46 protein-coding genes and 3 pseudogenes (1 of these 49 only partly in view) are annotated in these 57492 nt (G+C 64.0%); 25 read left to right on the forward strand and 24 right to left on the reverse strand.

Going from position 1 to position 57492, the window contains the following annotated elements:
• Window positions 1–160: 160 nt before the first annotated feature.
• The 4 genes from M1B35_RS13595 to M1B35_RS13610 form a co-directional block, all read right to left on the reverse strand.
• Complete coding sequence (locus M1B35_RS13595; RefSeq protein WP_268262190.1) at window positions 161–1051, reverse strand: transporter; 891 nt, start codon at window positions 1049–1051, stop codon at window positions 161–163.
• Window positions 1052–1151: 100 nt separating this feature from the next.
• Entirely contained in the window at window positions 1152–2276 is a 1125-nt protein-coding gene (locus M1B35_RS13600) for an NAD(P)-dependent alcohol dehydrogenase (protein ID WP_123333062.1), read from the reverse strand.
• Window positions 2277–2295: 19 nt separating this feature from the next.
• Window positions 2296–3774 (reverse strand): benzaldehyde dehydrogenase, encoded by a 1479-nt coding sequence (locus M1B35_RS13605; RefSeq protein ID WP_268262191.1) that lies wholly within the window; start codon window positions 3772–3774, stop codon window positions 2296–2298.
• A gap of 225 nt (window positions 3775–3999) precedes the next feature.
• On the reverse strand, window positions 4000–5028 hold the full coding sequence (locus tag M1B35_RS13610; protein ID WP_268262192.1) for an AraC family transcriptional regulator: 1029 nt from the start codon (window positions 5026–5028) through the stop codon (window positions 4000–4002).
• Between the two features lie 334 nt (window positions 5029–5362).
• Between M1B35_RS13610 and M1B35_RS13615 the strand changes: the two genes are divergently transcribed.
• From M1B35_RS13615 to M1B35_RS13640, 6 genes and pseudogenes are all read left to right on the forward strand, one after another.
• On the forward strand, window positions 5363–6607 hold the full coding sequence (locus M1B35_RS13615) for a dienelactone hydrolase family protein (protein ID WP_268262193.1): 1245 nt from the start codon (window positions 5363–5365) through the stop codon (window positions 6605–6607).
• A gap of 10 nt (window positions 6608–6617) precedes the next feature.
• Window positions 6618–7417 (forward strand): annotated as a pseudogene (locus M1B35_RS13620) (SDR family oxidoreductase).
• Between the two features lie 78 nt (window positions 7418–7495).
• Complete coding sequence (locus M1B35_RS13625; RefSeq protein ID WP_268262194.1) at window positions 7496–8734, forward strand: styrene monooxygenase/indole monooxygenase family protein; 1239 nt, start codon at window positions 7496–7498, stop codon at window positions 8732–8734.
• 25 nt (window positions 8735–8759) lie between these two features.
• Complete coding sequence (locus tag M1B35_RS13630) at window positions 8760–9302, forward strand: flavin reductase family protein (protein WP_123333074.1); 543 nt, start codon at window positions 8760–8762, stop codon at window positions 9300–9302.
• Window positions 9303–9649: 347 nt separating this feature from the next.
• Window positions 9650–10597: a SphA family protein gene (locus M1B35_RS13635; RefSeq protein WP_268262195.1), complete on the forward strand. Its 948-nt coding sequence runs from the start codon at window positions 9650–9652 to the stop codon at window positions 10595–10597.
• Window positions 10598–10689: 92 nt separating this feature from the next.
• On the forward strand, window positions 10690–12237 hold the full coding sequence (locus M1B35_RS13640) for a methyl-accepting chemotaxis protein (protein WP_268262196.1): 1548 nt from the start codon (window positions 10690–10692) through the stop codon (window positions 12235–12237).
• Between the two features lie 34 nt (window positions 12238–12271).
• On the opposite strand, the gene antC is transcribed toward M1B35_RS13640, so the two are convergent.
• From antC to antA, 3 genes are read right to left on the reverse strand one after another with little or no spacing between them, the layout of a single operon-like run.
• Window positions 12272–13297: an anthranilate 1,2-dioxygenase electron transfer component AntC gene (gene antC, locus M1B35_RS13645; RefSeq protein ID WP_268262197.1), complete on the reverse strand. Its 1026-nt coding sequence runs from the start codon at window positions 13295–13297 to the stop codon at window positions 12272–12274.
• A gap of 16 nt (window positions 13298–13313) precedes the next feature.
• Window positions 13314–13802 carry an anthranilate 1,2-dioxygenase small subunit gene (antB, locus tag M1B35_RS13650; protein ID WP_123333082.1) on the reverse strand — a complete coding sequence of 163 codons (489 nt, stop codon included), beginning with the start codon at window positions 13800–13802 and terminating at the stop codon, window positions 13314–13316.
• A gap of 18 nt (window positions 13803–13820) precedes the next feature.
• On the reverse strand, window positions 13821–15233 hold the full coding sequence (gene antA / locus M1B35_RS13655) for an anthranilate 1,2-dioxygenase large subunit (RefSeq protein ID WP_268262198.1): 1413 nt from the start codon (window positions 15231–15233) through the stop codon (window positions 13821–13823).
• 230 nt (window positions 15234–15463) lie between these two features.
• On the opposite strand from antA, the gene M1B35_RS13660 reads away from it, so the two are divergent.
• The gene (locus tag M1B35_RS13660) at window positions 15464–16474 is read left to right on the forward strand and encodes an AraC family transcriptional regulator (RefSeq protein WP_268262199.1); all 1011 of its coding nucleotides are present in this window, start codon (window positions 15464–15466) and stop codon (window positions 16472–16474) included.
• A gap of 118 nt (window positions 16475–16592) precedes the next feature.
• Here the strand turns inward: M1B35_RS13660 and M1B35_RS13665 are convergent.
• A pseudogene (locus M1B35_RS13665) lies at window positions 16593–17224 on the reverse strand (SH3-like domain-containing protein).
• A 63-nt stretch (window positions 17225–17287) separates the two neighbouring features.
• Window positions 17288–17875 (reverse strand): nitrile hydratase subunit alpha, encoded by a 588-nt coding sequence (nthA, locus tag M1B35_RS13670; protein ID WP_268262200.1) that lies wholly within the window; start codon window positions 17873–17875, stop codon window positions 17288–17290.
• A 364-nt stretch (window positions 17876–18239) separates the two neighbouring features.
• On the opposite strand from nthA, the gene M1B35_RS13675 reads away from it, so the two are divergent.
• Window positions 18240–19289 carry an AraC-like ligand-binding domain-containing protein gene (locus tag M1B35_RS13675; RefSeq protein ID WP_268262201.1) on the forward strand — a complete coding sequence of 350 codons (1050 nt, stop codon included), beginning with the start codon at window positions 18240–18242 and terminating at the stop codon, window positions 19287–19289.
• Between the two features lie 42 nt (window positions 19290–19331).
• On the opposite strand, the gene M1B35_RS13680 is transcribed toward M1B35_RS13675, so the two are convergent.
• The 3 genes from M1B35_RS13680 to M1B35_RS13690 form a co-directional block, all read right to left on the reverse strand.
• Window positions 19332–21731 carry a TonB-dependent siderophore receptor gene (locus tag M1B35_RS13680; protein ID WP_268262202.1) on the reverse strand — a complete coding sequence of 800 codons (2400 nt, stop codon included), beginning with the start codon at window positions 21729–21731 and terminating at the stop codon, window positions 19332–19334.
• A gap of 81 nt (window positions 21732–21812) precedes the next feature.
• Window positions 21813–22745 (reverse strand): FecR family protein, encoded by a 933-nt coding sequence (locus M1B35_RS13685; protein WP_268262203.1) that lies wholly within the window; start codon window positions 22743–22745, stop codon window positions 21813–21815.
• On the reverse strand, window positions 22742–23272 hold the full coding sequence (locus M1B35_RS13690) for a sigma-70 family RNA polymerase sigma factor (protein WP_268262204.1): 531 nt from the start codon (window positions 23270–23272) through the stop codon (window positions 22742–22744). The genes M1B35_RS13685 and M1B35_RS13690 overlap by 4 nt, the downstream gene beginning before the upstream one ends.
• Window positions 23273–23432: 160 nt before the next feature.
• Here M1B35_RS13690 and M1B35_RS13695 point away from each other — a divergent pair, with 160 nt between their 5' ends.
• Window positions 23433–23798 carry a DUF2750 domain-containing protein gene (locus M1B35_RS13695; RefSeq protein ID WP_268262205.1) on the forward strand — a complete coding sequence of 122 codons (366 nt, stop codon included), beginning with the start codon at window positions 23433–23435 and terminating at the stop codon, window positions 23796–23798.
• Between the two features lie 18 nt (window positions 23799–23816).
• Here M1B35_RS13695 and M1B35_RS13700 read toward each other — a convergent pair whose 3' ends face one another.
• The gene (locus M1B35_RS13700) at window positions 23817–25163 is read right to left on the reverse strand and encodes a cation:proton antiporter (protein ID WP_268262206.1); all 1347 of its coding nucleotides are present in this window, start codon (window positions 25161–25163) and stop codon (window positions 23817–23819) included.
• 186 nt (window positions 25164–25349) lie between these two features.
• Between M1B35_RS13700 and M1B35_RS13705 the strand changes: the two genes are divergently transcribed.
• On the forward strand, window positions 25350–25565 hold the full coding sequence (locus M1B35_RS13705) for a PLD nuclease N-terminal domain-containing protein (protein WP_268262207.1): 216 nt from the start codon (window positions 25350–25352) through the stop codon (window positions 25563–25565).
• Between the two features lie 52 nt (window positions 25566–25617).
• Here the strand turns inward: M1B35_RS13705 and M1B35_RS13710 are convergent, their stop codons facing one another.
• Window positions 25618–26115, reverse strand: coding sequence for a heme-degrading domain-containing protein (locus M1B35_RS13710; RefSeq protein WP_268262208.1), 498 nt, complete (start codon window positions 26113–26115; stop codon window positions 25618–25620).
• A 307-nt stretch (window positions 26116–26422) separates the two neighbouring features.
• On the opposite strand from M1B35_RS13710, the gene M1B35_RS13715 reads away from it, so the two are divergent.
• The 9 genes from M1B35_RS13715 (at window position 26423) to M1B35_RS13755 (ending at window position 38091) form a co-directional block, all read left to right on the forward strand.
• Entirely contained in the window at window positions 26423–27340 is a 918-nt protein-coding gene (locus tag M1B35_RS13715; RefSeq protein ID WP_268262209.1) for a hypothetical protein, read from the forward strand.
• A gap of 318 nt (window positions 27341–27658) precedes the next feature.
• Window positions 27659–28285, forward strand: a complete 627-nt coding sequence (locus M1B35_RS13720; protein ID WP_268262210.1) for a response regulator transcription factor — start codon at window positions 27659–27661, stop codon at window positions 28283–28285.
• Window positions 28286–31951 (forward strand): transporter substrate-binding domain-containing protein, encoded by a 3666-nt coding sequence (locus tag M1B35_RS13725; RefSeq protein WP_425273408.1) that lies wholly within the window; start codon window positions 28286–28288, stop codon window positions 31949–31951. It abuts the gene before it with no gap.
• Window positions 31952–32288: 337 nt separating this feature from the next.
• The gene (locus M1B35_RS13730) at window positions 32289–32831 is read left to right on the forward strand and encodes an OmpA family protein (protein WP_268262211.1); all 543 of its coding nucleotides are present in this window, start codon (window positions 32289–32291) and stop codon (window positions 32829–32831) included.
• A 264-nt stretch (window positions 32832–33095) separates the two neighbouring features.
• A complete protein-coding gene (locus tag M1B35_RS13735; RefSeq protein ID WP_268262212.1) occupies window positions 33096–35150 on the forward strand; it encodes an autotransporter outer membrane beta-barrel domain-containing protein in 2055 nt (684 codons plus the stop codon).
• A gap of 237 nt (window positions 35151–35387) precedes the next feature.
• Window positions 35388–36593 carry an EAL domain-containing response regulator gene (locus tag M1B35_RS13740; protein WP_123333114.1) on the forward strand — a complete coding sequence of 402 codons (1206 nt, stop codon included), beginning with the start codon at window positions 35388–35390 and terminating at the stop codon, window positions 36591–36593.
• Between the two features lie 33 nt (window positions 36594–36626).
• Window positions 36627–37043 (forward strand): response regulator, encoded by a 417-nt coding sequence (locus tag M1B35_RS13745; RefSeq protein ID WP_123333116.1) that lies wholly within the window; start codon window positions 36627–36629, stop codon window positions 37041–37043.
• Between the two features lie 82 nt (window positions 37044–37125).
• Entirely contained in the window at window positions 37126–37626 is a 501-nt protein-coding gene (locus M1B35_RS13750) for a GNAT family N-acetyltransferase (RefSeq protein WP_268262213.1), read from the forward strand.
• A gap of 69 nt (window positions 37627–37695) precedes the next feature.
• Window positions 37696–38091, forward strand: coding sequence for a DUF1090 domain-containing protein (locus M1B35_RS13755; protein WP_123333118.1), 396 nt, complete (start codon window positions 37696–37698; stop codon window positions 38089–38091).
• 22 nt (window positions 38092–38113) lie between these two features.
• Here M1B35_RS13755 and M1B35_RS13760 read toward each other — a convergent pair whose 3' ends face one another.
• The 4 genes and pseudogenes from M1B35_RS13760 to M1B35_RS13775 all read right to left on the reverse strand — a co-directional run bounded on the left by M1B35_RS13760 (window position 38114) and on the right by M1B35_RS13775 (window position 40533).
• The gene (locus tag M1B35_RS13760; protein WP_123333120.1) at window positions 38114–38587 is read right to left on the reverse strand and encodes a DoxX family protein; all 474 of its coding nucleotides are present in this window, start codon (window positions 38585–38587) and stop codon (window positions 38114–38116) included.
• Window positions 38588–38629: 42 nt separating this feature from the next.
• The gene (locus M1B35_RS13765) at window positions 38630–39382 is read right to left on the reverse strand and encodes an HvfC/BufC N-terminal domain-containing protein (RefSeq protein WP_268262214.1); all 753 of its coding nucleotides are present in this window, start codon (window positions 39380–39382) and stop codon (window positions 38630–38632) included.
• On the reverse strand, window positions 39379–40233 hold the full coding sequence (gene bufB, locus M1B35_RS13770; protein ID WP_268262215.1) for an MNIO family bufferin maturase: 855 nt from the start codon (window positions 40231–40233) through the stop codon (window positions 39379–39381). The genes M1B35_RS13765 and bufB overlap by 4 nt, the downstream gene beginning before the upstream one ends.
• 29 nt (window positions 40234–40262) lie before the next feature.
• Window positions 40263–40533 (reverse strand): annotated as a pseudogene (locus tag M1B35_RS13775) (BufA1 family periplasmic bufferin-type metallophore).
• Between the two features lie 244 nt (window positions 40534–40777).
• Here M1B35_RS13775 and M1B35_RS13780 point away from each other — a divergent pair.
• Both M1B35_RS13780 and M1B35_RS13785 read left to right on the forward strand, forming a co-directional pair.
• The gene (locus tag M1B35_RS13780; protein ID WP_123333128.1) at window positions 40778–41350 is read left to right on the forward strand and encodes a sigma-70 family RNA polymerase sigma factor; all 573 of its coding nucleotides are present in this window, start codon (window positions 40778–40780) and stop codon (window positions 41348–41350) included.
• The gene (locus tag M1B35_RS13785; RefSeq protein ID WP_268262216.1) at window positions 41347–41988 is read left to right on the forward strand and encodes a DUF1109 domain-containing protein; all 642 of its coding nucleotides are present in this window, start codon (window positions 41347–41349) and stop codon (window positions 41986–41988) included. Before M1B35_RS13780 ends, M1B35_RS13785 begins: the two co-directional genes overlap by 4 nt.
• A 51-nt stretch (window positions 41989–42039) precedes the next feature.
• Here M1B35_RS13785 and M1B35_RS13790 read toward each other — a convergent pair whose 3' ends face one another.
• Entirely contained in the window at window positions 42040–42942 is a 903-nt protein-coding gene (locus tag M1B35_RS13790) for a LysR family transcriptional regulator (protein ID WP_268262217.1), read from the reverse strand.
• Window positions 42943–43056: 114 nt separating this feature from the next.
• Here M1B35_RS13790 and M1B35_RS13795 point away from each other — a divergent pair, with 114 nt between their 5' ends.
• Complete coding sequence (locus M1B35_RS13795; RefSeq protein ID WP_268262218.1) at window positions 43057–43485, forward strand: VOC family protein; 429 nt, start codon at window positions 43057–43059, stop codon at window positions 43483–43485.
• On the forward strand, window positions 43482–44069 hold the full coding sequence (locus tag M1B35_RS13800; RefSeq protein WP_268262219.1) for a glutathione S-transferase family protein: 588 nt from the start codon (window positions 43482–43484) through the stop codon (window positions 44067–44069). The genes M1B35_RS13795 and M1B35_RS13800 overlap by 4 nt, the downstream gene beginning before the upstream one ends.
• A gap of 57 nt (window positions 44070–44126) precedes the next feature.
• Here M1B35_RS13800 and M1B35_RS13805 read toward each other — a convergent pair whose 3' ends face one another.
• Window positions 44127–46745 (reverse strand): patatin-like phospholipase domain-containing protein, encoded by a 2619-nt coding sequence (locus tag M1B35_RS13805; RefSeq protein ID WP_268262220.1) that lies wholly within the window; start codon window positions 46743–46745, stop codon window positions 44127–44129.
• Window positions 46746–47087: 342 nt separating this feature from the next.
• Here M1B35_RS13805 and M1B35_RS13810 point away from each other — a divergent pair, with 342 nt between their 5' ends.
• Together M1B35_RS13810 and M1B35_RS13815 are read left to right on the forward strand one after the other, a co-directional pair.
• Window positions 47088–49595: a hypothetical protein gene (locus tag M1B35_RS13810; RefSeq protein ID WP_268262221.1), complete on the forward strand. Its 2508-nt coding sequence runs from the start codon at window positions 47088–47090 to the stop codon at window positions 49593–49595.
• A gap of 12 nt (window positions 49596–49607) precedes the next feature.
• Window positions 49608–51566, forward strand: a complete 1959-nt coding sequence (locus M1B35_RS13815) for a GMC family oxidoreductase (protein WP_268262222.1) — start codon at window positions 49608–49610, stop codon at window positions 51564–51566.
• Between the two features lie 61 nt (window positions 51567–51627).
• On the opposite strand, the gene M1B35_RS13820 is transcribed toward M1B35_RS13815, so the two are convergent.
• The 4 genes from M1B35_RS13820 to M1B35_RS13835 form a co-directional block, all read right to left on the reverse strand.
• Entirely contained in the window at window positions 51628–54783 is a 3156-nt protein-coding gene (locus tag M1B35_RS13820; protein ID WP_268262223.1) for an Ig-like domain-containing protein, read from the reverse strand.
• A gap of 589 nt (window positions 54784–55372) precedes the next feature.
• Entirely contained in the window at window positions 55373–56395 is a 1023-nt protein-coding gene (locus tag M1B35_RS13825) for a transketolase family protein (RefSeq protein ID WP_123333145.1), read from the reverse strand.
• Window positions 56392–57240, reverse strand: a complete 849-nt coding sequence (locus M1B35_RS13830; RefSeq protein WP_123333146.1) for a transketolase — start codon at window positions 57238–57240, stop codon at window positions 56392–56394. Before M1B35_RS13830 ends, M1B35_RS13825 begins: the two co-directional genes overlap by 4 nt.
• An 18-nt stretch (window positions 57241–57258) precedes the next feature.
• Window positions 57259–57492 carry the 3' end of an MFS transporter gene (locus M1B35_RS13835; protein ID WP_123333147.1) on the reverse strand. Its footprint extends 1065 nt past the window's final position, so the window shows 234 of its 1299 coding nt (coding positions 1066–1299); its start codon lies beyond the right edge, outside the window; it ends in the stop codon at window positions 57259–57261.

A 57492-nucleotide genomic window follows, 5' to 3' on the forward strand; every position in this document is an offset into this window, starting at 1 on the left:
CGCCTTCGACGAAACGCTGGCGGGCGATCACCAGGCGCTGCTGGGCCTGCAGGGCGTGGGCATCCATGGAGAGACCTTTTTATTGTGAGAGGGGCCGCCGGGGGGCGGCACCCACTGATCTATACCTCGACCGCGCGCCGTCAAGATCAGGCCCACGCCATCAGAACAACAGCAGTGCCCGCAGGTTGAGCCCCAGGTCTTCCTGGAAACCGCCCACCACCTTGACGTCTTGGGTCAGCTGGGCGCTGAGCTGGACCCGGCTGCCGACCATCTGCTGGAACTCAGCCCGCACTTGCTGCACCTCGGTTTTCTGGCCGTTGTAATCACCGTCCACGTACTGCTTGCCGCCTGTGCTGGTGCTGTAGCCCAGGGCCAGGCGTTGGGCCGGGTTGAAGTCGTAGCGCAGGTTGCCCTGCAACTGGTAGGTGGTGTCTTGCTTGAGGGTCTGGCTGGCGGCGCCGGCATCATTGTTGCGCCCGTAGAACACCGCGTCGGCGTAGAGCTCCATGGAGAACTTGCCCCACAGCGGCTCGACCCAGCCCAGTTGCAGGTCGCCCTTGAAGCGGTTTTCGCCCAGGTTCAACCCGTCGTTGCGGTCGTAGCGGCCCCAAGGCAGGTAGATCAGCGGGGTGATGCCCAGGTAACGCCCACTGGCCCCGGCGGCCGGTTGGTTGACCAGCCAGAAGGTGGCGCCGAGGATCGGGTCGGCCATGCCGCTGGCACTGCCCAGGGACTGGCCGGCAATGCGCGCGTCGTAAATATGACCGAAGGGCAGGAGGATCTGCGGGTCGACGGTCATGCCGCCGATCTCCATAAAGTGGATCAAGCGCAGGATGCTGATGTTGGATTTAAGGCCGGTGGCGTGGGTGCTGTCGGGGCCGCCGTCGGCGTTGAAGCGCTCGGCGCGGCCGTATTGCTGGTACCAGGCCGCGACGTTGGTGCCGGCGGGCAGGGCGGTGTAGTCACCGGCATTCACATCCACCGCCAGGGCGGGGGTCGAACTCAGGGCGAGCGCCAGCAGGCCCAGGGCATTGCGGGAAAGATTCGGCACGGGGGCATTCCTGTTTCTTGTTGTTATGGGGGGGTTATAGGGGGGTTGGTGATGGGCCTCGGTGTCAGGGCCGGAGCGCAGGGCGCTCCGGCGCGATCATTCAGCCGTTGATGCGGATGATGGGTTTGAGGGTCAGGCCTTTTTCACTGTCTTCGGCGGCCTGGTTGATCTGGTCGAAGCTGTAGAACTTCACCAGCTTGTCGAAGGGGAAGCGCCCTTGCAGGTAAAGCTCCACCAGCTCCGGGATGAACTTCTGCGGCACGCTGTCGCCTTCGACGATGCCGCGGATGCTCTTGCCCCCCAGCAGCAGGTCATTGACGTCGAACTCGGCCGTAGTGCCCAGGGCCGGCGCACCCACCACCCCCAGGGCGCCGCGGCTGCCCAGGGCGTCCACGGCCTGGCGCAGCACCGCCGGACGTCCAGTGGACTCCAGGGCGAAGTTGACCCCGCCGCCGGTGATCTCGCGGATCGCCGCCACCGGGTCGCTGTCGCGGCTGTTGATCACGTGGGTGGCCCCCAGCTCGCTGGCCAACTGCAGGCGCGACGGCACCACGTCCACGGCAATGATGATGCTGGCCCCGGCGACCCGCGCCGCGAGCACCGCACTCAGGCCCACCGCGCCGCCACCAAAGGCGGCGAAGCTGCTGCCGGGGGTGACCTTGAGCGAGTTGATCACCGCCCCGGCGCCGGTCTGGATTCCGCAGCCCAGCGGGCCGAGCAGTTCCAGGGGCGCGTCGCGGCTGACTTTGACCGCGTTGTTCTCCCGGCTCAGGGCCAGGGTGGCGAACGATGACTGGGCGAAAAAGTGGTCGTGCAGGCGTTCCCCGGCACTGTCTTGCAGGGCGTTTTCACCCTGAGGGTCGGCGCCACTGAAATTGCGCCCGAAGAATTCCTGGCAATAGGCGGTGTGGCCGCTGCCGCACGACAGGCAATGGCCGCAGTAGCCGTAGCTCATGACCACGTGATCGCCCACTTGCAGGCCCTTGACCAGCGGGCCGACGGCTTCCACTACGCCGGCGCCTTCATGGCCCAGCACCGCAGGCAGCGGCACCGGGTAGTACTGGTCGCGAACAATCATGTCGGTGTGGCACATGCCGGTGGCGACGATCCGCACCAGCACTTCATCGCCACGGGGGTTGCGAATCTGCGCGGCTTCAAGCACGAAGGGCGCGCCTTTGCCACGGGTAACGGCGGCAGTGATAGGACGGTAGACAGGGCTGCTCATTATTATTGTTCTCCAGGTTTTACAGGGGGTAGGCCGGGGCTTCACCTTTGACGGTGAGCCATTGCCATTGCGTGAATTCTTCCCAGTTGGCGGGGCCGCCGATGCTGGTGCCATTGCCCGAGGCGCCGACGCCGCCGAACGGGTTGATGACCTCGTCGTTGACCGTCTGGTCGTTGATGTGCAACAGGCCAACCCGCAGCTGTTCGCCAAGCTTCAGGGCACGACCGACGTCTTTCGACAGCACCGCTGCGGACAAGCCGTAATCGGTGGCATTGGCCAGGGCCACGGCGTCGGCGTCGCTGTCGAAGGGGATGACCACCGCCACCGGGCCGAAGATTTCTTCGTCGAAGGCCGGGTTGTCCCGCGTCACGCCGCTGAGCACCGTGGGCTGGAAGAACAGCCCCTCGTAGCCGCCGCCGGTTTCCAGGGTGGCGCCGGCCTGTTGTGCGGCCTGCACGGCCTGATAAGCGTGGTCGCGCTGGGCAGCGTTGATCAGTGGCCCCAGGTGCACCTCGCCCTGGGCCGGGTCACCTACCGTCAGGCTGCGGGCCTTGGTCACCAGGCGCTCAAGAAAGCGTTCATAGATCCCGCGTTGCACCAGCAGGCGCCCGGTGGACATGCAGATTTGCCCCTGGTGCAGGTACACACCCCAGGTGGCGTTGGCCAGGGCCAAGTCGAGGTCGGCGTCATCGAGGATGATCAGCGAGTTCTTGCCGCCCAGCTCCAGGGAGACTTTTTTCAAGTGACGCCCGGCGGCTTCACCGACTTTGCGCCCGGCACCGGTGGAGCCGGTGAACTGGATCATCGCCACATGGGGGTCGCTGGTCAGTGCCGCCCCGGCTTCGGCGCCACCGGGCAACACCTGGAACACACCGGCCGGCAGCCCGGCCAGCTCAAACAGCCGAGCCAGCACCAGGCCGCCGCAAACCGCGGTGCGCGGATCGGGCTTGAGCACCACCGCGTTGCCCGTGGCCAGGGCCGGGGCCACGGCGCGCATTGCCAGGTACAGCGGGAAGTTGAACGGCGAAATCACCCCAACCACCCCCAGCGGACGGCGCCGCGCCAAGCTCAGGCGCCCAGGCACCGAGGGCAGCACTTCGCCCTGGCTGCGCGACGGCAGGCCGGCACTTTCGTGCAGCGACTTGATGCTCAGGCTGACTTCAAAAGCGGCCTTGGGCCGGGTGGAGCCGCTTTCCCGCACCAGCCAGTCCACCAGGGTGTCGAAGTGCTGGGTGGCGATCTGGGCGGCGTTGCGGAAGATCGCCGCGCGCTCATCGTAGGGCTGTTGATACCAGGCGTGTTGGGCCGCCGCAGCGCGTTGCGTCGCAGCCGCCACCTGGGCCGCATCGGCATTGGCCACATGGCCCAGCAGATTGCCGGTGGCCGGCTCCAGCACCGCGGACACGGCGGCTGCGCCGGTGTCCCAGGTGCCGGTGAACAGGCGTTCGCTCCACAACTCGGTGGGCAGGAAGGGGGCAGGCAAGGTGTCGCGAGTCATCGGGTGTCTCCCTGTGTTCTTGGTCTTGTGTGTCGGGGGCCGCACGCGGCATCGATAGACAGGACATAGCAGGGGACGTGCCAGCTTTGCGACAGGCTGCAAACCGCGTATTTGCTGGGGGATGGTCGCAAGGGCGAGGGCGACTGTGCAGTTTCTGAACGCTTGTGCGGTGAACACTGTTCAGTGGCTGCACATATCAGCCTGGGTCGGCCACAGGCCCGGGGGTCAGCGGCGGAAACGCCGCGTGGTCGAGGGCGCCTCGCCATAGCGCTTCTTGTACTCCTGGGCAAAACGTCCCAGGTGGGCAAACCCCCATTTGAAGGCGATCTCGGTGACCGAGGCCTCAGGGCCCAGTTGGCTCAGTTCCAGGTGCACCTGCTCCAGGCGCAGGTTGCGCAGGTAGGCCATGGGCGTGGTGTCGCAGAAATCACGAAACCCGGCAAACAGGGTGCGTACGCTGACGCCCGCGTGTTCGGCCAACTGCTCGATGCTCAGCGGTTCGCCGGCATGGGCACGCATGTACTCCTCGGTGCGCTTGACGAAATAAGGCAGCAGCGCCTTGGGTTTGCCGGCGCATTCCAGCTGCGGCTGCAGGTTGTTGGGCTGGCCGTAGACCAGGGCATTGATCAGCACCGATTCGAACTGCTTGAGTACCAGGCTGTGGTGCAGCGGGTGCTGCGCCTGGGTGATGGCGTCCGCCAGCAGGGTGATCAATTGCAGGAAGTAGCCGCCACTGGCCTGGGTCAGGTCCAGTTCGGGGTGAAATTCCAGGGGGCTGTCCAGGACATGACCCAGGTGCTGGGCACAGTGATGCTCGACTTCACTGCGTTCGATACGCAGGGCCAGTTGCGGCGCGTCGGCCTCCCAGCACATGGACAGTGGCAGGTTGGGTGAAATCAGCGAGGCCTTGCTCGGGGAGGAAATGAAGTCCTGGCCGTTGCAGACAATCCGCGCCCGCCCGGCAATCGGCACCTGGATCAGGAAAAAGTCCTCCAGGCGGCCGGGGTCGATGGTCACCCGCGTGCCGTACTCCAGGCGGTTCAGGGACAGCCGGCCACGATGGATATGGTGCATGCGTGCGCTGATCTGCGCTGTGCTGCCGACGCAGCGCAACTCATGGATCTTGAACACGCTGCTGACCCCTTCACGGATCGCACTCAGGTCATTGAGCAGAAACAGCTGGTTGTCAGGGCGGAACAGCGACGCGCGCTCGAACGGGCTGTCGCCCAGCCCGGGGTTAAGAATCTGGCCCATGGTGACCTCTCTTGCATGCACGGTTTCAAGGCATGGCGCACCGCAGCGTTACCGCCTATTTGCAGGATCCGGATAGTCACTGCAGGTGGCGGATAGTCCCGGTGGCTGTGCGTTTCTTTTTGTGCCCTCAACGGGGCCTTGAACCTGATAAAGCAATCGCTGTGCCAGCGCCTGGTCCCCTGTTTACAAGGGGTTGGCGCCGCCAGGAGGGGATCGTCCCACGTTTGCCACAACTTCCTGCATCGCCCGGACAGACGTCGCATTCAGCGGATAGTCCGCCACGCTGAAGCTGCCCACTATCTGTCCCACGTTAGCCAAGCAGTGGAGAAGGGATATGAAAGGCCAGTATGTCAGCGTGCCAGATGGGTCCGGCGGTCAGTTCCAGGCGTACCTGGCGACCTCGGTGGACGGTAGCGGACCGGGCGTGGTGCTTTGCCAGGAAATTTTCGGCGTCAACCCGGCCATGCGTGAGGTCGCCGACCTGCTGGCCGAGGAGGGCTACAGCGTGCTGGTGCCGGACCTGTACTGGCGCCAAGAGCCGGGCGTGCAACTGGGCTACACCGAAGCCGACTTCGCCCGCGCCTATGCGCTGTATCAAGGCTTCGACGAAGCCCTGGGCGTGGCTGACATCCGTGCCAGCCTCAAGGCCCTGGCGCAACTGCCCCAGTGCAGCGGTGGTGCGCAAGGGGTGGTGGGTTACTGCCTGGGGGGCAAGCTGGCCTACCTGGCGGCCTGCCGCCTGCCGGAAGTGGCTTGTGCGGTCGGTTATTACGGGGTGGGCATCGAGCAGGCCCTGCAGGAAAGTGCTGGGGTCCAGGGACGTCTGATCCTGCACCTGGCCGAGCACGACCAGTTCTGCCCGGCCGAAGCCCGCAGCGCGATCCAGCAGGCCCTCGGCGACCGTCCCGGTGTCGAGCTGTACGTCTACCCCGGTGTCGACCATGCATTTGCCCGCCCCCAGGGGCACCACTACCACAAACCCTCGGCGTTGCTGGCCCACGAGCGCACCGTGGCCGGCCTGCGCCGGGTGCTGGGGCCGGACTACAACCTCTCGGCACTGTGGGATGAGCATGTAAGGCACGAGTTCGACACCCGGGACGTGCCCGCGACCATGGCCACCATGGTCGCCGAGCCCTACGTCAACCATATCCCGACCATGACCGGCGGAGTCGGCGCCCGCGAGCTGAGCCGCTTCTACCAGCACCATTTTGTCCACGGCAACCCCAAGGACATGGCCCTGACGCCGCTGTCGCGCACCGTCGGCGCCTCGCAGATCGTCGATGAATTCATCATGAGCTTCACCCACGACTGCGAAATCGACTGGATGCTGCCGGGCGTGGCCCCGACCGGACGCCAGGTGCAGATCCCCATGCTCGGGGTGGTCAAGTTTCGCGGACCCAAGCTCTACCACGAACACATCTACTGGGATCAGGCCAGCGTGCTGGTGCAGATCGGCCTGCTGGACCCCACCGGGTTGCCAGTGGCTGGGGTGCAGACCGCGCACAAGCTGCTGGATGAAAGCCTGCCGTCCAACACCTTGATGCCCCGTTGGGCCAGCAGCGCCGAGCCTTCGGCCTAAGGGGATGACCATGACTGCTTTGCACAACACCGTGCTGCACAACAAAGTCGCGGTGATCAGCGGCGGCGCGACCCTGATCGGCACCGCCGTGGCCCAGGCCTTGATCGACGCTGGGGCCTGGGTGGCCTTGCTCGACATCGACCGTGAAGCCGGGGTGGAAGCGGCGGCGCGACTCGGTGAACGGGCGGCGTTCTTTCACGTCGACCTCACCGATGACGGGCGTATCGCCCAGGCCCTGCAGGCAGTGCGCGCCGGGTTTGGCGGCGTCGACCTGTTGATCAACCTGGCCTGTACCTACAACGACCAGGGCCTGGCTTCCAGCCGTCAGGACTGGCTGCAAGCCCTGGACGTCAATCTGTTGTCGGCTGTGGCCCTGACTCAGGCGGTACACGACGACCTCAAGGCGCGCGTGGGGCGATCGTCAACTTCACCTCGATTTCCGCCAAGTGCGCCCAGACCGGGCGTTGGCTGTACCCGGTGTCCAAGGCGGCGATGCTCCAGCTGACCCGCTGCATGGCCATGGACCTGGCACCGGACGGCATTCGCGTCAACTCGGTGTCGCCGGGCTGGACCTGGTCCCGGGTGATTGCCCAGGCCAGTGGCGACAACCGAGAAAAGGCCGATGCGGTGGCCGCGTCCTACCACTTGCTGGGACGCCTGGGCGACCCCGCCGAAGTGGCCAATGTGGTGCTGTTTCTCTGCTCGCCGGCCGCCAGCTTTGTCACCGGCGCCGATTACGCCGTGGATGGCGGCTACTCGGTGATGGGCCCGGAACAGAACCTGCCGGCGATTGCGCGGCTTGCCGAATAACCCGTTTCATCATTCGGCAAGGCCCTGGGGCCTTGCCGGCGGCTGCATCGCTCATCGTCGCTTATCAGGAGAACAATCATGCGTCGTATCGCTATCGTCGGAGCCGGCCAGGCCGGTTTGCAACTCGCCCTGGGCCTGTTGGCCAAGGGCTACCAGGTAACACTGGCGACCAACCGCACCGGCGAAGACATTCGCCAGGGCAAGGTCATGTCCAGCCAGTGCATGTTCAACACCGCGCTGCAAAGCGAGCGCGACCTGGGGCTGAACTTCTGGGAAGACGCTTGCCCGGCGGTGGAAGGCATCGGCCTTTGCGTGCCCAACCCCGAGCAACCGGGGCAGCCGCTGTTCAGTTGGAGTACGCGCCTGGATCGCTACGCGCAATCGGTGGACCAGCGCCTGAAGATGCCGGCGTGGATGGAGGAGGTTGCCCGGCGTGGCGGCGAGGTGATTATCCAGGACGTCGGCGTTGCCGAGCTGGAACAACTGGCCGCCGGGCATGACCTGGTGCTGCTGGCAGCGGGCAAGGGCGAGATCGTCAACCTGTTCGCCAAGGACCCGGAGCGAACGCAGTTCCAGCAACCTCAACGGGCCCTGGCCCTGACGTACGTCAAGGGCATGCGGCCGTCGACGCCGTTTTCCCGGGTCAGCTTCAACCTGATCCCCGGGGTCGGCGAGTACTTCGTTTTCCCCAGCCTGACCACCAGCGGCCCTTGCGAAATCATGGTTTTCGAAGGCGTGCCCGGCGGGCCGATGGACTGCTGGCAGGGCATCACCTCGCCTGAGCAGCACCTGGAAAAAAGCCTGGAACTGGTGCGCCGCTACACCCCGTGGGAAGCCGAACGCTGCGATGCGTTGAGCCTGACCGACCCCCAGGGTTTCCTCTCCGGGCGCTTCACCCCAATGGTGCGCAAGCCGGTGCTGACCCTGCCGTCGGGCCGCCCGGTGTTCGGCATGGCCGACGCCTTGGTGGTCAACGACCCGATCACCGGCCAGGGTTCGAACAACGCCGCCAAGTGCAGCAAGGTCTACCTCGACGCGATCCTCGCCCGGGGCAGCCAGGCCTTCAGCCCTGACTGGATGCACGCCACCTTTGAGCAGTACTGGAGTTACGCCGGGCACGTGGTCAAGTGGACCAACACCCTGCTGACGCCGCCGCCCCAGCACCTGCTCGAACTGCTGGGCGCCGCCAGCCAGTCGCGGCCCCTGGCCTCGGCCATTGCCAACGGCTTCGACGACCCGCGAACCTTCGCCCCCTGGTGGTTCGACGCCCAGGCGTGCCAGGCGTTTATCCAGGAAAAAACCCGCCAGGCCGCTTGAGCCCTGGACGTTTGAGGAAATCATCATGAATGCATTGACTACCGGATCCCTCCAGCCAGCGCTGGTCAAGGCCGAAGACGGCGACCCCCGTGAACTGCGCAACCTGCTGGGGCAGTTCGCCACCGGCGTCACGGTGATCACCACCCGCACCGCCGACGGGCGCAACGTGGGCATGACCGCCAACTCGTTTTCCTCGGTATCCCTGGACCCGCCACTGGTGCTCTGGAGCCTGTCGCGCACGGCACCGAGCCTGGGCGATTACCTGGCCGCCAGCCATTTTGCGATCAACGTGCTGGGGGCCGAACAGCATGATTTGTCCGGGCGTTTTGCGCGGCCGGCGGCGGACAAGTTTGCGGGGGTCGATTTCACCCCAGGCCAGGCCGGCGTCCCGCTGCTGGACGGGGTGATTGCCACCCTGGTGTGCCGCAATGTGACCCAGTACGACGGCGGCGACCATTTGATTTTCCTCGGCCAGATCGAGCATTACCGGCACGGCCCGGGCGAGCCCCTGGTGTTCCATCGCGGCCAGTACCGGGTGGCCACCGCGCACCCGGCGCTGGCCGGTTGAGGGCCGTTTCGAGTCGTTGACCCTTCGGCCTTCGGGCCCTGGCAGTCGCCCCGTGCAGGGGCCCTGCGACCAGCGAAGCCACCAATCTTCGCCGGGCGTGGGGCACCGGCTCGGGGCGCTGTCGTTATGGGCTTCAGAGCACCCGCCGCACACAACTAATCGCGCCGCGCGGATAGCCGCCGCAGTGCGCGGATAGTGCCGTTTTCAGCGATTAAACATGATGAATCCGCCGTTGCGCAGCCTGCGCAATGGGCGATCCCTCGTGGGGAGGGCAGGGCGATCAGCCGTGCGAGACCAGGCGCTGTTCAACAGCGTGTTCATAGGCCTTGGAGCAAGTGGAGAGCGTGATGAAAACGAAAACAAGCAGGTTGTCGTTGTGGGTGCTCGGCAGTGGTCTATTGGCCACGCAAGCAGCCCAGGCCTACGACCTTCCGGTGGTCAACCTGGGGCTCACCAGTTTCCTCGACGGTGGCTTGCCGGCCGGACCCGGCTGGTACTTGCAGGAGTATTTCCAGGACTATCGCGCCGATCACCTGCGTGACAAGGACGGCAAGGCCTTGCCTTTACCCAAGCAGAGCCTGGACTACCAGGTGGCCGTGACTCAGTTGAGTTACCTGTCGAACCTGCGGGTGGGCAACGCCAGCCTGGGGCTCAATGCGGTGCTGCCGATCGTCACCCAGATGGACCTCAACGACGGCTTGGATAACGCCGTGCTGAAGGCCCAGAGCGGGGTCGGCGATCTGCTGATCGGTCCGTTCATCCAGTTCGACCCGGTGATGGGGCCCGACGGGCCACGCTTTGTGCAGCGCATCGAACTGCAGGTCAACCTGCCCTCCGGCAAGTACGACAACCGCCATGACGTCAACCCCGGGGCCAACGCCTGGTCGTTCAACCCCTATTGGGCCGCCACCTACTGGTTCACCCCGAAATGGACCGCCTCGGTGCGCGCCCACTACCTGTACAACGGCAAGAATTCCGACCCGGGTCCGGGCGCTGGCGGGGCGGATGAATTGCAGGCCGGCCAGGCCCTGCACGCCAACTTCGCCACCGATTACGCCATCACCCCGCAGCTGCGCCTGGGCATCAACGGCTACTGGCTCAAGCAGTTCACCGATAGCCGCCTGGACGGTCACGCCGTGTCCGGGCGTCGCGAGCAGGTCTGGGCGGTGGGCCCGGGGGCGATGTACAGCTTCTCCAAGGATGACCACCTGGTGCTCAACGCCTACTTCGAACAGGAGGTGGAAAACCGCCCTGACGGCAGCCGCTTGCAGGTGCGTTACATCCATCACTTTTAACCCCGGGGCTTGAACCTGCGGATTCAGGCAATGCCTTTGGTTTTGGCCCGCTCCCGAGCGGGCATTTTTTATTCCACCCAAGAGGAATCCCGATGCGTCCACAGCCTGCCTCGGCAGATCAAGCGGTACTGATCTGCCGGACCGACCTTCGCGGTCGGATCACCCATTGCAGCGAGGCCTTTGCCAAGGCCAGCGGCTACAGCGGCACCGAGTTGTTGCAGCAACCGGCCAGCCTGCTCAAGCACCCCGACATGCCGGCGCTGGTGTTCAGCCACCTGTGGCAGACCTTGCAACAGGGCCGACCCTGGATGGGCCTGCTGAAAAACCGCGCCCGGGACGGCGCCGGCTATTGGCTGAATGTCTACATCAAACCGGTGTATGGCGCCGAGGGCATACACGCCTATGGCGCAGTGTTCAGCCCAGCCAGCGCCACCCAGCAGGCCCGTGGGCAGCAGCTGTACCAAGGTTTGCACGGCGGCAGCGGCCTGTTGCGCTGGCGGCGGCGCCTGGCTCACCTGGTAGACGTCGGCTGGCCTGCCTTGCCCCTGGGGCTGCTGCTGACGACGGCACTGGGCCAGATGGCGCCGGGGGCCGCCCAAGGCGCCTTGGCGGTGACGGCATTGGCGGCTGTGGCCTGGGCCCGCGACTGGCAGGTGCAACGGCGCCTGCGGCTGGTGTTGGCTGGGCACCCGAAAGCTTTCGCCGAGCCGCTGACCGCCACGCTCTACAGCCAGGCCTCGGGCGCCGCCGCGTTGCTGGACATGGCCCTGGTGGCTGAGGAACGCCGCTTGTACAGCGCGCTGTCGCGGATCGGCAGCACCGGCGGGGTGATCCAGCAGCGGGTCCAGGAACTGGTGCAGTTGATTGGCACCGAGGCCGTGCGTCTGGAGCGGCAACGGGACGAAACCGACCTATCGGTGACGGCCCTCAGCGAGCTGGCGGCAACCATCCAGGAAGTGGCGGGCAACCTGCAGACCAGTAACCAGGCCACGCAACAGGCCCTGGGCCTGGCCGGGCAAGGGCAAGCACTGTCCAGCCAAAGCCTGGCCGGTATGCAGCGCCTGGGCCACTCGGTGGCGGACATCGCCCTGGCGGTCCAGCAACTGGCCACTGCTACCGAGGCCATTGGTTCGATCACCGAGATCATCAGTGCGATTGCCGGGCAGACCAACTTGCTGGCATTGAACGCAGCAATCGAGGCCGCCCGGGCCGGTGAGGCTGGGCGCGGGTTCAGCGTGGTGGCCGATGAAGTCCGCCAGTTGGCCACCCGCACCCAGGAAGCCACCTTGCAGATCCAGCCGCTGTTGCTGCAATTGCGCAACGCCACCGAGCGCACCGTGCAGCTCACCGAGGAAGGCCGAACCCTGGCCCGCCACAGCACCGATGAAGTGCAGTCGGTGCAGGGCAACCTGGCCGGGGTCAACGATGCCCTGAGCCAGATCGCCGGCATGAGCCAGCAGATCGCCGCGGCCATGGAGCAGCAATCCCAGGTGGTGGAAAGCCTGTCGCAGCAGGTGCTGCAGGTGGCCGAGCTGTCGGCCCAGAGCGCCGACAAGGCATTGACCGGCAAAGTCATCAGCCAGGACCTGCAAGCCCAGGCCCAGGCCCTGCGTGATCTGGCCGAACGTTTCGACCGCTGACGGGACCCGGGGCCGGTGTCGGCCCCGGGCAAGGTCAATGGTTGCTGTCGATAAACTTTTCGGCGTACAGCTGGAAGTTGTCGATCCCTTGTTCGCTGAACCAGGACTTGACCGCCTCGACCATCGGTGGCGGGCCGCACAGGTAGAGGTCAAAGGCCTCTGCGGCCAGGCGTGCGGGCTCGAAGTGCTGGGGTATCCAGCCGGTCTTGCCGTGCCAGTGCGCCGACGGCCGCGACACCACCAAGTGGTAGTCGAAACCCGGGATGCGCTCGCGGTACGCCTCCAGGCGTTGCAGCTCACACAGGTCCGCGTCGTCGGTGACGCCGTAGAACAGCTGCACCGGCTGTGCGCCGTGGCCCTGTTCGGCGAGGGTGTCGAGCATGCCGAGGAACGCTGACAAACCCGTGCCCCCGGCCACCAGCAGCAAGGGCCGGTGAACCTGGCGCAAATAGAAACTGCCCAGGGGTGCCTCCAGTTCCAACGGCTCGCCCGGCTGGCAACGTTCGCGGATAAAGTCGCTCATCGCTCCCTGGGGCAGCAGGCGGATCAGAAACTGCAGCTGGTTGTCGGCGTTGGGCCGGTGGGCAAAGGAGTAGGAGCGCCACTGCTCGGTGCCCGGCACCCGCAGCCGGGCGTATTGCCCCGGCAGGAAGTCCAGTTGCCCGTGGGCGGCGCTGGCGTCCAGGTGCAGGATCGCGGTGCTGGCCGAGACCCTTTGCACCCGGCTGACCCGGGCCTGCACGCGCTGGCTGGCGCCGGCGTTGCACAGGCTGGAGTCGAAGTCGAAGTAAAACGCCGCGTCCGACTGCACCCGGGTCTGGCAGGACAGCATCTTGCGCTGCGCCAGGTCCTGGGCCGACAAGGCCTCGTCATCGACATAGTCCTGGGTGTAGCGGCCGGATTCGCAGCGCCCCTGGCAGGTGCCGCACACGCCTTCACGGCAGTCCAGCGGCAGGTTGACACCATTGCGCAGCGCGGCGTCGAGTAACAGTTCGTTGGCCTTGACCTCGAAGAACGCGGTCTTGCCGTCGGCGAAGCTGAAAGCGACTTTATGGTTCATGAAAGTGGGCTCCCGCTCACAGGTGATAGAAGTCCAACACCGAATTGATGGTGTCGTTGAGCAGGAGCACGTGCTTGCGGGTGATCGTCCAACTGTCGCCGGCCGCCTTCAGGTGGTAAGTCACCTGACCGTAGAACTGCTCGGACAGGCCCTGGCGGGTGAACAGCGTGACCCAGCCGGCCTTGACCTGCAGTTGGCCATCGTCCAGTGCGGCGATGCGCACGTTGCTGATCTGGTGCAAGGTGCGCGGCAGCGGCGTGGAGGCCGCGGACTTTCCGGTACGCAGGCGAAACACCCGGTCTTCCAGACCCGAGCGGTTGGGGTAGTAGATCAACGACATGCCGCGCTTGGGGTCGGTGGTGTAAACGTGCTCGGAATCCCATTGCGGCAGGTGGAATTCGCTCTGTTCATCAAACAGGGCGAGGTAGGCGTCCCAGTCCTGCTGGTCACAGAGCTCGGACTTGCGGTACAGAAACTGTTCGACGGCATGCTGCAGTGCGCTCATGTCACACCTCCTTGAGGGTCAGGGCGTGGGGGCCAGGTTTTCCTGGTTCTGGTTTTCCAGCGCCCGGGCCTGCTGCTCCAGGCCTTGCAGGAGGAAGCGCTGCCAGGCGCCGTGCTGGTTGATGTAGAGCCCTTCGTGGGTGAATTCGGTGCCGGTCAGCAGCGGCTCGATGCCCAGCACCCGGCTGTTGGCGGTCGGCCCCTGGACCCACTTGTGGCTGCCCCGGGAGATTTCGTTCCAGCGTTCCAGGCGTGCCTGGAAGCCGCGCTGGGCCTCGCGAAACTCCACCAGGTCGTCGGGGGTGCCCATGCCGGAGACGTTGAAGAAGTCCTCGAACTGGCGGATGCGGTTTTCCCGGTCGGCATCCGACTCGCCCTTGACCCCGATGCACTGGCTGATGATTTCGGTCTTGTTCCAGGCCACCGGGCGCACGATGCGCAACTGTGAGCTGATCTGGTCCATGAAAAACAGGCTGGGGTAAATGTTCAGGTTGCGCAGGCGGTGCATCATCCACTCGGCCTGGTCCTGCCCGTATTCCTCCACCAGGCGCGGCATGACCGTGGCGTAGCCGGCGCGCACCGAAGGGTTGGGCATGTCGCTGAACAGCAGGCTGTGGCCGTTGTTGAAGGAGAACCAGCCATCGTCGGTCTGCGCGTCGCCGGCCCCCAGCTTGCTGTAGTCCAGGGTGCTGGCGCCGCCGCCCCTGGCCGCGTTGACCTGCTGGCGATGCTGCACGGTGCTGACGTAGTTGTAGTGCACGGTGCTGACGTGATAACCGTCCAGGCCGTTTTCGTGTTGCAGCTTCCAGTTGCCGTCGTAGCTGTAGGTGGACTTGCCGGGCAGGATCTCCAGCTCGCCGGTGGGGGACTGGGCCACCATCATGTCGAAGAACAGCTTGGCGTCGCCCAGGTAGTCTTGCAGCGAGTCCCGCCCATTGACGTCGAGGCTGACAAACACAAAGCCCTTGTAGCTTTCGATGCGGGCCTTTTTCAGGCCGCGGGTGGCTTTGTCGAAACCCTCGGGGTATTCCCCTGGTGCCTTGACCTTGACCAGGCGGCCATCGCTTTTGTAGCACCAGGCATGGAACGGACAGGTGAAGGTCGACTGGTTGCCCTTGCTGACCCGGGTCAGGGTTGCGCCACGATGCTGGCAGGCGTTGATCAGGGCATTGAGCCGACCCTCGCCGTCACGGGTGATGATCATCGGCTGGCGCCCGGCGCGCATTGTCACGAAGTCATGGTTATTGGCCAACTCGCTTTCGTGACAGGCGTAGATCCAGTTCTTCTCGAAGATCAGTTCCATCTCCAGGTCGAACAGTTCGGGCTCGGTGAACATGTCCCGGGCAACCCGGTACACGCCGTCCAGCGGGCGAAAGTCGAGGCAGCCACGAATGTAGTCCTGCCATTGCGCAATGCTTCTTGTGCTGTTCATCAGGGCACCTTTTTTCTGGTTAGGGTTGGCGCTGATTGGAAGCTAATGCCGGCGGCCCCTCTATCCGCATTTGCGGCGATGTTTGTCCGTTTTTCAGCCCTGTCGCCAGGCCCCGGGATCGCGGCTTTTTTTTACGCGTTTTACTGATGTTTTCTGCACTTTGCGGATAGCTGCGCCAAAGCCCTCGGCCCTAGGCTGAGGGGCAGCGGGTCAGTGAAGGAGAGGCGGTGATGAATCAGTACGGGGGCCTGGACAACGGGGTAGAACGCCGGGGCCTGCATGCGCTGCGCCAGGACCTGGGCAGCGCGCAGGATTGGATGGCGCGGATCTGCGGCCCTCATGAACTCAAGGCCGCGACGCCCCAGCGCTTGCGCTTTGAGCACGAGGGCAATGTCATGGGTGGCCTGGCCACGGTGCTGGGGCGGATCGAGTACGGCACCGACGTGACCATCGACATCGAACCCTGCGCCCTGAACAGCTACAGCATCAGCCTGCCCCTGGAGGGCCAGCAGGCATTAAAGACCGCTAGCGGGTGCCTGCTGTCCGATTCCGCCACTGGCCTGATCGTCTCGCCCCAGAAACGCCAGGCCCTGGCTATCGACGGCAATTGCCGGAAAATCCAGGTGGCGATCAAGGCCAGTGCCATGGCCGCGGTGCTTGAAGACATGCTGCTCCAGCCCCTGCACGAACCGCTGTTGTTCGCCCCACAAATCAGCGCCACCGAGGGCGCTGCCGGTGCCTGGTGGCGAATGGTCGGTTACTTGCTGGGGGAGCTGGAGCAGGGCGCGGAGCTGTTCGCCGATGGCGCCGTGGCACGGGACCTGGAACGGGCCTTGATCAAGGGCCTGATCCTCGCCCAACCGAATAATTACTCGGCGCAATTGGCCCGGCTGAACCAGGCGCGCTGCCCGCAGTACGTGCTCAAGGCCCAGGAATTCATGCATCAGCACGCCCGCGAAGAGCTCAACCTGGAAACCATTGAACGGGTGGCTGGGGTCTCGCGTTTTACCCTGTACGAGGGGTTCAAGAAGCACTTGGGCCTGTCGCCCACTCTGTACCTCAAGCGTTATCGCCTGACAGCGGTTCGCCAGGCGTTGCTGGCCGGGCAGGGCGAATACAACATCTCGGCGGTGGCCATGGACTGGGGCTTCAACCACTTGGGGCGTTTTTCATCGGACTACAAAAAGCTGTTCCAGGAAATGCCTTCCACCACCGTGGAAAGGCGACGCAACGCCTTCTAGTTCAGCACGCGAGCATCTGAGTCAGGACGAAAAAAGGGCGAACACCCGGGCGCCGCCGGCACAGGCGATGCGCACCTGCTTTCCGGCGGCGTCCGGGGCCGCCCGCAACAGAACAGCTTCAAGCCGGAACCAGGTAGCCACCAAACAAGTCCACCACCACCGTGCCCGCGTCGGCGGCGTCGCCCCACAGCTCCTCGGTGGTGAATTGCACGTGGTAGGTGGGTTCGCTGGCACTGGGCTGGCCGTGGCCGACCGCGTCGGGGAACGGCCATTGGTGGGTGGTGCGGTGCAGCACCCAACCCTGTTTGCCGCGCACGTAGCCGGGGGCGCGGATATGGCCGTTGACCCATTCATCGCGCACCCGCACCTGTTGCCCGACCTCGAAGGGCTGGGCCGGCGCCTGGGCGCCCGACCCGGGCCCAGGGGCAAGGCCAGGGGATAGGCGCCCCCGGCCAGCTGCGCCAGGCGCTCCTGGCTCAGGGCGCCTTTTTCCACGAACAGGCTGGCGACCCCCAGCACGATGCGCTCGTAGTAGCTGGAGGTCAGGTAATGCCGGGGCTCCATGCGCTCGATGGCATGGCGCAATTCATCGACGTTGAACAGCCCCAGTTCCGCGGCGCCGAGAAACAGCAGGCTGTAGCCCAGGTGTTCCCAGTCTTCATGGAACACCGGGGTGTAGCTCAGGCTGTTGGCCTGGTGTTGCATCGGGCCGAAACCTTGCAGCCCGCCCAAATCATGTATGCCGTCCATTGTTCGGTTCTCGCTGGAAAAGGGGGAATGCCTGCGGGCCGCTCAGCGCGGCGTGCTGGCCACTTAGGGCCGGGCAATGCCGATCAGCACGTCCTTGGTCACCAGGGTCGCCAGTTGCGCCTCACTCCAGCCTTCGGTGCCGTCGGGCCGGCAGGGCAGGACCATGTAGCGGGTTTCTGCACTCGTATCCCAGACGCGGATTTCCACTTGCAGAGGCAGATCGAGGCCCATTTCCCGCAGGACCGTACGCGACTCGCGGACCACCCGGGCGCGGTATTCGAAGCTCTTGTACCAGTCGGGCGGCAGGCCGAGCACCGGCCAGGCGGTGCAGGAGCAGAGGGTGCAGACGATGACGTTTTGCAGGGTCGGGGTGTTTTCCAGTGCCACGATGTACTCGCCCTGGACCCCGGTATAGCCGAACAGGTCGCAGGCCGCCGTGCCGTCGCGCAACAACAGTGCGCGGTATTCCGGATCGACCCAGGCCCGGGCCACCACCCGCGCGCCATTGGCCGGGTCGAAGTCGTTTTCCATGACCTCGGTGAAGTGCTGCACGTAGCCTTCGGGCACCAGGCCTTGTTCTTCCAGGGCCTGGTTCAGGGCAATGGCCCGGGCCGCAGCCGAAGCCATGGGGTTGCTCGGGTGATGGTTCATGGGGGCGTTCCTCTGGGCAATGACCGGGTGCTGGCAGGCCGGGCGTCGGGCTCGGCCCGCGTCTGGCGCTGGCTGAAGGATGCCGCGAAGAGGCGCTGGCGTGCTTGGCTGTGGCGGAACAAAAACTTGGCCCAGGCGGCCCTTTCGTCCAGGCCTCTGGCAATCGACCCAGCCCTTGAGGTAATAAGGACAACGGGGCGTGGGATCACGCCCGCTGTCTTGCGCCCAACAGCCCTGTTGTTCGCCCCTGCAAGCCGCATCCGGATGTGCAATCACCAAGGAAGACCCTGTACCGCGTTTGCGGGTGCCTGGCGTAAGTCTGTGCATCCCCATAAGAACAGCGCGTGTGATCAGAGGTCAGGGCATGGCGATTCAAGTCGAAGAAGGGGTTCAGCAAGGCCTGGCCAACCTGGGGGATTTCACCGCCGGGCAGCGCTTGCCGGCAACCGATTGGGCCAGCGAAAGCATCGACGTGGCCACCGCCAGCCATTTAGCCGGCGACCGGGTGGACTATTGGCGGGAAATGATTCTGCGGCTGTTTGCCGATGTCGAGATCGGGGCGATCCCCAACCCGGAGTTCTTCGGCAAGGTGCGTTCGCAGAAGTGCGAATTGCTTCGGGTCAGCGACGTCAGCGCGGCGGCCCAGGCAGTCAACCGCCGGCACCTGCAACCCAGGGACCGGGAAGAAGACAAATACTTTGCCGTGCTGATGCTTGAAGGCAGCGAGTGCCTGGAGCAGGACGGCAACCGCACGGTGATCGGCCCGGGGGAGTTCGCCATCTATGACGCCACCCGGCCCCATCACCTGACGTTCCCCACGGACTGGCGGCAGATCATCGTCAGCGTGCCCCGCAGCAGCCTCGATCAAAGGGTGGTGGGCATGGAGCGGCGCACCGCCACCCGGGTCTCCACCGATACGCCGGTGGGTCGGGTGATGCGGATGTTCCTGGAGGGCCTGACCTCGCAGATCAGCCAGTTCACGCCGACCGAAATGCTCACGCTTTCAGAGTCGGCCACCAGCCTGATCGCCCTGGCACTGGGCAATGTACAGCCCTTGGACCCGGAACACTCTCGCGGTCGGGCCCTGACCCTGATGCGGGTCAAGGTGTTTGTGAACGACCACCTAAGCGACCCGGCCCTGGGCACCCAGGCCGTGGCGGTGGCCACGGGGCTGTCGGCGCGTTACATCAACAAGCTGTTCGAGCAGGAGGATTCATCCTTGATGCGTTACATCCTGCGCCGGCGCCTGGAGCGCTGCAGCGCCGACCTGCTGAACCCGGCCCAGGGCCGGTTGCGTATTTCCGATATTGCCTTTCGCTGGGGCTTCAATGACCTGTCGCACTTCAGCCGGGCTTTCCGCGAGTGCTATGGCCGCTCGCCCCGGGCTTGGCGCGAGGAGCAAACGCCGGGTTGACCGCGACCTTGGGCCACCATCGCGGCGGCCCAAAGCGGTGCCTCACCAGTTGTAGCTCACCGACCCCACCAGGTTGCGTTCATCACCGTAACGGCAGGAATTGGCGCAGTAGAGGTAGCGCTCGTTGGTCAGGTTCTGCGCCCGGGCGCTGAGCTGCCAGTGCTCATCCAGCTCGTAGGTGATGCGTGCATCGAACAGCGCATAGGCCGGGATCTTGCGGTCGCTGATGCTCGGCAAGGTGTGGGTGGTGCCGTTGTAACGCACGCCGCTGCCCACCGTGACCTTGTGCAAGCCCAGCGCTGCCAGGCGGTAATCCAGCCACAGGGACGCGCTGTGGTACGGCGTGCCTTCGATGCGCGAGCCTTCCAGCTGTTTGTCGTTGTCGGCAATTACATGGGCGTCGGTGTAGGCATAGGAGGCACTCATCGCCAGCAGCGGGGTCAGTTGGGCCTTGGCTTCCAATTCAAAACCGGTGCTGCGCTCCTTGCCGGTCTGCTCGTCGAAGTCGGAGCCGGGCACCGAACTCAGCACGTTGCTCTGGGTGAGCTGATAGAGCGCGGCGCTGAGCATGATCTCGCGACCCGGAGGCTGGTAGCGCAGGCCGATTTCATACTGCTCGCCTTCAGTGGGCTGGAACGCCTGGCCATCGGCGCCGGTTCCGGCGGCGGGCAGGAATGACTGGCTGTAGCTGATGTACGGCGCCAGGCCGTTGTCGGCCAGGTAAACCAGGCCGACGCGCCCGGTGCTCTTGCTGTCGCGGGTGCCGGTGCGCGACTCGTCGCGGTAGGTCAGGGTGCTGTTGTCGGCCCAGTCGTGGCGCAGGCCGAGCACGGCCACCCAATGCTCATCGAACTTGGCCTGTTCTTGCAGGTACAGGCCCAACTGGTGGCTGTGCAGGTCCGAGCCACGGTCGATGCTGCGGTTGACCTGGGGCAGGTTGCCGTACACCGGGTTGGCCAGGTCCAGGGTCGGTGCATTGCCGCTGAAACGGTGGCTGTCGTAGGTCTTGCGGTAGTAATCCACGCCGCCGAGCAGGGTGTGCTGCCAGCGCCCGGCTTCCAGGTCCCATTGCAGGCTACTGTCAGTGGTCCAACCGGTGGCCACGTCTTCCCGGGAGTTGTAGGCACGGGTCAGGTTGTTCAGATTGGCCCCGGTGACCCGGCTGCTGTTGAGGGTGATGTAGTCGTAATCGGCGCGGGATTCGAAATAACGCGCGGCGTGGCGCAGTTGCAGCTGGTCATTCAGGCGCCGCTCCAGCAGGTAACCGAAGGTTTGCAGGGTGCCGTCGTAGTCATCGTAGTCCGGCTCGCCTGGGAACAGGCCGTACGGCACCTTGTAGCCGGGGCTGACGCTGTAGGTGGTCAGGTCGTAGCGGATGGGCGGGGTCAGGGTGGTCTGGGTGCGCTGATGGCTGGCCAGCAGGGTCAGTCGGGTGTCGTCGTCGATCTGCCAGGTCAGGGCCGGGGCGATGTACTGCTTGTCGTCGTCGATGGCGTCGAACTGGGTGCCGCTGTCACGCCACAGGGCGGTCAGGCGGTAGCTGAAACGCCCCTCGTCATCCAGGGCGCCGCTGTGGTCGGTGGAGAATTGCCGACGTTGGTAATTGCCGTACTCCAGGTTGACCTGATGCAGCGGTTCCAGGGTCGGCCGCTTGCTCACGGTATTGATCAGGCCGCCGGGGGCCAACTGCCCGTACAACACCGAGGACGCGCCCTTGAGCACCTCGACCCGTTCCAGGCCATAGGGCTCCTGGCCGCCTTCGAACTGGGTGCTTTGCATTTTCATGCCGTCACGCAGCACGCCGCCGGTGCGAGGGCCGATATCGAAGCCGCGCAAGCGGTAGTCGTCGGCCACCCGGCTGTAGCCGTTGGGCTGGCTGACCACCCCGGCGGTGTAGTTGAGCACGTCGGCCAGGCTGTCGTGCTGGCGGGCTTCGAACTCTTCACGGGTGACCACGGAAATCGCCTGGGGGATTTCCGTGATAGCGGTGTCGGTCTTGCTGGCACTGGCGCTGCGCTGGGCCACGCGGCTGTGGGCCGGGCCCCAGGCGTCCTGGCTGTAGGCCTGGCCGGTGATCGCCGTGGTCGACAGCTGCAAGGTGCCGTCGCTGCGCGGCTCGACACTCAGGGTGCCGCTGGTGGTGACGCTGGGTTGCAACGGCGAGCCTTGCAGCACCTGGTGCAAGGCCTGCTCGGCACTGTAGCGGCCGCGCAGGGCAGGGGCCTGGAGGTCGCGGGTCAGGCCGGCATTGAAGGCGATGCCGCGGCCACTGAGGCGGGCGATGGCGGTCAGGGTCTGTTCCAGGGGGCCGGCGGGCAGGTCGAAATCCACCACCTGTTGCCGGGCATCCGCCGGGGCACTGGGGTCGGCCAGGCTTGGCAGTGCGATCAGGGGCAGGACAAACGCCAGGGGCGTCAGGGCGAAGCGAAGTGGGCGGTGCATGGCAACGTTTCCCGTGAGGAGGGTCGATGCCAGCTATGTGACGCAAGCACGGCAAATATTAAGGGGCCGGTAAAAAAATAATCAGCGCAGGCTGATTTGGGTCCACCAGCCCAGGTGTTGTTCGACTTGGATCGGCAGCACTTCCTGCAGCGAACGCAGGGCCTGGGCGCTGTTATCTAGGGGAAAGACCCCGGACACCCGCAGCCTGGAGGCCTCCCCATTGACCCGCAGGACGCCACGGCGATAGGGCCGCAGCGCGTCGATGACCTCGCCCAGGGGCTGATCGTGAACCACCAGTTGCCCGCTTTCCCAGGCACTGGCCTGGCTCGCCGGCAGGCGGTCGATGCGCCGGCCATCAAAGGCTGCGCCCTGGCCCGCGCCGAAGGTTTGCGGGGCCTGCCCGGGAACGCTGAGTTGAACCTGGGATTCCTGTACCCACAGGCGGGCCTCGCTGGACCCCAGGCTGACGCTGAAGCGGGTGCCCAGGGCCCGGGCCTCGCCAAACGCAGTACGCACCACCAGGGGCCGCGTCGGGTCGTGGGCCACCTGAATATTCAGCGCGCCTTCGCGCAGGATCAGGGTCCGTTGTTGCCCATCGAAGGCCAGGTCGACCCGGCTTTGCGCGTTGAGCAGCACGCGGCTGCCGTCTTCAAGGGTGAACGGCTTGCGCTGGGCCACGCCGGTGCTCAGGTCATTGCCCATCAGCGACAGCCAACCCTGGCCCTGCAACCACCCAATGCTCAAGCCGACACCCGCCAGGCCCAGGGCGCCGCGCAGCAGGTGGCGACGGCTATGGCCCGGGCGGCTCAGCACCTGCCGCGACACCGCCGGCAACGCTTCAAAGGCCTGGCCGAGGCGTTGTTCCAGGCGGGCCCAGGCCTGCTGGTTGTCCGGGCTGGCGTGCAGCCACAGGCTGAAACGCTGGCGATCGGCATCACTCATGCTGCCCGAGCGCTGCAAGGCCATCCATTCCACGGCTTGTTCCACCGGCGCTGGCAAGCGATTGGCGTTCATGGACGTTCCAGCGCCAGGTAGCACAGGCCCAAGGCCTTGACCACGTACTGGTGCACCCGCGGCGCGGAGATTCCCAGGCGCCGGCCGATCTCGGCGTACGTCAGGCCATCGAGCTGGCTATAGAGGAAAGCGCTGCGGCCCATGGGCGACAGCCCGTCAAGTATCCGGTCCAGGGTCAGCAGGGCGTCCAGCGCCTGGGCCTGCTCTTCGGCGGAGGGTTCGTAGTCCAGGGGTTGCAGCGCCAAGGCTTCCAGGTAGGCGCGCTCCAGGTCGCGGCGCCGCCAACTGGCGAAGATCAGCCGCTTGGCAATGGTGGTGAGCAGCGCCCGGGGCTCGCGGATGCCTTGGGGGTCGGGCAGGGCGACCACTTGGGCAAAGGTTTCGGCGGCCATGTCCGCGGCGTCATGCCGGCAGCCCAAGCGCGCCTGCAAACGCTCGCGCAGCCAGCCGTGGTGGGCGCCGAACAGTTGCTGCAACACCTGATTACGGGCACGCAGACGCTGGGGGTCGAGAAGGGAGGAGGGCATGGGAATAAAAGGCAATGAAAATTATTATCAAATGATGCCCGAAGCCGGGGGCGCTGCGCAATATCCCCCGGAGGCCGGAGCAGGCCGCCACAGCGCCTCGATGCAGTTGCAAGAGGCTCGGGCGGTCGGCAAGCTGGTGGCCTTAATCAGGGAGGCCCCCGTGACGGCTCATCCGCAGAAACTCCACAACCTGTTGCAGATGGCGCCTGAGGCCAGGCTTGATTATTTCATCCGCAAGATCGCCGACTTCGAGGTGGTCTGGGCCCTGGTGGACGCCCAGGGGCACCTGGCTCACGGCCTCGACCGTTCAAGCGTGCCGTTCTGGCCCGAAGAAGCGTTTGCCACCCTATGCGCCTGCGGACCTTGGCAGGGTTTCAGTGCCCAGCCCATGGCCGTGACGGAGCTCCTGGCGCGGTGCCCGGGCCTCCAGGTGGAGGTGTTTCCCGTGCCCGATCAACCTGGCCTGCGGCCCGACATGGCTGAGCTGGTGCAGCAGATCCGCGAGGAACTTGAGCAGTATGAATAGGCGGCGTCGGTAACCGAGTCAGGGGCGGATTCTGGGCTTTTGCTTGTGGCGTTCGTAACGGGCCAACAACGGCTGAGTGCTCAAGCCGTGCAGGAGAATGCTCAGGGCCACCACCGACAGGGTCAGGTTGCTGCACAGCAGTGCGGTTTCAGCGGGCAGGCCATGGTTAAGGGCATAGAACAGGTAATAGAAGCTGCCGATGCCACGGATGCCGAACCAGCCGATCAACAGGCGCTGGGGCGGCTGGAGCAAGCGCCCCCAAGGCATCAGCCACACCGTCAACGGCCGCAGGACAAAGAACAGCACGCCGCCGAGCAACAGCGCTCGCCAGTCCCAGTGGGCCATCAGCACCACGCCGAGCAAGGTCACCAGAAATACCTCCATGGCCCGTTCCACCAGGCTGCCGAAGGCCAGCATGTCGCCCATCATGATCCCGGCCACGACCTGGCTGTCAGGCAACTCATCGGTGGCGGTGGCTACAGACGGGTGCGGTTCGACATGCTGCTGGCCCAGTGTCGGCGACACCAAGTGCTCGGCGGGCACTTGGGGGTTGTCGGTGGACTTGACCTCGGCCCGACGCAGCCCCAGGCCCGCGGCGAACACTGAGAGAAAGCCGTAGCCGTGCAGCGCCTCGGCTGCCACATAGGCCAGGGCAATCAAAGCCAGGGCCAGGTAATCATTGGGCGACAAGCTGTTCTGCGAGGCGCTGGTGTGCAAGGTCAAGCGGCCGATGCCACGGCCCATGGCGTAACCGGTGAGCAGGCCGACCGGCACGGCCCACAGCAGGTCTTGACCAAGCCAGTGCAGCCAGTCGGCTTCAGTACCGTCCTGGCGCAAAAACAGCAGGCCGAGAATCACAAAGGGGAAGGCCACGCCGTCGTTGAGCCCGGCCTCGCCAGACAGGCCGAAGCGCACCCGGTCAGCGTCCCGGGCGTCGGTCACCTGCACTAGGGACGCCAGTACCGGATCGGTGGGGGCAAGAATGGCGCCGATCAACAACGACGCTCCCCAGGACAACTGCAGCAGGTAATGCAGCAGCAGGCAGATGCCGACGATGCACAGCACCATCACCGGCCCGGCCAGCACCAAGGCCACGCGCCAGGTCGGGTTTCTCAGGGGTAAGCGCAGCTTGAGGCCGCAGACAAACAGGGAAAACAGCACCGCCACTTCGCACAGGTGCTCCATCCACGGCGCGGCCTGCTTAAGGTCCAGGTGCAGCAACGACAGTCCGGATGGACCAATGGCGATACCCAGCCCCAGGCACACCACGGAGGTGGTGACTGGCAGCCAGCGCAGGTAGGACGAGGTCAGCGCCAGGAGCAGCAAGACCGCCCCCAGCACCGCCATCCACAGAATAAAATCCATCGCTTGATCCGCCCGTGATTCGCCCGACCCTCATGTTCATCAGAGGGTCGCCGCCGGCGCCGGGTTCAAACTGATCCGGCCACGGCGAAGGCTCTGTTTCAAGGGCTTGGCACGGGCCAAGGGAAAAAATAAATGAACCCTCGGCGCCATGGCCTTCCTAACCTCCTACAGACCGGGAGGTGAATCATGCAAATCGAATACATCTGGATCGCCCTGGCGGTGATCCTCCTGCTGGTGGAGTTGTGGGCCATCCGCCGTGTGCTCAGAAGCACCAGCCGCTCGGAAACCAAGGGCCTATGGATGGTGGTGATTGTCTTTGTGCCACTGCTGGGGCTGCTGGTTTGGGCCTTTGTCGGGCCCAAGGAAGAGCGCGAAACCGCCCCAGCCCCTGGCAAAGGTTGAGTCGGCCCGGGCGGAGTGGTGTCGAAGTTTAAAAAATAGTCAGGAAAAGTAGTCAGGAAAAGTCCAGCAACACCTGTTGCTGACCGACACCGCACATCTGCGCCAGCACTTGGACCACTAGGACGTGGTCCTCGCGCTGGGGCAACCCGGAAACCGTCACCGCGCCGACACAGCCCAGGCCCTTGACGTTGATCGGGAAGCTGCCGCCGTGATCGGCATAGTCACGCAACGGCAAGCCCATCAAACCCTCCAGCGTCGCGCCCTGTTGCTCCAAAGAGCGGCCGACCCGATATGAACTCTGTTCCAGCAACTCCACCACATTGCGCTTGCGCCGGGCCCAGTCGGCATTGACCGCTGCGGTGCCCGGCATGGCATAGAAAAACACCGTTTCACGCACCAGCCGCACCTCAATGGTCAGCGCCACCCCGAGCCCCTCGCAGGCGGTTTTCAAACGCGTGCCCAAGTCCCAGGCCGTGTGCTTGTCGAAGTGCTCGAACTTCAGCAATTGCTCCTGGAGTTCCAAACGTTGCAGATCGTTTTGCGAGTCCATGGTGGCTCTCCGTGGGGCGTCCATTGGTAGGGGATGGGTAGCTTGGCTGGCGTTGATCAAACAGGATGCGTGCGGCTTTGTCGATACGGCCGGGCGATGGCCTGGAAAGATATTAAATCAGGACGCCGAGTCGGCCCATGCGCACCGTGACGGTCGATAAAACTTTTGGAGAACATGCCAGGTCGGGGGATGGCGGAAGGGAGAGGGCGGTCGTGGTGCGTGCCGATCAGAATCTGTTAGGTTGTGCACCGACCATGACGTTGCACGCCCCCTGCAACGCCCGTTACCTCAAGGACGAACCACGCACATGACGCCGGATGAATTGCACCGATACCTGAGCGGAACCGCGCATCAGCGCGTTTTCGATCACCCATTGCTCTATCAGTTGATGACCTACGGCGATGGCGCCAAAGCGCCTTACCGCATCACAAATTGGAATGCTTATGGGCTCGTCGCACGGGGTCTGCTGACTTGGTTGGCTCAGCGCACATTCAATCAAAACCGTTTTCCTTGGCACCCCGACACCTGCTTCACTGAGATGCCCGATAAGGATCAGGAGGAACTCGAACAGTTGCGTAAACTTCTGGCGGACTGGAGCGCTGAGCGGTTTTTGTTGGAGGACGCCTGTCGGGTACTCAGAGAGATCTACGTGCACACGCAATGCGTGCTCGCCAGCTCCGGCTGCACAACCATTAAGTTGGGCCGTGGGCTGAACGATATCGACGCCAACGGCCGGTTAAATCACGAGTCTGGATACGCGACTCGCATGGCGCGCTCAGCGCTGGCAGCCGAACGGCTTAACGAGGATTCGTTTCTCTTCCCCACCAACGTGCTCAGCTCTTGGAGCCAGGGTGGTTATGGCCATTACCCAGTGATCCTGACGATGCAACTGCCTATTGAGAGTGTCCTCTGGGGCAGCGCCACCGTTGGTTCCAAAGACCCAAGCATCTCGTCGAGCGCGGTGGAGCCTGGTGAGTGGGTCGTGGCGAATTTTGCGCCGGATGCACTGCTGAAAATCCCCGTCACCGCTGTTAACAACAAGTTGAAAGTCAAGGTTTTTAAAAGTGACGACGAGGCACGGACGTTTCTGAAGCAGCAGCAGAATACGCTAGGCAAGCAAACCTCAATGTTTAAAGACCTCGTATTGCGTCCCCTCGGCCACCCGAGGCTGGGTGTCAAAGACCGCCTAAGAAAAGCCTGGTGGGCTATTTATCACGGGCGTTAACAGTTCTCGGAAATTTCCTACAAATCACAGGGAAAGATCCACTCCAAGGCATCTGCGGGTGGGGCGCACCATGCGCGTTCAGGGGCGGCGAACGGGGGGATGACGATTGACCGGGCCTGGCGTGCCGAAAGGGCGGGGCAAGGCCGAGCACCAGAGCGGCCAGCTCAGGTAAAAGTCGTCAAAAAGCCTCAGAAATTTCCTACACTGCCTTTACGCTCGTGTACTTTTGACGACGCACGACGGCGGGCCAATGCCTTCGTGGTCAGGCAGGGATGATCTTGTCACCGTTATGGTTCGGTGCGTCTTACAGGGGTTCTTATGTACAAAGCGTTGGTTGTGGACGATCACCCGTTTATTCGCTCGGCGGTGAAGATGCTGCTCAAGCAGGAGCAGTTCGACGTCGTGGCCGAGGCCGACAACGGGGCCGATGCGGTGCAATTGGCCCGTGAGCATGCGCCGGACCTGATCATCCTCGACATCGCCATGCCCAAGCTCGACGGGCTGGAGGTCATCAGCCGCCTCAGCACCCTGAGCCTGCCGAGCAAGATTCTGGTGCTGACCTCGCAGCCGGCGTTGCTCTATTCAATGCGCTGCATGAAAGCCGGCGCTGCCGGTTACATTTCCAAGACCAATGACCTGGATGAACTGGTCAAGGCCATCACCGCGATCATGTCCGGCTACACCTTCTTTCCCAACCTGGCCACCAGCTCGGTGCGCCGCAGTGATGTCGAGGCCACCGACCTTGAGCTGATCCAGCGCCTGTCCGACCGCGAGCTGACGATTTTGCAGCAGTTGTCCAACGGATTGAGCAACAAGGAAATCGGCGACGCCATGCTGATCAGCAACAAGACCGTCAGCACCTACAAGACCCGCTTGATCGAAAAGCTCAACGTGAAGTCCGTGGTCTACCTGGCCGATTTCGCCAAGCGCAACAACCTCATCTGAATGACTACTTTTCTCCGTCGCCGTTTTCTACGCGCCTGTTTCTCCCCCGCATGCGCCCTGGCCGCGTGCCTGTTGGCCATGGGCACGAGCGCCGAGGCCGCTTCGCCCCCCGAAACCCTGAACCTGCTGGGGCGTTCCCAGGTCGAGGAATACCAGGTCGGCCTGGATGAACAAGACTGGAGCTGGCTGCGGCGCAAGGGCCGCCTGGTGCTCGGGGCCTCGGCGCCGGACTATTCGCCCTTTGGCATCAGCAGCAATGGCAGCGACTACGAAGGCTTGACTGCCGACTACGCCAAGCTGATCGGCCAACTGCTGCACGTCGAGGTCGAGGTGCGGCGCTACGCCTCGCGGTCCGAGGTGATCAATGCCCTGAAAAGCGGCGACATCGACCTGCTGGGTACGGCGAACGGCTATGAAGCGGCCGACCCGGACCTGGTGATGTCCCAACCCTATGCCCAGGACCAGCCGACGCTGGTGACCCGCATCGGCGACAGCCAGGGACTGGCGCCGGACCTGGCAGGCAAGACAGTGGCGATGCTCTATCACTACCTGCCCCCGGCTGCCGTGGAGCAGTTTTACCCCAAGGCCAAGGTGCGCCTGTACCCCTCGACCCTCAGCGCCATTGGCGCCGTGGCATTCGGACAGGCCGATGTCTACCTTGGCGACGCCATCAGTGCCCATTACCTGATCAGCAAGAACTACCTGAACAACGTGCAACTGGTGGACTTTTCGCGCATGGAAGTGCAGCCGTTCGCCTTTGCCCTGGCCCGCGACAACCTACGCGTGCTGAACGTGGTCAACCAGGCCCTGGGGGCCATTCCCGTCAGTGAACGCATGACAATTTTGCGGCGCTGGGGGGCCGGGGGCAGCAGCATGCCGGGGCAGCAGACCCTGCATTTCAGTGTTCGCGAACAACGCTGGCTGGACCAGCACCCGCGCATTCGGGTGGCGATCAACGAGAACTTCCTGCCCCTGAGTTTCATGGACAAGCAAGGCCATTTTCGTGGCATCAGCGCCGATGTGCTGGCCAAGATCAGCCTGCGCACCGGCTTGAAGTTCGACATCCAGCGCGGTGACTCGGTGCCGGACCTGATCGCCCGGGTCGCCAGCGGCAAGGCCGATATGCTGGCGGCCATCACCCCCAGTTCCGAGCGCGAAGGCCAATTGCGCTTTACCCGGCCGTACCTGACCAACCCCTTTGTCTTGGTGACCGCCAGCGGGCCTCGGCAACCGGCGACCCTGGACGAAATGGCCGGCAAACGCCTGGCGCTGATTCGCGGCAATGTGTTGCGCGAATACCTGATCGAGCACTACCCACGGGTCGAACTGGTGGCCGCGGACAACGCCGCCGACGCCATGGCCATGGTGGCCGACGGCAAGGCACAGGGGGCGATCAACTCGCTGGTCAGCGCTCACTACATGATTTCCCGCCAATACCGCGACCGTTTGCAGGTGACCAGCACCGTGGGCACGATGCCGGCGCGGGTGGCCTTTGCCACCGATCGCGGGGCGCTGGAGCTGTATTCGATCCTCGACAAGGCGTTGCTGAGTATTGCCCCTGATGAAATGGACGAACTGACCAACCGCTGGCGCAATGAAGTGCTGGTGGAGGACAGCTACTGGCTGCGCTATCGCACCACGATCCTCCAGGGGTTTGCCATCGCTACGTTGCTGTTGCTCCTGGCCGGCGGCTGGATTGCCTACCTGCGTCTGTTGATGCGTAAGCGCGAGCAGGCTGAGCGCGCCCTCAACGACCAGTTGGAATTCATGCGGGTGCTGATCGACGGCACGCCCCATCCGATTTATGTGCGCGACCGCGAAGGCCGCTTGCTGACGTGCAATGCCGGCTACTTGCAGGTCTTTGGCGTCGAGCGCGAAGCGGTGATCGGCCGGACGGTGGTCGAGGGCGTGTTGAGCGATGGGAATGAAGCCAAGGGCTATCACCAGGATTACCTGCGGGTCATGGCCGAGGGCGCACCCCAGGTCCAGGACCGTCGCCTGAGCATGCCGGACGGCCGAGTCCTGACCATCTACCACTGGATGCTGCCGTACCGCGGCAGCGACGGCGCGGTCAACGGCATGATTGCCGGCTGGATTGATGTCAGCGAGCGCCTGCACCTGTTGCAGGAGCTGCGTGAAGCCAAGCAAAGCGCCGATGACGCCAACCGCGCCAAGACCACCTTCCTGGCAACCATGAGCCACGAGATCCGCACGCCGATGAACGCGGTGATCGGCATGCTGGAACTGGCGCTGAACAAGGCCGATCAAGGGGTGATGGACCGCTTTGCGATTGAGGTGGCCTCCGGGGCGGCGCGGGGTTTGCTGGACTTGATCGGCGACATTCTCGACATCGCACGGATCGAATCCGGGCGCCTGTCCCTGGCGCCGGAGCGGGCCAACCTGCGGGAATTGCTGGAGTCGGTGGTGCGGATCTTCGATGGGCTGGCGCGGCAGAAACACTTGTCCCTGGTGCTGGACCTGGATGCTCGGGCCCACTGCGATGTGTTGATTGACCCGCTGCGTTTCAAGCAGATCGTTTCCAACCTGCTGAGCAATGCCATCAAATTTACCGCCCACGGCCAGGTGCGCCTGAGTGTGCGCATTCAAGCAAACGCGGATGGCCAGCGCCTGGGCGTGGTACTGCGGGTCGAGGACTCCGGCATTGGCATTTCGGCTGAAGACCAGCGGCGTCTGTTCAGCCCCTTTACCCAGGCCAGCAACCAGCAGCAGTCGGCTCGCAGCGGTTCCGGGCTGGGCCTGGTGATCAGTCGCACCCTGTGCGAAATGATGGGCGGCCGACTGACCCTCGATAGCGAATTGGGCCACGGCACGCAGATCGAGGTGAGCCTGGACCTGCCGACCCTGGAACCCCTCAGCCCGGCGGCGCCGCTGGAAGAGCCGCTGGGCGCTCCGGGCCGGGCCCTGAACATTCTGGTGATTGACGATTACCCGGCCAACCGCCTGTTGCTGTCCCAGCAACTGAGCTATCTGGGGCACCGGATCGAAGACGCCGAAGACGGCGCCCACGGTTTGCGCGCCTGGCGCAACGGCCATTTCGATGTGGTGATCACCGATTGCAACATGCCGATCATGACGGGCTATGAACTGGCCCGGGCGATTCGCGATGAAGAGCGTGCGCGCGGTCTGGCGCCCAAGCTGATCCTGGGCTTTACCGCCAACGCCCAACCGGAAGAAAAGGCCCGTTGCCTGGCTGCCGGCATGGACGACTGCCTGTTCAAGCCCATCAGCCTCAAGGACTTGCATGCACGCCTGCTCGCTGTGGCGGGGTCGGGCAGGGCGCTGCCCGATGAAGAACCGCCGGCTGCGGGCAGCGAGGCAATCGACCTGAGCAGCCTGGAACAACTGACTCGGGGCGACCCGGCGTCGATCAACAGCCTCTTGGGGGACCTGGCCCGCAGCAATGACGAGGACCTGGCGCGCCTGATGCAGCTGTTCATTCGTCACGATCTGCCGGGGTTGGCCGACCTGGCCCACCGGGTCAAGGGCGGCGCGCGGATCATCAAGGCCCGGGGGCTGGTTGAATGCTGCGAGAACCTGGAAGCCGCCTGCAACGGGCAGGACTGCGCCCCACTCACCGCTGCGGTGGACGCTTTGCAGCAAACCATGGAACGCCTGGCCGAGCAGTTGGAGCGCCGCCTGGCCTAGGGCGTCCGGAAGTTTCATCCGAATATGCGGGAAACGTCCTACATAGGGCCTTTGGGGCAGTGATTAATCTGTTGAACAGTTGATGTTCGATCGATGGCTGCCCCAAGCCCATTCCGCCACCGTCCAGCCCCATTCGCGGCTGGCCAGGAAATAGCTGAAGCGCACGCGGCACCACCCTTGAATTGCCCTTTGAAGCCAATGCCTGTTGCCCCAAGGCAAGGAGTCCTGTCGCCTGAAAAATGCTGTGGCGCGCGGTTTTTCAACCCGCGCCTGTTTCAATCGGCCCGGGCGGACTGCCCCGGTGTCCTCGACTTGTTTTTTATCTTTGGAGCTGTAGATGAATCGGCAACGAGTAGCTGTTCGCATGTGTGCCTGGGGGGCTTTGTGGCTGATGGTCGGGGCGTTGAGTGCCTGTGCCAGTGTGCCCGCGCCGGACGATCAAGTTGGCCTGTCACGCTCGGCCGTCAGCCGTGCAGTGGCGGCCGAGGCCACGCAGTATGCGCCACTGGAAATGCAAACCGCCCAGGACAAGATGTTCTTGATGGAGCGCGCCCTGGGAGAGGGTGACCACCTGCAGGCGCGGGTCTTGGCCGAGCAGATCGAGGTGGACGCCAACCTCGCCGAGCGCAAGGTACGGGTCGAAGGCTTTACCGACAGCGTGGGCAGTGGCGCCTTCAACCAGCGCCTATCCCAGCAACGGGCAAGGTCTGTGGCCTCGGCCCTGGTGCAGTTGGGCGTCGCCCCGGCGCGTGTCATTAGCCAGGGCTACGCCATGCAGTACCCGATTGCCGACAACGGCAGTGCCCCGGGCCGCCAGTTGAACCGCCGGGTCGAGGTCATTGTGTCCAACGGCGCAGCCCTGGTCGGCACGCGTCACTGATCCGCAACCCCCGGCTGAGCAGCCCGCGTTCCTGCTAGAGGACGCGCGGGCCGGCTCTGGGGACGGTTTTCTCGCTTGAACGGCCCGCTGGCACAGCTTGGGAAACTTCCTACAAACGCATGGAATTTTCCTACTTCTTTACGGTTTGCCGATCTCTACATTCGTTACCTCATCTGAGCCTCTGACCACGTGTCAGCCCCCGCTCAGCCTGGATGCCCATGGCATTTGCATCGTCCCATCGGCGGTATGACTGAGGTACTGAAAATGAGCCCCCTTCACTTGAAAAACTCCTCGCCACTGGTGCTGTCGCCCCTGGCGTTGGCCATCGCCATGCTGCTGCCGGTGCAGGCCCAGGCGTTCACCGCAACGGTCAATAATGGCGCGGTCATCGACGGCGAGACCGTCTCGGCCGGCCAGCAGAATATTGGCACCCACGGCACCACCACTAACATCCTGATCGAGGCGAGCGGCACCCAGGAGGTATTCAGGCAGGGGGTTTCGAACGACACGACGGTCAATGGCCTCCAGGAGATAAAAGGCGGTACCTCGAATCGCTCCATCATCAATGTCGGAGGCACACACAATGTGTTCAGCGAGGGCACGGCCAACGACACGGTGCTGAACGGCGGGCGGCAGACGGTGCAAAACCCCAACGCCCGGGCCAATCGCAGCGTCATCAACCAGGACGGGGTGCAGATCATTTCCCTCGCCGGGTCTGCGGCTGACACGGTAATCAATCAGGGCGGCCTGCAAACCCTGACCGACATGGGCACGGCCACCAACACCCTGGTGCTCAGCGGTGGCGAGCAACGCCTGCAGCGCGACGCTTTTGGCGCTGCCGTGGCCAATGGCACGCGGATTGACGGCGGTTTGCAGAGCGTCTATGACACCGGCATCGCCAACAACAGCAGCGTCAGCAACGGTGGCCGGGTCAACCTTTACCAAGGTGCCCAGGCCAGCGGCCTGGTGGCGGAGGCGGGCGGCACGGTGAATGTCATGGAAAGCGGCGTGAAAACCGTCGATTCGCTGACCCTCAATGGCGGTAGCCTGGCCTTCGTCCCAACGGCGGACGGCAGCTTCAAGACCTTTACCCTGGATGTCCTGTCGGGCAGTGGCCGGATTCTGATGAACACCGACCTGGCCGGCGGGCAGGGCGATTTGCTGGTGGTGCAGGGTGCCGGCCAGGCTTCGGGCAATCACACCCTGGTGGTGGCCGATTCCGGGCATGACCCCCTCGCTGCCGACGGGCGCCTGATGCTGGTGGACACCCAAGGCGGCGATGCGCGATTTGCCCTGCTGGGTGGGCATGTCGACGCCGGGGCCTTCCGTTATCAGTTGCAGCAGCAAGGGGATGACTGGGTCCTGGCCAGCAGCGGCAAGGCATCGGGCGATCCGGACCCGGGCCAGCTATCCAAGGGCGCCAACGCGGCGATTGCCGCGCAGACGGCCGGGGCCACCTTGTGGAGCGCGCAGATGAACGCCTTGGTCAAGCGCCTCGGTGAGTTGCGTATGGGCCAGGACGAAGGCGGGGTGTGGACCCGGGGCATTGGCAAGCGCTTCGACATCAACGACAAATCCAGCCGTTCCTACACCCAGAACATTACGGGGGTCGAGGTCGGGGCCGACAAGGCGTTCGCCCTGGACAGCGGCAAAGTCTATGTCGGTGCCATGCTGGGCAGTGCCCGCTCCGACCTGGACTTCGGCGAAGGCGCATCCGGCAACATCGACAGCCGGATGCTCGGCGTCTACGCCACCTACCTCCACGACAGCGGCGTGTATGTGGACAGCGTGGTGAAGTACAGTCGCTTCGACAACGACATCAAGACCCCCAGCAACCTGGGCGGGGCGGTCAAAGGTTCGTACTCCAGCAACGGGGTCGGCACCGACATCGAAATCGGCAAGCACATCAGCCTCAAGGACGGCTGGTTCGTCGAGCCGCAACTGGAGATCACCGCCACCCGGACCCAGGGCGCCCAATACACCGCGAGCAACGGCCTGCGGGTCAAGTCCGATGACATGGATTCCCTGCAAAGCCGCGTAGGTTCGTTGTTCGGCCGCAGCCTGCAACTGGCCAACGGCATGCACGCCCAACCTTACGCCAAGGCTTCCTACATCACGGAGCATGCCGGTAGCAGCCAGGTCCGGATCAACGACAACCGGCTGGACGCCGAGCTGCCGGGGGATCGGGTCGAACTGGGCCTGGGCGGGGTGCTGCAGGTCAGCCAGAAGAGCAAGATTTCCCTGGATGCGGAGTACTCCAAGGGCCACGACATCGAGCAACCCTGGGGCATCAACCTGGGTTATCGCTACCTCTGGTAAAAGCGGCAGCCTTGTGTAGGAGCCGGCTTGCCGGCGACAGGGCCTTGAGCCTTGCGTGGTGTTGCGATCGCGATCGCTGGCAAGCCAGCGCTTACGGGGGGCGGGTGTCTTGGAATGGTTGTTTGTTGGCGCCGGCTTGTTGGGAAATTTCCTACAAGTCAGCGGGGCTTTTCCTACTCAGTAGTGCGGCAACTTTGCCGACAATAGCCACTCATCTCCACAGACGAGCCGCCCGCCATGACGAGTCTCCCGCTACGTGTACTGGTGCTTGAAGACCATGCCTTTCAACGCGCTGTTGCGGTCAGCCTGCTGCGCCAGCTGGGCTGCCGCGAGGTTTTCGAAGCGGCGGACGGCGAGCAGGCACTGGCGATCCTGCACCAAGTGGGAGCGGTGGATATCGCCCTGTGTGACCTGTGCATGGAGGGCATGGACGGCTTGGCGTTCTTGCAGCAGGTCGGGCACTCGGGGCGGGTGGGCTCGGTGATTATCAGCAGTTCGTTATCCGCCGACCTGCGCCGCGCGACGCAGCAGATGGTCTCGCTGCTGGGCCTGGAAATGCTCGGAGACGTGGGCAAGCCCTTGCAGATCACGGCCTTGGAAGCACTGCTGAAAAAGCCCAGGCGTGGCCCTGGTGCCGCGCCGTCGAGCCGCGCGCCCACGGAACTTGCCAGTGAACAAGAAGTGCGCCAGGCCCTGGACGAACATCAGTTGCAGGCCTGGTACCAGCCCAAGCTCAACCTGCGCACCGGGGAGCTGTGCGGGGTGGAAGTCTTGACCCGCTGGCAGCACCCCCGACGCGGCATCCTCTCTCCGGCGGTGTTCATGCCGGTGCTGGAGCGCTGCGGGTTACTCGATCGCTTGTTGTTCGGGCAGTTGAACGAGGCACTGGCGCTGTACCAACAGGCGCGTCGCGAAGGCTTTACGCTGGGGTTGGCGTTCAACCTGCAGGCCACGCAGTTGCACAACCGTGACCTGGCTTCGCTGATCAAGGGCCTGCTGGCCCGGCATGGCGTCCCCGGTTCCAGTGTGACCTTCGAACTCACCGAAAGCGGCTTGCTGGAAGCACCGGCCACCAGCCTGGAAACCCTGGTGCGCTTGCGGATGATGGGCTGCCGACTGTCGATCGATGACTTCGGTGCCGGGTTTTCGTCGCTGCAGCGCCTGTGCCAGTTGCCATTCAATGAAATCAAGCTCGACGGCGAGTTCGTCCGCACGCTGCAGCATGAACCGCGCTGCCGGGCGGTGATCACCAGCACCCTGGCCCTGGGCGAAAGCCTGGGCATGTCGGTGGTGATCGAGGGCATTGAAACCGCCGAGCAGCATCAGCAACTGTTGGCGCTGGGCTGCACCCAGGGCCAGGGCTACCTGTATGCCCGGCCCATGAGCGGTGCCGATCTGCTGCGCTGGTTGCCCAAGGCTGCCGCGCTCAAGCAGAGCTGCTGAACGTTGATTTGAGACCTGCCGCAAGGAGACCCCATGCCGAATAAAACCCTGAGAATCCTGATTGCCGATGCCCAGCATTTCTACCGGTTGAAGATCGAGCGAGTCCTCAACCACCTGGGTTACTACCGCGTGGCACCGATGCACCGGCTGGAAGAAGTGTTGAACGTGGTGGAGTACGGCTGCGAGCCGCTGGATCTGCTGATTATCAATGCTTCGTTGGCCAACGATCCGCGGCTGGATCTGCCGTCGTTCTGCATGCAAAACCCGCAGATTCGCCATGCGCTGATCTATAACCAGGACCCCACCGACTGCGAGTCGCTGCCTTCGCGCCGTTCGCCCAGGGTCCAACTCAGCGGCCAGGCATTGCCGGACCCCGAAACCCTCAGCGCCCTGATGGCCGCGCTCGACCCCGGTGAGGCGAGCACCTGGCAAGGGTTGAAATGGGGATGAGCCGCTGGCTTTAATCCACGCCAGCCCAACGATTCGCGGTCGCAACGCTCACTTGCCGGCCCACTGTTCAAAGGTAACGACCATGACCAAGCACGACTTGCTAGTGACCCAAGCCGACGACACCGACCTTGATGGAATACTCGACCTGCAAGCCCTGAATCAGGTCGCCCGTGGCGGCGCGCTGTCGGCCAGCCTGCCACGGGACCGAGTGCGGGCGATGCTGAACCACATGCCGCTGATTGTGGCGCGTCGGGATGGCCGGATCAGCGGCTTTCTGATGACCACCTCTCGCGAAATGAACGCCGACTTGCCCATCGTCCAGGCCATGTTTGCAGCCTATCAGGGCTCGCCCGACGCCTATGTCTACGGGCCGATCTGCGTCAGTGCAGACGAACGCGGCCAGGGGCTGGCCCAACAAATGTTCGCCAACCTGTGCCGCCTTCAGCCGGGGCGCGAAGGCGTGCTGTTTATCCGCCAGGACAATCAACCGTCCCTGCGCGCCCATTTGAAGATGGGCATGCAGGAGGTGGCTGCCTTCCCCTTCAATGGTCACGACTACTCGGTGTTTTCCTTTACCGGTTAACCGTTACCAGCTCCCAGGCGGGCCTGGGCACCCCCATCAAACCCCACGTTTTTCTCAATTGGAGTTCCCGTGAAACTGATCTCTTCGTTGTTCGCAACAAGCCTCTACCTGCTGCTGGTCGGCCCTGTGCAAGCAGCAACTGAACCGACTGAAACCCGGGGCTGCGCCGCCAAGCAGCAGGCCATTCGCCAGCAGATCGACCAGGCCACCGCCCATGGAAACGCCAGGCAGTTGGCCGGTTTGCAAACCGCGCTGAAGGCCTCGCAGGCCCACTGCACCGACGCTTCGCTGCGCAAGGAGCGTGAAGCCAAGGTGCGTGCTGCCGCCAGTGAAGTGGAGCAGCGTGAAGCGCAACTGGACAGCGCACGCCAGAAAGGCGACCCCGACAAAATCCACAAGCGCAACGCCAAACTGGCCGAGGCCCGCCAGGAACACCAACAGGCGCTGGACGAACTGCAACGCTAAGGAGGTGGGCCGGCGGAGGACATCAACGGATGCCCAGGCGTCGATCCAGCGAAAAGGCCCCGGCGCCCCGCGCCACGATCAGCAGCAACAGTCCGGCCCAGGAAAGGTGAGTGGGCCAGGCGTCGGGGTAGACAAAAACTTCGATGACGAGGGTCATGCCGAGCAAGGCCAATGCGGACAAGCGGCTGAACAGCCCCAGTATCAGCAACAGCGAAAACAGGTGCTCACTGTAAGTGGCCAGGTGTGCCGCCAGTTCCGGCGAGATCAGGGGCAGTGCGTATTCGCTGCGAAACAGCTCATAGGTGCTGGGGGTGATTGTCAGGAACCCGCTGACTTTGGTGCGCCCGGACAGTAAGAATATGGCCGCGATGGACACGCGTGCCACCAGCACCAGGAACGAGTCGCCAATCAAGGCGTCGATACGCTGTGCCAGGCGGTTCCAGAGGCCGCGCAAGGAGTGGTCGGGGACGGCTGAGGGACGGTGGGTAAGGTCCATGATGGGCTCCGTGGATGAGCTGAACAGGCATGTCCAGCAGGTTTACGGCTCGACAGCGGTGAATGCTTCGGCACACACCAGGCGAATGATGAGCGGCTCCAGGTTCAAGGTCGGTTCCACCTCGAGGGCCAGGTTGGCAGCCAGATCGATGGGGAGGTGAGCGGCACAGGCCTCGAGAAAGGCACAGTCGCCGGCGCTGGCGGCCTGCCAGTGCACCTGCCCGTTGCGGCGGGTCAGCAGCGCACCTTCACTTCGCCAATCGAGTGATTCGGGCATGTCCCGTTGCTCGCGGTTAAGCCGCCACAGGGTGTAGGCCGGGCAATCCGGCGCCCAGTGCCAGCGCGCCGCCGCCCTTGGCTTGAGCCGGGCCGAGACCAGTTGCAAGGGGCTCAGACGCGCCAAGGCACTGAGCTCAAGGACCGGCTCGTCCTCGGCACCGTGCACCTGGGTCCACAGCCAATCCAGGCGGGCCACATCGCCCAGGTAGGGCAGCTCGCGGGCCGGTTCAAAACCGTCTAAAAACCGCGCAAAGTCTTCCCCGTAGTACAGCAGCCGGGTATCCACGGGGGGCGAGGTGCGGGCGTGGATGGCCGCTGCGCTGCGCAGCCAGTCGCTGCCGACCAGGCGCTCCAGAGTCGGGAAGTTGGCGAGCAAGGCGTCGGTGGTGCCCTTGAGCACGGTATTGCGATACACCGCGAAGCCCGGGTGCTGGGTCAGCAGCTTCAGCTCGGCGGACGGGTGGCCGTACAGGGCAGCGACAAACGCATCTTGAAAGTCTGTGAGGGATGCTTTCATCGCGCCAACCTCCGATGTAGCGGCTGCGCAGGGCTCAACAAGGCCTGTGCCCAGTCGCGCTCGGCGAGCAACACCTCAAACGGCGGGATTTGGTCATCTCGTTCGATCAGGGTCGGGCGCGCACCGATCCGCTGGATCAGGCGGTCGTACAACGACCAGACCTCGTCAGCGATAGGGGCGGCGTGGCTGTCGATCAGCAATCGCGAACCGCCGGGATCCTGGGTAAACCCTGCCAAGTGAATTTCCATGATGGCCGCCGCCGGCACCGCGTCGATGTAGTCGGCCGCCGAAAAACCAAGGTTGTGGGCGCTGATGTGGACGTTATTGACGTCCAGCAAGAGGCCGCAGCCGGTGCTCAGGGTCAACTCGGTGAGGAAATCCAGCTCGCTGTAGTCATGGCCATCAAGGGGTAAATAATGGGTGGGGTTTTCAATCGCGATCCGCCGTCCAAGGGTTTCTTGGGTGCGCTGGATATTCGCGCTGATGCGGCGCAATGCCTCGCGAGTACGGGGAAACGGCAGCAAGTCCGGGTGGTACTCCCCCCGCCAGGCTGACCAGGCCAGGTGCTCGGAAACCAACGCCGGCTGCACGCGCTCTACCAGACGCTTCAGACGCTGCAAGTGCACCTCGTCTGGCGCGCAATCGGCCGCCAGTGACAGGGACACACCGTGCAGCGACAGCGGGTGCCGGCAGGCAATCACTTCCAGCCAGGCCAAACGGGGACCGCCACCGACCATGTAGTTTTCCGGATGAACTTCGAACCAGAGGCCCTCGGCGTTGCAGTCAAAGGCTGCTTGATAGTGGTCTGGCTTGAGGCCGAGTCCGGCCCCCATCTGGCTGGGTGTCTGCATGATCGGTGCGTCTCCTGGCAGGGTGGTGATTACATCGGGGCGAGAGTGCCCATGCCTTTGGGGGTCTTGATGCTGGTGCAGGTGCCCACCGGCACGTTTTTCCAGGCGTTGGCCTGGTAGTCCATCTTCGCGGTGCCCGCGCAAGTGGTTCCCGCCCCAGCCTTGCAATCGTTATCCCGCCATGGCGACGCCGTAGCATTTCTCCATGGCGGGAGCGGCGGTCGAGTCCTGTGCGGCAAGGGCGCCGGCAGCGAAGGACGAAAGGGCAACAGCGAGGGCGGCGATTTTCAGAGTGCTCATGGTGCTATCTCCAGGATCATTGCCGCAGTGCAGGAGTGCACTGGGCTTGGGATCCGAGAGGTAATTCGCTGGCACAGCCGTGTGGGTTACAGCGACCGACTATTATTTTTCAGTCAGGTGAAATCATTCCGGCAAGCCTTGCACTCTTGAGCCAAAACAGGCTCTGCTGCCGAGCTTTTTGGCGCAGGCGTGAATGTTTTATCCCTTCGTGTAACCCGAGCGGCCGATCGAACGAATTACACATATGGAACGAACTACAGATAACGATGCATTGCGAAACAGGGAGGTGCAGCTCCAGACGCTGTTCCTCGCGGGTTTGACGGGGGACGAGCGGGCTTATCGGGCCTTTCTCGGTGAATTGAGTGGCCACCTGCGCGGTTTTTTGCGCACCCGGCTGCAGCGCCAACCGGGCGACGTCGAAGATGTACTGCAAGAGGTGTTGCTGGCCGTGCATAACGCGCGTCACACCTACCGAGTGGAGCAGCCACTGACGGCCTGGGTGTTTGCCATTACCCGCTACAAGCTCACGGACTTTTACCGGGCGCGAGCACGCCATGAGGGGCTGAACGAGCCCATTTATGACAGCAGTGAGTTGTTTGCCAAGCCGATGCTCGAACCGGCGCAGGCTTCTCGTGATTTGAACAAGTTGCTTGAGCAACTGCCTGATCGACAGCGTCTGCCGATCGTGCATGTGAAGGTTGAAGGGTTGTCGGTCACCGAAACCGCGCAGATGACCGGCTTGTCGGAGTCCGCGGTCAAGGTTGGGGTGCACCGAGGGCTCAAGGCGTTGGCGGCAAAGATCAGGGGTTTAGTATGAAGACTGACGATTTTATCGGGTTGCTCGCGACCGGGGTTGCCCCCGTGGACCGCCATGCACTGGCGAAGCGTTTTGGTCTCGCGGTGCTGGTGGCGTTGTTGCTGTCCACGTTGCTGATGATGGCTGTATTCGGCATCCGTTCGGACCTGGGTGAGGTCATGCAGACGCCCATTTTCTGGACCAAGGTTGCGCTTGCGCTGTGCCTGGCGATCGGCGCATGGAGGGTGCTGTCGCGCCTGGCACGCCCCGGCGTCAGCCCGGGCGCCGGAACGCTGCTGCTCGTGGCCGCCGTCGCCGCGGTTTGGGCCGGCGCGGTGGATGTGCTCATAAGCGCGGCGCCCGGGCAGCGTGGCGCGATCATCCTGGGCAAGACCTGGAAGACCTGCGCGCTGAACATCGGCCTGCTGTCGATTCCCGGTTTTATCGCGCTGTTCTGGGCCCTGCGGGGCCTGGCACCCACGCGTTTGAGACTGACCGGTGCCTGTGGCGGATTACTCGCAGGGGCCTTGGCGACACTGGTGTATTGCCTGCATTGCCCGGAGATGGACATTCCCTTTTGGGGCGTCTGGTACCTGCTGGGCATGCTGGTGCCGAGCGCCATCGGCGCCTTGCTTGGCCCGCGCTGGCTTCGCTGGTAGTGAGTCAGCCACGGTGGCGACGTATGTGCCCCGAGGAGCGCTGTACTGGACCTAGACCGCCTCGGGATCGGGCGTCAGCTGTTCCAGGCGCGGGCAGGCCCAGTCGACGAACGCTCGCACCCGAGGCGAGAGTTGCAGGGAGTGGGGGTAAACCAGTTGGATCGGCAGGTCCAGGGGTTCGAAGTCCCGCAAAACCCTGATCAAGCGTCCGTCCGCCAGTTCGTCCGCCACCTGGTAGTGCATCAAGCGGGTGATCCCCAGGCCCTGGACGCAGGCCAGGCTGGCGGCGCGAATCTGGTTGCACACCAGCCGTGGGGCGATGTCTTCAGCCCGCTCCTTATCCGGGTGCCGGTAGTACCACTGCCGGCCCTGGGAGGCGAGGGTGATGCAGCGGTGCTCGTGCAGCGATCCCGGGTCGTGCAGGGCGGGGGCTGCTTCCAGATAGTGCGGGCTGGCACAGGTGACCAGCCGCGTGGCACCGACCTGGCGCGCCACCATCGCTGAGTCAGGCAGGTGGCCGATGCGCAGCGCCAGATCAAGACGGTCCTCCAGCAAGGGCACGACCTGATCGTTGAGGATCAACTCGGCGGTCATGGCCTCATGCTCGTTGAGAAATCCGTTGACCAGCGGCGCCAGGTAACGCTGGCCGAACTCCACCGGGGCGGTGATCCGCAGCAAGCCACGAACGCGGCCATCGCGAGCCTCCAGCCGTTGTTCCATTTGCGCGAAGTCCACCAACATGCGCCGGCTCCAGGCCAGGTATTCCTCGCCCTCGGCGGTCAGGGCCATGCGCCGTGTGGTGCGGTTCAACAAGCGCACCCCGAGATAACGCTCCAGTGCCGCCAGCGAGCGCACCAGGGACGCCACGGATTGCCCGGTCGCATCGGCCGCCGAACTCAAACTGCCGCTGTCGACGATGCGCACGAAATTGGCCATTGCCTTGAGCCTGTCCATTACCACCCTTTGATTTGTGCGATGACCGCATAGGTCTTGTCAGGTTCGCAGCATAGGTGAAACCCGCCCCCTGGATGACACTTCAAGCACTGACGTCCACTGGAGCTTCATCCCATGAGCCAACGACCCAACCCCGCGCGGATTCTCGCATACGACCACATCGGCATTCGCGTCAGCGAGCAAGCCCGCGCCCTGTCTTTTTACCAGGCCCTGGGCTTTGAAGAGAGCGCGCGTTTTACCCAGCACGAAGCCAACGAAATGCTCAGTGCCGATGGCGTGCGGATCAACCTGATCTTCAATGCGGCCCGGGTGCCTGATGCTCACAACGTGCTGTTGGATGCCCCAGTGAAACTGCCCGGCATCACTCACCCGGCCTTTGTGGTCGATGACCTGGAAGCCTTGCAGGCCTGGTTGGGCGAGCAGGGCATCCGCATCACCCAGGGCCCCCACGCCATCGGCCCGCGAAGGGTTGCGCTGTTTATTCGCGACCCGGATGGCAATGTCCTGGAATTCAATCAACTCGTCGATGGAGGTGGGAAATGAAACTCTACGATCTGCACGCGTCCGGCAATTGCTACAAAGTCAGGCTGTTTGCGTCCCTGGCTCACATTGAACTGGAGACCGTTGCGGTGGACTTTCTGGCGGGGGCGCACAAACAGCCACCGCTTTCTGAGCTGAACCCTTTGGGCCAGCTACCTATTCTGGAGGACGGCTCGGTGGTGCTGCGCGACTCCCAGGCGATCCTGGTTTACCTCGCCGGGCAATACGCCGGCCTGGCCTGGTGGCCGGGGCACGCGCAGGGCCAGGGGGAGATTGCTCAGTGGCTGTCATTCGCCAGCAACGAGGTTCAGCACAGCCTGTGTGCGGCGCGACTGGTGAAGAAGTTCGGCTACCCGCTGGACCTGGCCCAGGCCCAGGCCAAATCGACGCAGACGCTGGCGCTGCTCGACCAGCACCTGGAACACCACGACTGGCTGGCCATCGGCCGCCCCTCGATTGCCGAGTGCGCGGTCTACCCCTATGTGGTCCTGGCCCCGGAAGGCGACGTGGACCTCACGCCGTATCGCCACGTTGCTCGCTGGATTGAAAGGGTCGAGGCCTTGCCCGGTTACTTGGCCAAACCCTGAACGGGGGCTAAGAGAACGGCTTGGCCGGCGCGGATGCCGGCCAAGCCCGTCAGCGCGCTAGAGGTATTCCCACAAGGCCTCGGACACGGCGGTCGACTGGCCGGCGCCAAACAGCGTCTGGCCGATTTGCAGACCCAGTTGCCGGTAGCTTTCGAACTGTGCCTCGTCGAAGAACTGGTTGGCCGTGCTTTCGTTGGGGAAGGTCGGATGGGCGTTGGCGTAGTTGAGCACGTCCACCGGCAACCCGGCGATCAAGCGCGGCTTGAGCACCAGGATCCGTGCAGTGCGCTGGCCTTGGCGGTTGACCACGTTGAACAGCATGGCGCAACGCAGGCTGTCATCCGGCCCAGGGTTGGTGAAGTTATGGGTATGGCCGAAGTAGGGCGCCAGTGCCTTCACATTGTGTACGCCCTGGTCTTCTTCGATTTCCAGGGCCTGGTCGATGCGGGCCAGGCGAATCAGGTTGGCCAGGTCGTCGAACTGGTAGGTCGGGTCGGCGCCGCAATCGCACATCACGATCAGTTCAATCTGACGCCCATCGCGGATCAGCTCGTAGGTGGCAGTGTTTTCAAAGTGGCCGCCATCGGACAAGTACTGGTAGTCGCGACGCACCCCATGGAAGTGCGCGGTGAGTTCATAGAACAGGTAGGCCTGGGTCGGGAAGACCGTGGCCCAGAACTTGTCCCGCCAGTGCCGGCCACTGCCGGCCTGTTCGCCCGGCTCCAGGAAGTTGCTCGGCCACCAGGTGCCCAGGCGCAGGTTGGTCAGGCCAAAAGACAGCGAGGTGCCCAGTGTGGTGGCCCGGCCGAGGCCCGTGGAGATGGCCGCACCGGAGGTGGCCACCCAGTGGGCCAGGCCCAGGGGCTGGTAGATCTCACTGAGCCACTTGTGCTGGGTCGAGCGCTGGCGCGGTTCGCCGTCGAGGATGTAGCTGACGCTGGCGGCACCACCGCTGCCATTGGGGGCCAGGCACAACGGCTTGCCCTTGCGGTCGCGTTGCACCAGTTGTTCGGCCGGGTCGACCGTGAGGTTCAGGGTGACGTTGATCAAATGCACCGGCGCGCAGGTGGTCGCGGCGTAGTACTGCTCGATGGGGACGTCATCACCGGGCAGGGCTTCGGCGACGCTCAGCCGCTGCTTGCGGATCTTGCGGGTCTTGCCGCTGAAGCGCAGGCCGTTGGAGGCCCCAAGGTAAGCGCGGGCCAGGCGGCTGCTGTAGAACGACTGCAGTGAGGACTGGTTGAGAAAGCCGATAAAGCGTCCCGCCCCCAAGCTCAACAGCAACGCCACCAGCACTAGGACGCCGAGGCGGGTCTGGCTGTCGGTTTCAAGGCCCTGGTAGCGCACAAACTGCACCAGCAGCCCCCAAATCAAGGCCACCAGCATAAAGATCGCGATGCCGGCCACACCGGCGATCACGCTCAACGGCAGACGGCTTAGCCAACTGGGCAGGGCTTTGTCGTCAAGCAGGGTGGAAAGGGTGCGAATGGCACCGACCAGCAGCGGCAAGGCCACCGCTGACGACATCAATTGGGCGCGTTGCTCGCTGAGGTAGATCCATTCGGTCAGCCACGGCACCAGGGCGAAGAAGCCCAGCACCAGGGTAGCGATCAGCGCCTGGCCGAGGTAGCGGGTGACCCGCACCCGATAGGTGCGCACGCAGTTGTTGCAGGCCAGGGCCTCGTCGGCGTTGGACTGGCCGCGCAAGTGCAGGGCCACACCGATACAGGTCAAGACCCCCAGCCAATTGATCAGCCCACAGGCCAGGAGTATGGCCCGCAGTTCCTCGTCCATTCCCCAGGGTGCAAAAGCCAGGCCGATAAACAGGGCTCCGGCAGCGCTGTACAGCAGCGTCGCCCAATTCCAGGGGCGCACGGCCTCGTCCTGATTCTTGCGCGAGTAGACCATCCAGAACGCCATCATCAGCGGCACCACCCACAGCAGGATCAACGCCCCCGGCAGCCACCAGAGCGAGCCGCACAGCGCCGTCACCAGGCCCATGGGCAGCAGGGCGGCCACCGGCGAGCACAGATCGCTGTTGTAGATGAACACCTGCAACCAGGTGGCCAGGGCCAGGGTGCAGAGCAACGGAATGCCGATCACGAAGTGCACCGCCAGCAGATTGCGCAGCGACAGGCCCAGCACATAGAACAGATCGCCGGAGCCGCCCGGGGTCAGGTAGCGGCCGTTTTCCCGCAACCAGGCCAATGGCGCTTCGCCCACCGGGGCGCTGGCGTAGTCGGTGCTGGTGTGGATGCGCCCCGGCGGCTCGAAATCCAGCACTTCATAGGCTTCTTCGGCGGCCTTGACCTCGGGGCTGGTCACGACCTGGGCGTTCTCTTGTTGGCGCAGGCGCCCGGGCAGGAACAGGCTGCCGAAGAACGAGCCCAGGTAACCGCCACCGCTGACAGTGGAGAGGTAGTCGAACTGCGCCAGCAGGCGCTTGCCAATGCCGGGAGCTGGGTTATCGGTGTTCGGCGCCTTGGCCCTGGCCATGGCTTGCAGCACCCCGAGGCAGAAGGTGGCGCTGCGGATGCCGCCACCGGACAGGGCCACGGCCCAGTGTCCGCTGGGTTTGGGCGCCAGGCCCAGGAGCTCCCGGCGTTGATTGATACGGGCATGTTCGGCGTTGAATTGAGCGTCCTGTGCCGAAGAAGCGGACGGTTCCTTGTCCATGTGTCGTCCTCGTGAGGGGCCGGGGAAGGGTCCTCGACACCTAAGTCAAAGCAGCAAAATAACCAGTTGCCAGCCCCCGGATCAAGGCCTGGACTGCGATAGTGGCAAAAAGACACTTTTCGCGATTAGCCGGCGTTTTTGATCGCGAAATGGAATCATTGCCCCCTGTACAGATGGCCTAGTATTGGCGCTTGTAAGGAGTTGTAACGTGACTGGCGCGCCGTGGTTCACCGGCCCGGAGCGCAGGTAGTCGGTTATTCGGCCAGCAGAAAAAGGACCGGCCGCATATAACGTGTCCCCAAGGACAGAGGGGACGGTCTGCACACGTGCAAGGAGCAGCGCATGAAACCTGTGAAGCTGATGTTGAGTCTTTTCCTTCCTTTGGTGCTGTTACAGGGCTGTAACAGCGAAACGAAAAACCCCTGCGGCGACAAACCCGGCGAGCGCCTGGACGAAGCCAAATGCGTCGGCCGTGATGCCGCCAGCCTCAAGGGCGCCGACGAGGACTACTACGCCGACATGGACTACGGCGTCTCCAAACAACCTCCGCTGCTGGTGGAGCGCCTGTCCCCCTTCATCCCCGGGATTACCGAACAGCAGGCCGTCGAGGCCGTCGCCCGTGGGCGCAACAACTGGATTGTCTGGACCGCCGGTAACGATGCCCTGTGGGACAAACTCTCGCGGGACAGTGTCGGTAACCTCGACCTGCTCAAGACCATTTCCAACCACCCCAGCCTGGCCTTCAATCGCGATAAACGCTGGGAAGTGCTGGGCGTGGTCAACGAGCCCTGCTACGTCAAGGGCGACGGCCCCCGGCAAGACCGCTTCGGTTTGTGGCTCGACAGCCGCGAGCCGTCCTGCGCCGCCGACCCCTTTGAAAACGAAAGCAAATACCCGGGCGTCAAGATCGGTGCGCGGGGCAAGAACCTGCCGGTGGGCTCCTATTACGGTTACGGCACCGGGATCGTCGGCTTGCGGCTGTTCCCCAACCCGAACTTTGACGAGCACGCGCAGAAAAAATGGGACCCCAAGCGCTATTACGAAGATCCCAGCTATTACAACGACAGCAAGCTGGTGAAACCCTATCGGGTGGGCATGTCCTGCGGCTTCTGCCATGTGGGGCCCAACCCCACCAACCCGCCGCAGGATTACGAACGCCCGGCCTGGGCCAACCTCAACTCCAACCCGGGGGCGCAGTATTTCTGGGTGGACCGGATCTTTATGTGGAACCAGGACCCCAGCAGCTTCCCGTACCAGTTGTTCCACACCTCGCGGCCGGGGGCGCTGGACACCTCGTTCGTCTCCACCGACTACATCAACAACCCGCGTACCATGAACGCGGTCTACAACCTCAAGGCGCGCATCGAGGTGGCGGCGCACCTGGGCAAGGAAAAACTCGCTGGTGGCGGGCTCAACAACAGACAGTTCAACGAGGTGCCCGGCGTCACGCCGGACAGCGCACTGGCGCAGTTCTACAAGCAACCGGACACGGTGTTCACCCCGCGAGTGCTCAAGGACGGTGCCGATTCGGTGGGCGCACTGGGTGCGTTGAACCGGGTGTTCATCAATATCGGCCTGTACAGCGAGGAGTGGACGACACACTTCCGGCCATTGATTGGCGGCAAGCCGATCACCCCGTTCCGCATCGACGTGGCACGCAAGAACTCCTCCTACTGGAACGCCAACGAGGCGCAGACGCCGGACCTGGCACTGTTCTTCCTGGCTTCGGCCACGCCGGACTACCTGAAAGACGCCCCCGGCGGCGCGGCGCACCTGAGTGAGCCGGCGGCGGTACTGGAGCGCGGCAAGGAAGTCTTTGCCGACACCTGCGCCCGCTGCCACTCCAGCAAGCTGCCGGAAAAAGCCTGGAGCTTCTTCCCCGACAACGGCTGCGTGAACAACGGCTACCTGCAGTGCTGGAACAACTACTGGCGCTGGAGCGAGACCGCGGAGTTCAAGGACGCCATGCGCGCCATCGTCAAGGACGACAAGTTCCTCACCGACAACTACCTCTCCACCGAACTGCGGGTGCCGGTCACCTTGCTGGAAACCAACGCCTGCAGCCCGCTGGCGACCAACGCCCTGGGCGGCAATATCTGGGACAACTTCTCTTCGCAGTCCTACAAGCAACTGCCGGGGGTGGGCTCGATCCTGGTGCAGAACCCCTACACGGGTGAGCCTCGGGAATACTCGATGCCGGCCGGCGGGCGCGGTTACACGCGGCCTGCATCGCTGATCAGCCTGTGGTCCACCGCGCCGCTCTTGCTCAACAACAGCCTGGGTAAATTCGAATGGAAGGGCGGGGTCGAGGAGCGCATGGCGTCCTTCGACAGTGCCATCGAGATGCTGCTGTGGCCGGAAAAACGCCAAGGCAACTTCCAGGTCATGACCCGTTCCGGCAAGACCCACCCGGGCACCATCGACGTCACCAGTGAAACCAGCTACCTGCGGGTCAACAGCGGCTACCTGCCGAAATTCCTGCAAGACCTGGAAGGGCTGGTCAGCCGCTGGCTGCCGTGGCTGTTCGACGATGACGGCGTGCAACTGGGGCCGATCCCGCAAGGTACGCCGGTGGGCCTGCTGTCCAACATCGACCTGGAAAAACGCGCCCAGGTGCTGGAGCTGCTGCTGAAGATCAAGCATGACCTCAAGCAGTTGCCGGCCGGCGCCACCGACGAAGAAGCCCGCAAGGTCTTCGCGCGCCTGGTGCAGCCGCTGCTGGCGGTGAGCAAGTGCCCGGACTACGTGGTGGACAAGGGCCATTACTTCGGCACCGGCTTCCTCAAGGGTGAGCAAGGCCTGAGTGACGAAGACAAACGGGCATTGATCGCCCTGTTGAAAACCTTCTAAGGATGGACGGCGATGAACAACGACATGGAATACGAGTACATCGTGGTGGGCTCCGGGGCCGGGGGCGGCACGGTTGCCGCGCGCCTGGCCGAACAGGGGCGCAAGGTGCTGGTGCTGGAGTCGGGCAGCGACCCGGTGGCGTCGGGCACGGCCCCGCGATTGCCGGAGGAGTACCAGGTGCCGGCGTTTCACCCCCGTTCCACCGAAAACGACGCCATGCGCTGGGACTTTTTCGTCCGCCACTACAGCAATGACGCCCGCCAGTTGCAGGACCCCAAGTTCACCCGGACCTTCCAGGGTGAAACCGTCGACGGGGTGCTGTACCCGCGGGCCAGTTGCCTGGGGGGCTGCACCGCGCACAACGCGATGATCACCGTCTACCCGCACAACCAGGACTGGGACCACATTGCCCAGATCACCGGCGACCCGTCGTGGAAGGCCAGCGCCATGCGCGAGCATTTCCAGCGCCTGGAGAACTGCCGTCACCGGCCGGTGCAGCGCTTTCTTTCCTGGTTTGGCATCAACCCGTCGCGGCATGGTTTCAAGGGCTGGTTGCATGTGGAGAAGACCGTGCCGGAGGCGGTGATCGACGACCTGTCGCTGGTGCGTTCCATCGTCAAGTCCGCCGAGCAGGCGTTCAAGACCCTGGGTGAAACCTTCAAACGCATCGGCTGGCAATTGCAGGGCGTGGGCGATCCCAACGACTGGCGGCTGGTGCGCGACGACGCCATCGGCCTGCGCTATCCGCCGCTGGCCACCCGCAAGCACCATCGCAACGGCACCCGCGAGCGCCTGCTGGACGTGCAACAGCGTTTCCCGAACAACCTGCACATCGAGCTGGATGCGCTGGTGACCCGGGTGTTGCTCGATGACCAGCAGCGCGCCTACGGCGTGGAGTACATCAAGGGCGCGCGGCTGTACCGCGCCTGTACCTTGCCGCGTAACCCTGGCGGCGAATTGCGCCAGGTGCGTGCCAGCCGTGAAGTGATCCTCGCCGGTGGGGCCTTCAACACCCCGCAACTGCTGATGCTCTCGGGCATCGGCCCGCGTGACACCCTGGAGGCCATGGAGATTCCGCTGCGGGTCGAGTTGCCGGGGGTGGGGCGCAACCTGCAGGACCGCTACGAGGTGGGGGTGGTCAATCGGATGAACTTCGAACACTGGGGGGTGCTGAAAGGTGCGCGCTACGCCAAGGGCGACCCGCAGTACGAGGAGTGGGCCAAGGGCAAGGTCGGGGTCTATGCCACCAACGGCGCAGTGCTGGCGATCATCAAGAAGTCGTTGAAGCAGCGGCCGTTGCCCGACCTGTTCTGCTTCTCCTTGCTGGCACTGTTTCGCGGCTATTTCCCCGGTTATTCAAAGCTGATTGTCGACCACCTGAACTACCTGACTTGGGCCGTGCTCAAGGCCCATACCAACAACAGCGCCGGCTACGTCACCCTGCGCTCAAAAGACCCGGCCGACACGCCGCTGATCAACTTCCGTTACTTCGAGGAGGGCAATGACACCCAGGGTGAGGACCTGCAATCGGTGGTGGAAGCCATCAAGTTTGTGCGCAACCTGGCCCAACCGTTGAAAGACGCGGGGCTGATCGCCTGTGAAGAATTGCCCGGGGAGGCGGTGCAAACCGATGAGCAACTCAAGGAGTTCGTGATGAACCAGGCCTGGGGGCATCATGCCTCCTGCACCTGCCCCATAGGGGCGGCGGACGACCCGATGGCGGTGCTCGACAGTCAATTCCGGGTGCGCGGCGTGGGCAACCTGCGGGTGGTGGATGCCTCGATTTTTCCGAAAATCCCGGGGTTCTTTATTGTCACCTCGATCTATGTCGCCGCCGAAAAAGCCGCTCAGGTGATCTTGCAGGATGCGTCTAGGCCCAGGCCGCAGGCGGCACGGACCAGCAGCCCGGCCGCTGCCTGCACGGACAGCCGATCGACCACGGTGGAGGCGATGGTCGGGCCCAGGCGCTGAGCCCGGAGTAAAAAGGCCGAGCGGTTATGCCGCTCGGTCTTTTTATGAGCCTCTCGATTCGTCAGAACCGGTGGGCCAGCCTGAAGGAGATCGAATCCGAACGGGAGGAGTCGCCAAATGCCCGCGTGCCTTGGTAGCCGATCCCGGTACTCAGCCCGGACAGCCAGAGAAAGTCCACGCCCAGCGAAGCAGACAGGGTGTCCTGGCTCAGCCCTTCGGTGCGCAGGGAGTAGGCCAGGTCGCCGATATCGGCGTACCCCATGCGGGCGGTGCTGTCCGTATTGAAGGTGTGGCTGTATTCCAGGCGCGAACGCAGGTTCAGGTAGGACCAGCCCAGGGGAATACCGTACTGCCCGCGCAAGCCGGCGACACTCGATAGCAGGGACAGGCGCTGGTCGGCGTACTCCAGGTTGTCGGCCCCGGCATCGGCCTCGCTGAATGCCCGCAGCCAAGTAGTGGAGGCGTCGAGGCGAGCGTAGGGCGACAGCAGCCAATGTTGCCCGCGGGCCTCGTAACCGGAACTCAAGGAACCGAACAGTTGATCGCCCCGACGATTGCCCTGGGCGTAACGACCGCTGTCCGTTACATAGCGATCGCTGTCGAAGCTCAGCCAGCTGTAACCGAGCAGTGCATCGAGGAACACCGGGCCAGGGTGGTAACTGCCGTACAGCGCGGCGCTGTAGGCGTCGCCGCGACTGGTGGTGCCGGATGAGCCGATATCACTCTTGTCTTTGCCCAAGCCAATGCCTGCGCCGACCGTCAGCGACGGGGACAGCCGATAGTCCATGCCACCGCTGATGCCGATCAGCGTATTGCTGACTTTGGCACCGCTGCGCTGGCTCTTGCCGAAGTCCACATAACCGCCGGTCCAGAGCGAGAGGTCTTGGCTTGGCGCCGAGTCTGCCGCCGGGGCTGCGGTGGCGCGCTGCAGGGCCCATTGGTCATCCTTGGCCTGCAACGCCGACAGCGAGCGGAAAATCCCCAGGCCATCGTCAGGCTGTGGCTGTGCGGACTCCGCCGGCGAGAGCGCAAAGCGCAGGTTGAAGGCGTTGCGGTGGCCATCCTTGCCGTGCAATTGCTCCAGGCGGTCGTTGAAGTTGCTGATCTGGGCCTTGGCAAACTGCGCCGCGTTCTGGGCCTGGGCGTTCACCATGCCGGCCACTTCCGCGTTCTGGCTGGGGTCTTTGCGCGGGGTGATTTGAATGGTCAGGGTTGCCGTCACCGACTGGCCCTGACCGTTGATCAAGGAGTAGCGCAGGGTCAGGGTCCCGCTGGCGTTAGCCGCCGGGGTGAAGCTTAACTTCAGGCCATTGAGGCGCGCGGTGCCCATGCTCGACGGCGGCACATCAAGCAATGTCGCCGAGACAAAGGGCCCGCCGGTGGCACCGGCCCCCAGGTCCACATTGACGCTCTGGCCGGCGCCCAGGCTGACCGTGCTGTCCACCGCCTGCGGCGCGCTGCCGTTGATGACCAGGCTGTAGGCGGCACTCACCGGCACACCGTTGGCATCGGTCGCGACGATTGAAAAACTCACGGTTGCTGCGGTGGTCGGGGTGCCAGTCAGGCTTCCGGAAGTCGGGTCCAGGCTCAGGCCCGCCGGCAGTCCTGAAGCACTGAATCGATAAGGGCTGGCGCCACCAGAGGCGCTGAACACTTGGCTGTAGGCTGTGCCGACCGTCGCCGCAGGCAGTGAGCCCGCAGCGGGCGACAGGCCCAATGAGGGCGCGGTAACGCTGATGCTGACGGTGGCCGGCGCGGAGGTGCCCGAGGCATTGCTGGCGCTGTAGGTAAAGCTGTCGGCCCCCGAGTAACCGACGTTGGGGCTGTAGCGGAGGCTGGTGCCGCTGGCCGTGGCCTGGCCGTGAGCGGGCGCGGTGACCACCGTGACGGCGGTCGCAGTGCCGCCTGACAGCACCAGGGTCAGCGCATTGTTCGAGGTGTTGGCCGCCACCGTGGCTGACACCGCCCCGGCAACCGGCAACGGCTCGGCGATGTCCAGGGTGTAGTTGGCCGAGCCAGAGCCGCCCGCGTTATCGCTGACGCTCAGCGCCACACTGAAGTGGCCGGCTGGGGTGGCGACGCCGCTGATCAGCCCGCTCGACGGGTCAAGGTTGAGGCCGTTGGGCAGGCCCGTGGCGCTGTAGTGGTAGGGCGCAACGCCCCCAGTGGCACTGATTGATTCGTTGTAGGCCACGCCCACTTGGCCATTGGGTAATGGGCCGCTGGCCGGGCTCAGGACCAGCGCCGAGGCGGTGACCGTTATGCTGAGGGTCGCGGGCGCCGAGGTGCCGGAGGCATTGGTGGCGGTGTAGCTCAGGCTGTCCGCCCCAGAGAAACCCGGTGTGGGCGTATAGAGGATGGACAAGCCCGAAACCGTCGCCTGGCCATGGCTGGGGGCCCCGGCGATAGCGACTGAGTTTGCCGCGCCGCCGGACAGGTTGAGGGTGATCGACTGGCTGCTGCTGTTGGCGGCCACGGTCGCCGACACCGCCCCCGCAACCGGTGGCGCCGGGGCAATGGCCAAGGTGTAGCTGGCCGATCCGGTGGCGCCGTTGGCATCCGTGGCCAGGACCGACAGGTTGTAGTTGCCGGTGGCTGTCGGCGTTCCGCTCAGGGCACCGCTGGACGGGTTCACGCTGATGCCTGCTGGCAAACCGGTCACCGAATAGCTATAGGGCGCGGTGCCCCCCGAGCTGCTGAGCGCCTGACTGTAACTCGCACCCACTTGCCCACCCGGCAAGGCCCCGGAGGAGGGGGTGATGACCAGGGTAGGGCGCGACACGGTGATGCTGACGGTGGCGGCAGAAGAGGTGCCTGCCCCGTTGGACGCGGTGTAGGTGAACGAGTCCGCGCCCGAGTAACCGGCGGCGGGGGTGTAGCTGATCGACGTGCCGGACGCCGTCGCGGTGCCGTGGGCCGCCGCGGAAGCGACGGCCACGGCGGTGGCTGTACCAGTGATGGGCAAGGTGATCGGGTTGTTTGAACTGTTGGCGGCCACAGTGGCCGTCGCCGCGCCGGCCACCGGGGTGACTTCGGCCACGGCCCCGGTGCAACTGATGGTGACGGGCCCGATATAGGTCCCGGCGACAATCTGCAGGTACAGCCCACCCGCCGCCAACTGGCTGGCCGAGACGCTCGGGGTCTGGATGCCCAGGGTTCGGGTGGAACTCCGGTAATCGGAATAAACAGTGCCCAGGTTGCGCGACTTGATGTTCACGATGTTGGAGGTTGTCGGATTGGTTCCGGGGTCTTGACCGTTGTCCTCGTAGGAAAAACTGATGCTTTCACCCGCAGCAAAGTCCGTACTCGCAAACCTGACGATATAAGAGGTGGTGCCACTGGTCGAATTGAGGGTTGAGCACGCGGTCGATAACGCATGAGCCGCACCGGCATTCAACATAAGCAACAAAGCCAGGACCGACCGCCACGGCCATCCTCCGTACTTGCTGCCCGCGCCCAAGGTTGGTTTGCCGCTGAAAGAAAATGAAAAACTCAAGATGAATTCCACAGTGGAGGGTTGCCAGGCGCCCCTTTGAACAGCTTCGAACGAAGCCAAAAGCGCCTTTTTTTGCCGAGTCAGGGTTGAAAACGAGGGTCCGGAGCATGACCGGAAAGTGATGGCATTATGCCTGTTCTTGTGGGCGTGATGCACCTGTCTGAGGGGATGTCATTGAGACGGTGTGAAGGGGGCTGAACGGTGTATTCAGAAAAAGTTTTTTATGAAAAAAAGCTCCACCCGATTTATGAGATGGAGCTTTTTCTGTGGTTCAGGCTCGATGCCTTTGGGTAATGCTAGGCGAGGCCGGTCAGAGCCAGGCTTTGATCTGGGCACAGACCATCGACGTGGAGATGCCGTAGCGATCATGCAGCGTGGGTAATGCGCCGGCATCGAGGAAGGCATCGGGCAAGGCGATCTGCCTGAAGGTGGGCGTTACGCCGTTGCGCAGCAATACCGTCGCAACCGCCTCACCCAGCCCCCCGATCACCGAACTGTTTTCTGCAGTCACCACCAGCCGGCCGGGCTTCCTGGCTTCCGCCAGGATGCTTTGCTCATCCAGTGGCTTGATTGTCGGCACGTGCAGCACGGCGACATCGATACCGTCTGCCTGCAATTGCTTGGCCGCTTCCAGGGCGCGCATCGTCATTAAGCCGGTGGCGATGATCAACACATCGTTGCCAGTGCGCAGCGTCTTGGCCTTGCCAATCTCGAATTGATAGCCGTACTCGTCCAGTACCAGGGGGACATTGCCGCGCAACAAACGCATGTACACCGGACCTTGGTGCGCCGCGATGGCGGGCACGGCCTGTTCGATTTCCAGGGCGTCGCAGGGGTCGACAATCATCAGGTTGGGCATGGCGCGGAAGATCGCCAGATCATCTGTGGCCTGGTGGCTTGGGCCATAGCCGGTGGTGAGGCCCGGCAAGCCGCAAACGATTTTGACGTTGAGGTTTTCCTCGGCAATGGCCATGCAGATAAAGTCATAGGCGCGACGAGAAGCAAACACGGCATAAGTGGTGGCGAAAGGAACAAAGCCTTCACGGGCCATTCCCGCGGCCGCGCTCATCAGCAGTTGCTCTGCCATGCCCATTTGATAAAAGCGATCGGGATGAGCCTTGGCGAAAATGTGCAGGTCGGTGTATTTGGACAGGTCGGCGGACAGGCCCACGATGTCTGGACGTTGTTCCGCCAGGGCCGCCAGGGCGTGCCCAAAGGGCGCGGATTTCGTGGCTTGGCCTTCAGCGGCAATCGACGCAATCATGGCCGAGGTGGTCAGGCGCTTTTTAGCCGGTTCGCCCGTTGAAGTCGGAGTGTCAGCGGCGTTGCTCATTGGTTGTTTCCTTCTTCAAGGTTGTTCAGTGCCTGATCCCATTCGTGTTCTTCCACGCGGATAAAATGCGTTTTCTCTCGGGTTTCCAGGAAGGGCACGCCTTTGCCCATTTTGGTATCGCAAATGATCACCCGGGGTTGCTGGCCGGGATGATTGCGTGCGGCGTCGAATGCGGTGACCAGCGCGTCCAGGTCGTTGCCATCCACACGCTGCGTGAACCAGCCAAACGCTTGCCAGCGATCGACGATGGGCTCGAACGACAGGATTTCACTGGAGTGGCCGTCGGCCTGCTGGTTGTTGACGTCGACAATGGCGATCAGGTTGTCCAGCTTCCAATGGGAGGCTGACATCACGGCTTCCCAGGTCGAACCCTCGTTCAGTTCGCCGTCCGACAGTAGGTTGTAGACGAAGGAGGGCGAGGCTTTGCGCTTCAGACCCAGGCACGCGCCGACGGCAATGCCCAAGCCCTGGCCGAGCGAGCCGCCGGTGATTTCCATGCCCGGGGTGTAGGCCGCCATGCCTGACATCGGCAAGCGGCTGTCGTCCGCGCCGTAGGTTTCCAGTTCATCCAGCGGAATGATCTCGGCTTCGATCAGGGCGGCGTACAGTGCGATCGCGTAATGGCCGATGGACAGGTAAAAACGATCACGCTGTTCCCATTCAGGGTCTTCGGGCCGATAGCTCAGCCCATGGAAATACGCCACGGCCAGCAGGTCAGCGGCCCCGAGTGCCTGGCCGACATAGCCCTGGCCCTGAACCTGGCCCATGCGCAAGGCGTGGCGGCGGATGTTGTGAGCGCGCTGTGCCAGGGTTTTGGCTGAAGCGGATGAGGGTTTAGTCGTCATGCTGAAAACTCCTATAAATCAACGATTGACCAGGGCCGCGGGAATGCGCAGTACCAGCAAGGCGCCGCCAATCAGCACGGCGGTGATCAAATACATGCCGATCGCGCTGGAACCGGTTTGCGTGGTGATCCAGCCAATCAGGTAGGGCGAGCAGAAGCCGGCGAGGTTGGCGAAACTGTTGACTGCCGCGATGCCTGCGGCGGCGGAAACACCTCCCAGCAGGGTGGTAGGCAGCATCCAGAACATGGAAGA

The sequence above is a fragment of the Pseudomonas morbosilactucae genome (genome assembly GCF_023241665.1).
GTDB classification, from domain to species: Bacteria; Pseudomonadota; Gammaproteobacteria; order Pseudomonadales; family Pseudomonadaceae; genus Aquipseudomonas; species Aquipseudomonas morbosilactucae.

What these genes read in the sequence shown, in the direction of transcription:
- M1B35_RS13700 (WP_268262206.1), bottom strand. Translation starts at nt 25,163, where the DNA reads ATGGATTTTATTCTGTGGATGGCGGTGCTGGGGGCGGTCTTGCTGCTC.
- M1B35_RS13710 (WP_268262208.1), bottom strand. Translation starts at nt 26,115, where the DNA reads ATGGACTCGCAAAACGATCTGCAACGTTTGGAACTCCAGGAGCAATTG.
- M1B35_RS13790 (WP_268262217.1), bottom strand. Translation starts at nt 42,942, where the DNA reads ATGGACAGGCTCAAGGCAATGGCCAATTTCGTGCGCATCGTCGACAGC.
- M1B35_RS13805 (WP_268262220.1), bottom strand. Translation starts at nt 46,745, where the DNA reads ATGGACAAGGAACCGTCCGCTTCTTCGGCACAGGACGCTCAATTCAAC.
- M1B35_RS13705 (WP_268262207.1), top strand. Translation starts at nt 25,350, where the DNA reads ATGCAAATCGAATACATCTGGATCGCCCTGGCGGTGATCCTCCTGCTG.
- M1B35_RS13615 (WP_268262193.1), top strand. Translation starts at nt 5,363, where the DNA reads ATGAAAGGCCAGTATGTCAGCGTGCCAGATGGGTCCGGCGGTCAGTTC.
- antA (WP_268262198.1), bottom strand. Translation starts at nt 15,233, where the DNA reads ATGAACAGCACAAGAAGCATTGCGCAATGGCAGGACTACATTCGTGGC.
- M1B35_RS13680 (WP_268262202.1), bottom strand. Translation starts at nt 21,731, where the DNA reads ATGCACCGCCCACTTCGCTTCGCCCTGACGCCCCTGGCGTTTGTCCTG.
- M1B35_RS13815 (WP_268262222.1), top strand. Translation starts at nt 49,608, where the DNA reads ATGAACAACGACATGGAATACGAGTACATCGTGGTGGGCTCCGGGGCC.
- M1B35_RS13605 (WP_268262191.1), bottom strand. Translation starts at nt 3,774, where the DNA reads ATGACTCGCGACACCTTGCCTGCCCCCTTCCTGCCCACCGAGTTGTGG.
- bufB (WP_268262215.1), bottom strand. Translation starts at nt 40,233, where the DNA reads ATGCAGACACCCAGCCAGATGGGGGCCGGACTCGGCCTCAAGCCAGAC.
- M1B35_RS13685 (WP_268262203.1), bottom strand. Translation starts at nt 22,745, where the DNA reads ATGAACGCCAATCGCTTGCCAGCGCCGGTGGAACAAGCCGTGGAATGG.
- M1B35_RS13625 (WP_268262194.1), top strand. Translation starts at nt 7,496, where the DNA reads ATGCGTCGTATCGCTATCGTCGGAGCCGGCCAGGCCGGTTTGCAACTC.
- M1B35_RS13600 (WP_123333062.1), bottom strand. Translation starts at nt 2,276, where the DNA reads ATGAGCAGCCCTGTCTACCGTCCTATCACTGCCGCCGTTACCCGTGGC.
- M1B35_RS13745 (WP_123333116.1), top strand. Translation starts at nt 36,627, where the DNA reads ATGCCGAATAAAACCCTGAGAATCCTGATTGCCGATGCCCAGCATTTC.
- M1B35_RS13810 (WP_268262221.1), top strand. Translation starts at nt 47,088, where the DNA reads ATGAAACCTGTGAAGCTGATGTTGAGTCTTTTCCTTCCTTTGGTGCTG.
- M1B35_RS13735 (WP_268262212.1), top strand. Translation starts at nt 33,096, where the DNA reads ATGAGCCCCCTTCACTTGAAAAACTCCTCGCCACTGGTGCTGTCGCCC.
- nthA (WP_268262200.1), bottom strand. Translation starts at nt 17,875, where the DNA reads ATGAACCATCACCCGAGCAACCCCATGGCTTCGGCTGCGGCCCGGGCC.
- M1B35_RS13795 (WP_268262218.1), top strand. Translation starts at nt 43,057, where the DNA reads ATGAGCCAACGACCCAACCCCGCGCGGATTCTCGCATACGACCACATC.
- M1B35_RS13825 (WP_123333145.1), bottom strand. Translation starts at nt 56,395, where the DNA reads ATGAGCAACGCCGCTGACACTCCGACTTCAACGGGCGAACCGGCTAAA.
- M1B35_RS13610 (WP_268262192.1), bottom strand. Translation starts at nt 5,028, where the DNA reads ATGGGCCAGATTCTTAACCCCGGGCTGGGCGACAGCCCGTTCGAGCGC.
- antB (WP_123333082.1), bottom strand. Translation starts at nt 13,802, where the DNA reads ATGAGCGCACTGCAGCATGCCGTCGAACAGTTTCTGTACCGCAAGTCC.
- M1B35_RS13750 (WP_268262213.1), top strand. Translation starts at nt 37,126, where the DNA reads ATGACCAAGCACGACTTGCTAGTGACCCAAGCCGACGACACCGACCTT.
- M1B35_RS13780 (WP_123333128.1), top strand. Translation starts at nt 40,778, where the DNA reads ATGGAACGAACTACAGATAACGATGCATTGCGAAACAGGGAGGTGCAG.
- M1B35_RS13785 (WP_268262216.1), top strand. Translation starts at nt 41,347, where the DNA reads ATGAAGACTGACGATTTTATCGGGTTGCTCGCGACCGGGGTTGCCCCC.
- M1B35_RS13690 (WP_268262204.1), bottom strand. Translation starts at nt 23,272, where the DNA reads ATGCCCTCCTCCCTTCTCGACCCCCAGCGTCTGCGTGCCCGTAATCAG.
- M1B35_RS13660 (WP_268262199.1), top strand. Translation starts at nt 15,464, where the DNA reads ATGAATCAGTACGGGGGCCTGGACAACGGGGTAGAACGCCGGGGCCTG.
- M1B35_RS13725 (WP_425273408.1), top strand. Translation starts at nt 28,286, where the DNA reads ATGACTACTTTTCTCCGTCGCCGTTTTCTACGCGCCTGTTTCTCCCCC.
- M1B35_RS13760 (WP_123333120.1), bottom strand. Translation starts at nt 38,587, where the DNA reads ATGGACCTTACCCACCGTCCCTCAGCCGTCCCCGACCACTCCTTGCGC.
- M1B35_RS13640 (WP_268262196.1), top strand. Translation starts at nt 10,690, where the DNA reads ATGCGTCCACAGCCTGCCTCGGCAGATCAAGCGGTACTGATCTGCCGG.
- M1B35_RS13675 (WP_268262201.1), top strand. Translation starts at nt 18,240, where the DNA reads ATGGCGATTCAAGTCGAAGAAGGGGTTCAGCAAGGCCTGGCCAACCTG.
- M1B35_RS13715 (WP_268262209.1), top strand. Translation starts at nt 26,423, where the DNA reads ATGACGCCGGATGAATTGCACCGATACCTGAGCGGAACCGCGCATCAG.
- M1B35_RS13830 (WP_123333146.1), bottom strand. Translation starts at nt 57,240, where the DNA reads ATGACGACTAAACCCTCATCCGCTTCAGCCAAAACCCTGGCACAGCGC.
- M1B35_RS13765 (WP_268262214.1), bottom strand. Translation starts at nt 39,382, where the DNA reads ATGAAAGCATCCCTCACAGACTTTCAAGATGCGTTTGTCGCTGCCCTG.
- M1B35_RS13740 (WP_123333114.1), top strand. Translation starts at nt 35,388, where the DNA reads ATGACGAGTCTCCCGCTACGTGTACTGGTGCTTGAAGACCATGCCTTT.
- M1B35_RS13800 (WP_268262219.1), top strand. Translation starts at nt 43,482, where the DNA reads ATGAAACTCTACGATCTGCACGCGTCCGGCAATTGCTACAAAGTCAGG.
- M1B35_RS13730 (WP_268262211.1), top strand. Translation starts at nt 32,289, where the DNA reads ATGAATCGGCAACGAGTAGCTGTTCGCATGTGTGCCTGGGGGGCTTTG.
- M1B35_RS13635 (WP_268262195.1), top strand. Translation starts at nt 9,650, where the DNA reads ATGAAAACGAAAACAAGCAGGTTGTCGTTGTGGGTGCTCGGCAGTGGT.
- M1B35_RS13630 (WP_123333074.1), top strand. Translation starts at nt 8,760, where the DNA reads ATGAATGCATTGACTACCGGATCCCTCCAGCCAGCGCTGGTCAAGGCC.
- antC (WP_268262197.1), bottom strand. Translation starts at nt 13,297, where the DNA reads ATGAACCATAAAGTCGCTTTCAGCTTCGCCGACGGCAAGACCGCGTTC.
- M1B35_RS13720 (WP_268262210.1), top strand. Translation starts at nt 27,659, where the DNA reads ATGTACAAAGCGTTGGTTGTGGACGATCACCCGTTTATTCGCTCGGCG.